This window comes from Paraburkholderia sp. LEh10 (genome assembly GCF_017814945.1).
GTDB lineage: Bacteria > Pseudomonadota > Gammaproteobacteria > Burkholderiales > Burkholderiaceae > Paraburkholderia.
Genome location: NZ_JAGIPX010000005.1, coordinates 166006 through 222909 on the forward strand (window position 1 = coordinate 166006; position 56904 = coordinate 222909).

Below are 56904 nucleotides of genomic sequence, written 5' to 3' on the forward strand. Positions count from 1 at the left end.
CGCCGTGCCGCTGCGCCTGCGCACGGACCTCGGCGTGCTGTCGTTCTTCAGCACGACGACCGTGTTCGGCACACCCGTCGACGTGACGCTGTCCGAGCTGGCGATCGAGGCGTTCTTTCCCGCCGATCCGCAAACGGCCGATGCGCTGCGCAAGCTCGCGGACGCGCGCACGCCGTCCGCGGCGAATGCCTGAGGCTCGCGCATGACGCGCGGCATCTCGATCCGACCGTTGGGCCCCGCCGACCGCGACGCGTTTTTCGCGCTGCGTCTGCGCGGGTTGAAAGCGCATCCCGCCGCGTTCGGGCAAAGCTATGAAGAAGCCATTGAGCGCGGCCCGGCGCAGCACGACGCGATGCTCGACGGCGCGCGGGCCGTGCACGGCGACGTTCTGCTGGGCGCGTTTTCGCCGCCGGACGGCGCGCTCGTCGGCACGGTCGGGCTGAAGCGCGAGACGCGCCACAACGAACGGCACAAGGGCTACGTGATCGGCATGTACGTCGCGGACGAGGCAGCGGGACGCGGAATCGGCCGCGCGCTGATGGCGGAGCTGCTCGCGCGCGCCGGACAGATCGACGGATTGCGGCAGGTCGCGTTGCTCGTCACGAGCTCGAACGGTTCGGCCCGCGCGCTGTACGAATCGCTCGGCTTTCGCGTGTACGGACAGGAGCCGGACGCGCTTTGCATCGACGGCGCGTATCACGATGCCGAGCTGATGGTCCGCTTCGTTCACGCGCAGCCCGCGCCTCGCGGCGAATGACAGAGCAAGACCCGGACTGTGCGCACGCGTCCCGGTGCGTACACTGGGCGGCATCGACATCGCTGATGCCATCACGCCACAGGGAGCCGCTCATGCAGGACGCAGCCTTCGATACGCAAGCCACGCTCTTCGGCCACGAGCCGCCCGCGCGCCAGCACGGCCGCAAGCCCGCGCTGGCGATTACCCCGGCACATTCGATCGGGCAGCGCATCGATGCAATCGACTGGACGCGCGCCGCGAGCGATCTCGACGCGCACGGCTGCGCGATGCTGCAGGGCCTGCTGAGCGGCCACGAATGCAGCGCGTTAAGTGCGCTGTATCCGCGCGACGATCTGTATCGCAGCCGCGTCGTCATGGCGCGGCACGGCTTCGGGCGCGGCGAATACAAGTACTTCGACTATCCGCTGCCCGGCATCGTCGGCGCGTTGCGCGCGTCCGTCTATCCGCATCTCGCGCCGCTCGCGAACGCCTGGAATGCGTCGATGCACATCGACGTCCGCTATCCGCCGACGCACGCCGCTTTCCTGCGCCGCTGCCATGACGCGGGGCAATCGCGCCCGACTCCGCTGATCCTTCAATACGCGGCAGGCGACTACAACTGTCTGCACCAGGACCTGTACGGCGAGCATGTCTTTCCGATCCAGCTTGCGATCTTGCTGTCCGAGCCCGGCAAGGACTTCGAAGGCGGCGAGTTCGTGCTGACGGAGCAGCGACCGAGGATGCAGTCACGCACGGAAGTCGTGCCGCTGCGCCAGGGCGACGCCGTGCTGTTCGCCGTACATCACCGGCCCGTGCAAGGGACGCGCGGCGCATATCGCGTGAACATGCGGCATGGCGTGAGCCGGCTGCGCTCGGGTCATCGGCATACGCTCGGCATCATCTTTCACGACGCCAGCTAAGCGGCTGTCGTGGCCGTGCCAATGTCGCCGGAACCCGCTACCTATCACGATGTCTGCGGCCGCTTTGGCGGGCCGCTACGCGCCTCGCCGACGAATGCCGGCTGGGAGACCTCGTCGGGGCCATCGCGGCGGGCTGATGGCCGGGCTAAAGGCCCCGGCTGGCTCCGGTTGTCAAATAGCCGTCTGTCCAATCGCATCGTGTCAGGCAGCATCAACGATCGACATGGCCCCGCCGGAGCCGTTGCCACACAACATGACAGGCGTGCGCCCATGCCCCTGCTTGGGTTGAAAGCGGACGCTCCAGTTCGGCCCGGCGACACACCGGTACAAATTTCGCCGGAAGCCTGTAACAACTCCGGCCGAAGCCGTTACAAACCCGTCGCCATTTGTAACTGCCAATTCGTCCTTTCCGTTACATTCGGGTTATCCCTGGGACCTCGGCCCGCCGTCGCATTTTTTACCTTCCGCTTTTGCCTTTTCTTTCTCCCGCCTTTCTAAATTCATTTCGCTTTTGCATAAGCCGAGGTTGTGCGTCCTATTCGGAAAGTATTGTGTCAAGCCTTATGTGATAAGGGTTTCCGAGGAGCCCGCCGCAAACGTTTTCCGCCTGCATTGCGATTATGACGGCGACATGAAAGACTTACCGAATTCCTGTTGTTTTGTCGTATCTTTTTTTTGAGAAAGGAGTTGATTTCTGGAAATCCTGTTCATACAATTCCGCCCAAGCTGTTACGAAATGTAACGGCTTGTATCAAAGATTGGCTGGATGTGTCGACGCACCAACTTGACGCCGGAGATCTTCAGTGTCCGGCGGGGCATAAGACCATAACGGCAGAAAATGCCGACAGAGAAATTCGGGGCTTCGGAAACACAAAAAATGGACCGTAGCAGCGAGACGCTGGATTCTATCCGCGAAATCAACTTGTCTTACATCATGCTCGCACAACGCATGTTGCGCGAGGACAAGGCAGTCGGAATGTTCCGCCTGGGCTTGTCATCGGAGCTGGCCGATATTCTTGCCGGGCTGTCGCTCGCGCAGATCGTCAAGCTGGCCAGTTCCGATCAGCTTTTATGCTTTTTCCGCTTCAACGACCATACGATGCTGTCGGCGTTGACCCATACCTCCCGGCACGCAGAAGTGGCATCGACACATGCCGCCATCCTGCTGGCTGGACAACCCGCAGAGCAGTTCGCTTAAACCACAGAGGGACTGCCATGCTGAAAAAGAGCCTCACCGAAGACGCACAGGAAGTGTTCCGCGCAATCGCGCTGATTGAACTGGGCGCGCGCATGCAGGTGCTCGAAAGCGAGTTGACGCTGTCGCGCGACCGGATGATCCGGCTGTACCGCGAGGTGAAGGGCGTATCGCCGCCGAAGGGCATGCTGCCGTTCTCGGCGGACTGGTACATGACGTGGCTCGCGAACATCCACGCTTCGCTGTTCTACAACACGTATCTGTTCCTGAAGAACGAGGCGCGCTGCTCGCACCTGGACGCGCTGACCAAGGGTTATCGTCTGTACCTCGAACATTGCCGTCATAGCGACACGGAGCCCGTGCTCGATCTGACGCGCGCATGGACGCTCGTGCGTTTCTTCGACGCCGAAATCCTGCAACTGACGCCCTGCTGCCGTTGCAGCGGCAAGTTCGTCGCGCACAAGCACGACCTGCAGCACAACGTCGTGTGCGGCGCTTGCCAGCCGCCGTCGCGCGCGGGCAAGACCAAGAAGGCCGCTGCTGCTAAGCGCGAAGCGCAGCCGCAAGTCACGCTCGCGCCGCAGGTTGCCGACGATGTCGAAGTACTCGAAGAACAGGTCATGGAGGAAGCTGCGCTCGCGGCCTAGCTCCGCGCATCGCACAGTCCATCCGAAGCAACGCATTACGCTTTGAAGCCGGTCTCACGAGACCGGCTTTTTTTCGCCCGCTTTTTTTGCCCGCTTTTTTCGCGTTGTTTTTTGCCGCTGCTTTTCGATCAGACCCGGGTTCGCGGCTCGCGGCCCCCGGTCGGGCAGTCAGCCGGCAAAGCCCAGCGTCTGCACCACCAGCCAGATATTCGCCGCGCTGATCACGGCAAACAGCGCCCACGCGATGATGCGTGTCGGCAGCCGGTTCGCGAATTCGCCCATGAGCGCACGGTCGCCCGTCATGCGGATCAGCGGATAAAGCGCGAACGGCAGTTGCAGGCTCAGCACCACCTGGCTTGCGACGAGCAATTGCCCGACCGCGCCGTTGCCGAGCATCTGCACGCCGACGAGGGCGGGAATCAGCGCCAGTGCGCGCGTGATGAACCTGCGCTGATAGCACGGAATCTTCAGCTGCAAAAAGCCTTCCATGATGACCTGCCCGGCGACGGTGCCCGTGAACGTCGAGCTTTGTCCCGACGCGAGCAGCGTGATCGCGAACAGCACGGCCGCGAATCCCGTGCCGACGATAGGCGCGAGCAGCCGGTACGCGTCCTCGATTTCGGTGACTTCGGTGTGGCCCGTCGAATGAAACGCCGCGCCTGCCAGAATCAGGATCGCCGCGTTGATCAGCAGCGCGAGACAGAGCGCGACGATCGTGTCGATGCGAGATAGCGAAATCGCGCCGGCGAGGCCCTCGCGATCGCGCTTGACGGCGCGCGTCTGCACGACGGACGAATGCAGATACAGGTTATGCGGCATCACCGTCGCGCCGAGAATGCCGATCGCGAGATACAGCGGCTCGCGCTCGCTGACGGCCTGCCATGAAGGCACGAGCCCTGCCGCGACGGACGGCCAATGCGGCTTCACGAGCGCGAGCTCGATGATGTAGCCGACGCCGATGGTCGCGATCAGCCCGAGCATGATCGCTTCGAGATCGCGGAAGTTCTTGCCCTTGAGCCCGAGCACGATCAGCGTGTCGAATGCAGTGAGGATCACGCCCGCCGTCAGCGAGCATTTGAACAGCAGGTGAAACGCGAGCGCGCCGCCCAGCACTTCGGCGAGATCGCAGGCGATGATCGACAGCTCGGCAAGCAGCCACTGAAAGCGCGCGACGCCCGGCGAGTAACGCGTGCGCGACAGTTCCGCGAGATTGCGGCCCGTCGCGATGCCAAGCCGCATGCTCAGGCACTGCAGCACCATCGCCGCGACGCTCGACAGCACGACGACGAACAGCAGGCTATAGCCGTAGCGCGAACCGGCTTCGATGTCGGTGGCCCAGTTGCCCGGGTCCATGTAACCGATCGACACCAGCAAGCCAGGGCCCGCGAATTGAAAGATCTTCTTCCAGAAAGGCGCCGACTGGGAGACGGCGACGGTGCCCTGCACCTCGGACGGGCAGAACGGCGCGGTTGCTGTAGTAGGTAGTTTGAACTGCAATGCCGGTCACCTCGAGGTCGATCAACCGCGGCTGAACCGCCAAGGCGGCGCCGCGAAACGCCCTCAAGTGTACAAAGAAACCTCCGGCAATGTCCCAAGAAGGGCGTAGCGCCCGACGTCGCGCACGCGATAGTCGACGGGGTCATGCAGCGTGTGCACGCGCGCGTTGCGCCAGAAGCGGTCGAGCGCGAGCGGCGCGAGCGTCGCGCGCGCGCCGCATGCATCGAAGAGCGACTCGCTCACGTCGAGCGCCGCGCGGTGCGCGTGAATCTTCGCCTCGGATACTGCGAGCGCGACGTGCGCGCGCGTTTCGGCTGTCAGCGCTTCGCCCTCGTTCCATGCATCGTCGAGCGCGAGCGCGGCGCGTGTGGCGAGCGCATGTGCGCCAACCACTTTCAGACGCATCTCGCCGAAGCGCTGAATCAGATAAGGATCGTCGAGTGCATTCTCGACGCCCGAGCTGATCCAGGGCCGCCCGTGCTTCGACACATAGCGGCGCGCTTCTTCCAGCGCGCCCTGCGCGATGCCGACGAACAGATTCGTCAGCACGAGTTGCGAGACGAGCGTGCGCAGCGTCGCGCGCGGTGTCGGCGGCTTCTCCGAACGATGCAGCACTTCATCGGCTTCGACCTTCACGCGTGTGAACGACACGCTGCCGCTATCCGTCTGGCGCTGGCCGATCGGGTCCCAGTCTTCGTTGACGGTGATGCCGGCGCGCGCGGTCGGCACGACGGCGAACATCGGCTTGCCCGTTTCAGGATCGTGAGCGGATACCGTCATCATCTGCGAGCCGCGCGTGCCCGAGCAAAAACCTTTGACGCCGTCGAGCAGAAAGCCGCCGTCGTCCGTTGCGCGTGCAAGCAGACGCGCGTCGAGGGGATTCACCGCGTTGCCCCACCACCAGCGCGCATCGACGGTGCCGCGCAGATAGCGCGCGCGCTGCGCGCCGTTGCCCCACACATCGACGCTCACGATCTGCAGGTACTGAAAGCCCAGCAGATGCGCGAGCGCACTGTCGACGCGCGCAATCGCGCGAATCGTCTCGTACACGTCAGGCCAGCGCGCGCCCGCGCCGCCGAATTCGCGCGGCACGGCCAGCGTGAGCAGGCCTGCATCGGCGATCCACTGCTTTTCCTGCGCCGCGTGGCCGCCCGCACGGTCGCGCGCGGCGGCGCTCTCCCGCAGCGCCTCGATCAGCGCGTGCAGATCGCGCGCGGGCTGTGCAACGCTGAGCCCCGGTGCCGCGGGAATGCGTGGATCGTTCATGCCGTCTCCGTTTCGGCGGGTATCGACAACGGCGCGAGCGAACTCAGTGTCGACGGATCACGGCCGGTCAGGCGGCCTAGAATTTCGCGCCGCCAGTCGTCATAGATTGCAGGGTATGCCGCGATGTCCGCGCCGAAGACCAGCGCTGTGTGCGCGTATTCATCGTGCAGATAGCCGTCGAGGCGGCGCTGCGCTTCGTCGTCGGCAGCGACGATGGCTTCGATCAGCGCGTCGCGCCGCGCGGACGGCGTCGCAGCGAGCCTCGCCTGCCACCATTGAACGATCTGCACGCGATGCCATTCCTCATCGGGACGTATGCGGTTTTCGCCATGCTCGCGCATCGCGGGATCGGCGATCGTGCCCGTCTTGCGCTGAATCCAGAGCTTCGCGAGGATGTGCAGTTCGTAATGCCATTCGAACGCGAGAAAGCCGGCCAGGTCGCGCACCGCGAGATCGCCGATCCGCTTCCAGTGCTGCGCGACGAGCGCCTGCACTTCGGGTAACGGATCAACGCCCGTCAATGCAATGATCCGCTCGCGCGCGATCGATGCATGCGCGCCATCGTCGCCGAGCTGTCTCGCAAGGATCAACTGGAAATGAGGATCGTCGGCAAAGAGCGTGTCGATAGCACGGGCAACCACCTGTACGATGAAAAGATCGTGCGACGCCATGCGCGTGTAGTAGTCGCGCACGGCATTCAGTTCGCGATCGTTCTGCGGCGCGCGCGGCGGCGCGGCCAGCTTGTCCGGAAAGTCGGGCACGTGGCGCCGCGCGACCTCGATAAACAATCGCTCTTCGAAATCCGAGCTCCACTGTTGCGGAATGAATTCGTGTGTCATGGCAGTGCTATGTGTTGTTGTCGGACTTCATGCGCGTTGCGCGAGACGGCGCACCAGGCGGTCGCCGGCGAACTGAACGGCTGTGACGATCGCGATCAGCAACACGATCACCGTCACCATCACGGCCGTGTCGAAGCGCTGATAGCCATAGCGGATCGCGAGATCGCCGAGCCCGCCCGCACCGACGGCGCCCGCCATCGCCGACGAGCCGATCATCGCTACGACCGTGATCGTGAATCCGCCCAGAATGCCGGGCAATGCTTCGGGCAGCAGCACATGCCAGACGATGTGACGGCGCTGCGCGCCCATCGCCTGCGCCGCCTCGATCAGACCGCGGTCCACTTCGCGCAGACTCACCTCGGCGACGCGCGCGAAGAACGGGATCGCGGCGATGGAAAGCGGCACGATGGCGGCCCGTACGCCGATCGTCGTGCCGATCAGCAGACGCGTGAGCGGCAACAGCGCGACGAGCAGAATGATGAACGGCGTCGAACGAAACGCATTGACGATCGCGCCGAGCGTCGTGTTCACGGTGCGCCGTTCGAATATGCCGCCGCGCGTCGTCGTCACCAGCACGAGCGCAAGCGGAATGCCGATGACGAGCGCAACGACGGCCGAAATGCCCACCATCAGCAAGGTGTCGCGAATCGCGCCCGCGAGTTCGGATAACCAGAGCTCAGACATAGCCCAGCACCTCCACATGATTCGCGTGATGCCGCGCGCTTTCTACGAGCGACGCAACGCGCCTGTCGAAACTCCCGGCATCTCTTTCAGTGACGGACAGGCGCGCCGCGACCACGAGACGTCCTTGCGCATGCCCTTGAATGCGGTCGATACCGCCGTGCACGAAGCTCACCCCTTCACCCGGCGCGCCCCCCAACGCCGCGCTGAGCGCCGCGAGATCCGGCTCGTTCTGGTTCGCGCCCGTATAGCGGATATCGAAGAGAACCTGGGTCGTCTCGCCGGGCACGGCATCGCGCAGAGGCTTCACACGCGCCGCGAGATCGGCGGGCAGATCGTGAACCAGTGTGCGCAGCAGCGCACGCGTCGCATCGTGCCGGGGCGCGCCGAACACGCGCCAAACGGGACCCGCTTCGACCACCTCGCCCTTTTCGATCACCGCGACGGTGTCGCACACTTCGCGTATCACTTCCATCTCGTGCGTGATCAGAACGATCGTCAGACCGAGACGCTGGTTGATATCGCGCAGCAATGCGAGTATCGATTGCGTCGTTTCGGGATCGAGTGCCGAGGTTGCCTCGTCGCACAACAGAATGCCGGGGTCGTGCACCAGTGCGCGCGCAATCCCGACACGCTGCTTCTGCCCGCCCGAAAGACTCGCGGGATAAGCGTCCCGCTTCGCGGACAGTCCGACGAGTTCGAGCAGCGCATCGACCTTCGTATCGATGGCCGGCTTCGGCACGCCCGCGATTTTCAGCGGCAGCGCGATGTTCTCGTGCACCGTCTTCGCCGACAGCAGATTGAAGTGCTGGAAAACCATGCCGATCCGGCGGCGCAACGCGACGAGACCGCGCTCGTCCAGTGCGCCGACGCTCACGCCGTTGACGCGCACCGCACCCGAGGTCGGCTTTTCAAGTCCGTTGACGAGACGCAGCAACGTCGATTTGCCCGCGCCGCTGCGGCCGATGATGCCGAATATTTCGCCGCGCCGCACGCTCAACTGCACCTTCGACAACGCGACTGAACGCTCGCCGCGCCGCCCGCCGAATACTTTGCCCACGTCATCGAACACGACTGCGTGCGACGCGTCGTCATGCGGCGTTCGCTTCGCAGCCAGCGCGGGCCCGTCTTCGATAAAGCGTGCTGCATTGAACAGATTGTTCATGGCATCGAGTCCTTTCCGGATGACCGCGTTCATGCTTCGACCCCCGCGCGAAAGCGATGCTGCGCGCCAGCGTGCGCGTCGGGCAAACGCGCGCGTCCCGCGCCGAAGAGCTTTTCGCGCAACGTCGGCGCAGCGTCGTAGTCTTCCTTGTAAATGCCGCGGTTCTGCAATTCGGGAACGACGAGATCGACAAAGTCTTCGAACGATTCCGGCGTCACAGTGCGCGTCAGATTGAAACCGTCGACGCCCGCTTCATCGATCCACGCCTGCAGTTCGTCGGCGACCTGCTGCGGCGAGCCGACGAATGGCTTCGTGCGGCCGCCCAGTTGCATCTGCTCCAGCACCTTGCGCTTGGTCCACACGCCCGTCGTGCTGCGGTTGGAAATCGCCTCGAGTGCCGATTGCATCGAATTCGTCTTTACGTAGTCGATCGGTTCGTCGAGCGCGTATTCGGCAAAGTCGATTCCCGTCGAACTTGAAAAGTGCGCAAGCCCGCCTTCCGCACTTGCATGGCGCCGGTATTCGGCGAACTTTTCTTGTGCCGCCTGTTCAGTGCGGTCGACCACCACGGTGATGCCGACGAAGATCTTGACATCGCCGGGCGCACGGCCAAAGCTCACCGCTCGCGCGCGAATGTCGTCGACGATCGACTTCGTCAACGCCTTGCTCTGTCCGCCGACGAACACGCACTCGGCGTGCCGCGCGGCAAAATCGACGCCGCGCGCCGACGACCCCGCCTGGTACAGCACAGGCGTGCGTTGCAGCGACGGCTCGCTCAGATGAATGGCGTCGATCGAGTAGTACGGCCCCTTGTGCGTGATCCGGTGCACCTTCCCCGGCTGCGAGAAGATGCGCGCGCCGCGGTCGCGCACCACGGCATCGTCTTCCCAGCTGCCTTCCCAAAGCTTGTAGACGACATCCATGTAGTCGTCCGCGCGATCGTAGCGGTCGTCGTGGCCGACCTGCTGTGCGAGCCCCATGCCGCGCGCGGCGCTGTCCAGATACCCCGTCACGATGTTCCAGCCGACGCGTCCCTTCGTCAGATGATCGAGCGTGGACATGCGGCGCGCGAACAGATAAGGCGGCTCATACGTCAGATTCGCGGTGACGCCGAAGCCGATATGCTTCGTCACATGGGCCATCGCGGGAACGATCAAGGCCGGATCGTTGATGGGAATCTGCACCGACTCGCGCAGCGGCGTACCCGGCCCGCCCTGGTACACGTCATATACGCCCACGATATCCGCGAGAAAAATGCCGTCGAATTTGCCGCGCTCCAGCGTCCGCGCAAGACTGGTCCAGTAGTCGAGGTCCGTGTAGTGAGCGGAACGGTCGCGCGGATGCGTCCACAAGCCGTGATTGATATGGCCGACGGCATTCATATTGAACGCGTTGAGCAAGATCTTTTTCTTCGCCATCGCCGTCACCATGCCACTGCGTACAGCGTGCCGAATGCCTGGTCGAGCGCCGCGCGCACAGCCGGCGAATGCTGGTAGATCGAAATGAACTTGCGAATGCGCGGGTCATCCACGCTCTCGGGGCGCACCACCCATTGAATCGCGAAGATCTTGTTTTCGAGTCCGTCGAACAGCAACGCGCTGTTCGGATCGGTCGTTCCCGCGAGCTTGATGAAACTCGGGTACCCTTGCGCAAGATCGACGTCGTCCAGCGAGCGCGCAAGCTGCGATGCTTCCAGCGCGACGATCTTCAGATGCTTCGGATTATCGACAATGTCGAGCGTGGTCGCGCGATAGTCGACACCCGGCTTCAGCTTGATGAGACCCGCGCGCTGCAGCAGCAACAATCCTCGCCCGCCGTTGACCGGGTCGTTTGCGATGGCGACCGTCGCACCGTCTTTCAAATCCTCGAAGCGCTTGACCTTCTTCGAATAGAGACCGATCTTCATGATCGTGCCCGGCGCAATCGCGACGAAGTTATAGCCGCCCTGCTTCTTCGCGTTTTCGAGGAAGGGAATGTGCTGGAAGTAATTGACGTCGATGTCCTTGTTCGCGAGCGCGGCGTTCGGCGTATTCCAGTCCGTGAACTCGATGATCTTGACATCGAGACCTTGCGCTTTTGCTTCGCGCGCCGCGACTTTGAGTGCTTCGATCTGCGGGCTGGTTGCGGTGCCGATTTTCAATGTCGGCGTGTCCGCGGCGAATGCCGAAGTGGCATTCAAGGCAATTGCAACGATCATTGCGTGAATGAGCGATCGGTTCGGCGCAATCAACAGGCGCCGCAATGCGGACAGAAAGAGACTCATGTTCAACTCGATGGAAGTGATGTGCTTTTCGTGTGGCGAGCCCGGTCTCGAGCGCGCCGTCGCACGCCCGGACAAGGTCGGCATTCTTGAAGGGAACCGCATACGCGGACCAACGGGCGCGGCGGTCAGTCAGACGCCGCGCCAGGTCAGCGCGGACAACGGGATGCAGGACAGGTCATCGCCTCTCTCCAGATGAGGTGAAAACGATGATAGAGGCGCGCAGAAAAGCGGTCTACGAAGCGATTTTCGAATCGAAATCGCGAAATGCGATATGAAGCAGCGTCAACTTCGCGCCGAATTAAAACGATGACGCCGGAATTGACGCGTTAGCGGAGGCAAAAAAAATGCGGACCTTTTCGAGGTCCGCATTTTGCACTTCGACAGCGAATATCGAATCAACGCTTCGCCACTTGCTGCCCTTGCGCGTCCGCACCGCCGACATCCGTCTTCACATCGCCCCAACCGCCGCCCAGCGCGCGAATCAGGTTGACGGTCGAGACCGCTTGCGTGCCCGCCAGATGGCTCAATTGCAACTGCGATTGCAGCACCTGCCGTTGCGCGTCGATCACGTCGAGATAGCTGACCTGCCCTTCCTGATACTGCGTTTGCGACAGATGCTGCGCGCGCTTCGATGCATTGACGGCATCGTTCTGCTCGCGTGTCTGATCGCTGAGCAAACGCAGATCCGACAGATTGTCCTCGACTTCGCGGAACGCCACGAGCACCTGCTGGCGATACTGCGCGACGTCCTCGTCATACTTCGCGCGCGCATTCGCCAGATTCGCCTTGCGCCGGCCGCCGTCGAAAATCGGCATCGTCAGCGCCGTGCCCGCGAACGGCCCGAGCAGGAACGCGCGGCTCGACCACTGGAACAGATCGCCGAGCGTCGCCGATTCGAAGCCGAACGCGCCCGTGATATCGAGCTTCGGGAAGAACGCCGATTTCGCGAGGCCGACACGCGCGTTCGCCGCCGCCATCGCGCGCTCCGCCGCCGAGATGTCGGGGCGGCGCTCCAGCAGCGCCGAGGGCAACCCGGCGGGCACGCGCGCCGTCACGGGCGCGAGCGGCGTCTCGGGGAACGAGAAGTCCGCCGGCGGCTTGCCGAGCAGAATCGCGAGGCTGTGCTCCGATGCCGCGCGCTGACGCGCCACACCGACGGCATCGGCGCGCGCCGTCGCCAGTTCATTGCGGGCGCGCGACACGTCCAGCTCGTTGATGTCGCCTTCGTTGAAGCGCCGCTCGACCAGCTTCAGCGCGTCCTCACGCAACGTCACCGTCTGACGATACAGGCTCAACTGCGTATCGAACTCGCGCAACTGAAAGTAGTTCTGCGCGACATCCGCCTGCAACGCGAGCTGCACCGAGCGGAACAGCGCCTCGCTCTGCGCCTGATCGGCGCGCGCCGCATTCACGTTCGAGCTCACGCGGCCGAACAGATCGACTTCATACGATACCGTCGTCTGCGCGCGCCACAGCGTTTGCGTCGGCACGTTCGCGTCGTTTGGCAGAAACTGCGAAGCCGGCGACGCACGTTCGCGCGTCGGCCCGAAACCCGCATCGATCGACGGGAAAAACGCGGAGCGCGCCTCCCGCGTCAGCGCCCGCGATTGCTCCACACGCGCGGCGGCGGCCTTCAGGTCCTGGTTCGCATCGGCGGCCTGCTTCTCCAGTCCGTTCAGCGTCGAGTCGTTGAAGATCGTCCACCATTCGCCGCGATGCGCTTCTTCAGCGGGCTCCGCCGTCTTCCATGTGCCCGCTTCGCTCGCCGGCAGCGCCGCGGCGGGCGCGGCATCCGTCGTCGCAGCCGACACGGGCGCTTCCTTGAACGCCGCCGGCGTCGGCGCATCGGGCCGGTGGTAGGTCGGCTCGACCGAGCAGGCCGCCAGCAGCAACATCAGCAACCCGCTCGCCGCCACGCGTGAGAGGCCGCGCATCTGTTCAAATCCTGTCATTGTCATTTTCTCCATCAGGCGTCCGTCGTGTGTGCGACGAGATGCGGCGAGTCCTTCTGTGCGACGTGAATCTTGCCGCCCGCCAATGTACGCAGCACCACGTAGAACACGGGCGTCAGCAGCAGGCCGAACAGCGTCACGCCGAGCATCCCGAAGAACACGGCCACACCCATCGCGTGCCGCATTTCGGAACCCGCGCCGCTCGACACCACCAGCGGCACGACGCCCATGATGAACGCGATCGACGTCATCAGAATCGGCCGCAGACGCATGCGGCTCGCTTCGATTGCGGCCGCCATCGGCGTGCGTCCGTCGTGTTCGAGCTCACGCGCGAACTCGACGATCAGAATCGCGTTCTTCGACGCGAGGCCCACGAGCACCATCAAGCCGATCTGCGTGAAGATGTTGTTGTCGCCCTGCGTGAGCCACACGCCCGCGAGCGCGGACAGCACGCTCATCGGCACGATCAGGATCACCGCGAGCGGCAGCGTGAGGCTTTCGTACAGCGCGGCGAGCACGAGGAACACGAGCAGCACGCTGATCGGGAACACCCACAGCCCCGCGTTGCCCGCGAGAATCTGCTGATACGTGAGGTCGGTCCACTCGAATTTCACGCCCTTGGGCAACACCTCGGCCGCGATGCGCTCGGCCGCGGCCTGCGCTTCACCCGACGAAAAGCCCGGCGCGGGACCACCGTTGATGTCGGCTGCCGTAAAGCCGTTGTAGCGCACGACCATTTCCGGGCCATAAGTCGGCGTCACCGTCACGAGCGACGACAACGGCACCATCTCGCCATTCGCGTTGCGCGTCTTCAGTTGCAGGATGTCGTCCGCGCGTTGACGGTACGGCGCATCCGCCTGCACGCGCACCTGGTACACGCGGCCGAAGCGGTTGAAGTCGTTCACATACAGCGAGCCGAGGTACACCTGCATCGTGTTGAAGACGTCCGTCACGGGCACGCCCAATTGCTTCGCCTTCACGCGATCGAGATCGACGTTCAGCTGCGGCACGTTGATCTGATAGCTCGAGAATGTCGGGCCGAGTTCGGGTGTCGCCGCCGCCTTCTTGACGAACGCTTCCGTCGCCTTGTTCAGCGCTTCATAGCCGAGCGCGCCGTGGTCCTCCAGCTGCATCTTGAAGCCGCCCAACGTCCCGAGGCCCAGCACGGGTGGCGGCGGGAACACGGCGACGAACGAGTCCTTGATCGCGCCGTATTGCTGGTTCAGCGCGCCCGCGATCGCACCCGCCGACAACGCCTTGCCCTTGCGATCATGGAACGGCTTGAGCGTCACGAACACGATGCCCGCGCTCGAGCTGTTCGTGAAGCCGTTCACCGACAGCCCCGGGAACGCCACCGCGCTTTCCACGCCCGGCTGCTTCAGCGCGATCGCGCCCATGTCGCGGATCACCTTCTCGGTGCGGTCGAGCGATGCGCCGTTCGGCAGTTGCGCGAACGCGATCAGATACTCCTTGTCCTGCGCCGGCACGAAGCCGCCTGGCACCACGCGCGACACGAGCACGGTCAGGCCGAGCAACACCGCATACACGACGAGCATCGCGCCCTTGCGCTTCAACACGCCGTTCACGCCGCGGCCATAGCTATCCGAGCCGCGATGGAACACCTTGTTGAACGCCTTGAAGAAGCGTCCCAGCACGCGGTTCATCACACGCGTGACGATGTCTTCCTTCGCGCCGTGACCGCGCAGCAGCATCGCCGACAACGCAGGCGACAGCGTCAGCGAGTTGAACGCCGAGATCACCGTCGAGATCGCGATGGTCATCGCAAACTGCTTGTAGAACTGCCCCGTCAGGCCGCTCATGAACGCGAGCGGCACGAACACGGCGACCAGCGTGAGCGCAATCGCGATGATCGGCCCGCTGACCTCCTGCATCGCCTTGTACGTCGCATCTCGCGCACTGAGCCCGCTTGCGATGTTCCGCTCGACGTTCTCCACGACCACGATCGCATCGTCGACCACGATGCCGATCGCGAGCACCATCCCGAACAGCGACAGCGCGTTGATCGAGAAGCCGAACAACAGCAGCAGCGAGAACGTGCCGATGATCGACACGGGCACCGCGATCAACGGAATGATCGACGCGCGCCACGTCTGCAGGAACACGATCACGACGATCACGACGAGCGCAATCGCTTCGAGCAGCGTGTGCACGACGGCCTCGATGCTCGAACGCACGAACTGCGTCGGGTCATAGACGATCTTGTACTCGACGCCCGCCGGGAAGTCGGCGCTCAGCTCCTTCATCGCCGCGCGCACTTCATCGGAGATCTGCAGCGAGTTCGCTCCCGGCGACTGGTTGATCGCCATCGCGACGGCAGGCTTGTTGTCGAGCAACGAACGCAGGCCATATTCGGACGCGGCGAGCTCGATCCGCGCGATATCGCGCAGATACGTGACGGCCCCATCGGGCGCCGTCTTCACGACGATGTCGCCGAACTCGCTCTCCGTCTTCAGGCGTCCGCGCGCATTGACGGACAACTGCAGCGACGTGCCCGGCACCGACGGCGACGCGCCGATCACGCCCGCCGCCACCTGAATGTTCTGCTCGCGAATCGCGTTGACGACTTCCGTCGCGGTCAGATTGCGTTGCGCGACTTTCTGCGGATCGAGCCACACGCGCATTGCGTAGTCGCCCGCACCCCACAATTGCACCTGCCCGACGCCCTTGATCCGTTCGAGCCGGTCCTTCACGTTGAGCAGCGCGTAGTTGCGCAGATACGTCATGTCGTAGCGATCGTTCGGCGAGATCAGGTGCACGACCATCGTCAGCGTCGGCGAGCTCTTGATCGTCGTCACGCCGAGACGCTGCACGTCCTCGGGCAGACGCGGCAACGCCTGGTTCACGCGGTTCTGCACGAGCTGGGTCGCGAGATCGGGGTTCGTGCCGAGCTTGAAGGTGACGGTGAGCGTCAGGTTGCCGTCGCTATTTGCCTGCGACTGCATGTACAGCATGTTTTCGACGCCGTTGATCTGCTCTTCGAGCGGCGACGCGACGGCCTCCGCGATCACCTTCGGGTTCGCGCCCGGATACTGCGCGTGCACCACGACGGAAGGCGGCACCACTTCCGGATACTCGGAGATCGGCAACTGGAATAGCGCGATCAGACCGGCGAGCAGAATCACGACCGATAGCACACCAGCAAAGATGGGCCGGTCGATGAAGAATTTGGATATGTTCATGTGAAGCTCTTGATGTTGGAGCGCTTACATCTTCTGCGCGCGCATCGGAGGCAATCGATGACGGCAGCGCCGATCACGAATCCTTGTGCGCCTTCGCATGAGGCTGTGCTTGTGCGTGCGGCTGGGATTGCGCCTGCGGTTCGGTGTGCTTCTGTTTCGATCCGTCGAGCTGCGCCTGCTTTTCGGCCTGGGCGTCGTCCGCGACGGGCGCGCTGTTCGCATCGCCGTTGCCCATCGGAACCACGTGCGCGCGGATCTGTGCGCCCGGACGCACGCGCTGCGTGCCGTTGACGACGATCCGGTCGCCCGGCTGCAAGCCCGCCTTGATGACGCGCAGATTGCCCTGCAGACTGCCGATCTGCACCTCGCGGTACGCGACCTGACTGTCCTTGTCGACCACGAACACGAACTTCTTGTCCTGGTCGGTGCCGATCGCGGCATCGTCGATCAGCAGCGCGGCATGCGGCTCGCTGCCGCCCACTTTCACGCGGGCGTAGAGGCCCGGGACGAGCGACCCGTCGGCATTGTCGAAACGCGCGCGCACGCGGATCGTGCCCGACGACGTGTCGAGCCGGTTGTCGACCGACTGGATCGTGCCCTTGCGTGAATAGCCCGTTTCGTTCGCGAGGCCCAGTTCGACGGGCACCTTGCTGTCGCTCTTCACCTGGCTGATGTACTGAAGATACGTCTGCTCGTCGGCGTCGAACTCGGCGTAGATCGGCGAAACGGAAACGAGCGTCGTCAGCGGCGCGGCGCTCGCGCCCGCATTGACCACGTTGCCGAGCGTGATCTCGGCGCGCGATACGCGGCCCGACACGGGCGCGACGATCTTCGTGTAGCCGAGATTGATCTGCGCCGCTTCGAGAGCCGCTTGCGCGGCCTTTACGTTCGCGCTCGCCTCGCGCGCGGCGTTCTGCTTCTCGTCGTAGTCGCGCTTCGCAATCGCGCTATCGCCGATCAGACGCTGCGCGCGCTCCCAGTCGCTTTGCGCGTAACCGGCGCGCGATTGCGCCGCCGCCAGTTGCGCGGCGGCACGATCGACTTCGGCCTGATACGGGCGCGGATCGATGACGAACAGCACGTCGCCCTTCTTCACGAGCGCGCCGTCCTGGAAGTTCACCGACACGATCGTGCCCGACACCAGCGGCCTCACTTCGACCTTCTCGACGGCGGCAAGACGCCCCGAGTACGTCTGCCAGTCGGTGATGGTCTTCTGCACGACCGTGGCGACATCGACTTCCGGCACGATGGTCGGCGTGGACTGCGCGGGGGCGCGCGCATCGACGCGAATCGCGCCGAACGTGCCGAGCCCCGCAATGACAATGACAGCTAGCGCGGCTACCGCCAGCTTCGAACGCGAGAGAGGAAAAACAGACATGACAGGCTCCGGATTTAGTTAGTAGATGAGTTGTCTATCGGAGTGCGCGCTCGTCGAAGCGCCACTGGAAAAATCGAACCGCTTCGAGCAAAGCCGCCGGATGATTGGCGAGCGCCGCATGCGACACGCTCGGGTAGCGGATCACCTGCGTCTGCACGCCGGCATCGATCAGGTTGCTTGCGTACTTCTCCGCTTCGACGTGCAGCACGTCGTTTTGCGCCGTCACAATCAGCGTCGCCGGCAAGCCCCCGAGGCGCAGCGATTCGAGCGGCGCCGCATACGGATGCACGCGCTGTGACGCCTGCGGCAGATACGCGCGATAACACGCCGCGCATTCGCTCGCCGTGATGTCCGAGCTCAGCCGCTTCTCGTCGCCAAGACGCGTCAGGCTCGGATCGAGCATCGGACCGAACAGCGCTTGCGCGTCGATGCGCACGTCACCGCGGTCGCGGCCGATGAACGCGAGGCAGTTCGCCAGCGAGCCGCCCGCATCGTGGCCCGCAACACCGATCTTTTTCGTGTTGCCGCCGAACGCCCGTGCGCGCGTCTGCACCCACAGCGCCGCGCGGTGTGCGTCTTCGGGCGCGGCGGGGAACGGAAACTGCGGCGCGAGCGAGTAGCCGACCGACACGACGAGCGCGGGCGTGTGCTGGGCGAAATAGCGCGCCGCGTAGTCGGCTTCCTCAATCGAGCCGCGCACGAAACCGCCGCCGTGAAAATAGAGCAGGATCGGCAAGCCGCTTTTGGCGGCGGCCCTGCGGTAAAGGCGCAGTGTGATGTCCTGCGCGTAACCTTCGATCTGCACGTCGGTGACGTCGAGTAACGAGGCGCTATCCACGAGGCTCGCGGCGGACGGAACGAAAGTGTGGCGCGGGTTGAATGCATCCATGTCGAACAGCGCAATGCGCGAAGCTATCGAATGGTGCGAATTGTCGTACCAGCAGACTTCCAAATAAATGCCTATAATCCGGCAACACAATTCGGTGCACCTGAACAATCGAATGACTTTATTCGGCGCCACCAGCCGACTAAAGCGGATGCTTCACCAGTGCTCCGGCTCTTTCGGAGGTTTGCAATGGACCGGCTCCAGGCCATGCAAGTGTTCACCCGGGTCGTCGATACGAACAGCTTCACCCGGGCCGCGGAAACGCTCGATCTGCCACGCGCTTCCGTCACGACGATCATCCAGAATCTCGAAGCCTTTCTCGGCACGCGCCTGCTGCACCGTACGACGCGCCGTCTGTCGCTGACGCCCGACGGCGCCGCGTACTACGAGCGTTGCGTGCGCATTCTCGCGGATGTCGAAGAAACGGAAGCGAGCTTCCAGAGCGGCAACAAGAAGCCGAATGGCAAGCTGCGCGTCGATATGCCGGGTTCGATCGGGCGCCTGCTCGTCATACCGCAGCTGTGCGAATTCCACACCCGTTACCCGGATATCGATCTGCAGCTCGGCTTGTCGGATCGTCCCGTCGATCTGCTGCAGGAAGGCGTCGATTGTGTGGTCCGGGTCGGCGCGCTGCAGGATTCGTCTCTGGTCGCACGGCGAATAGGGTTATTCGAAGGTGTATCGTGCGCGGCGCCCGCATATCTGCAACGCGCGGGCATTCCTCAGACGCTCGAAGACCTCGAACAGCACAAGGCGGTCAATTATTTTTCGAGCCGCACGGGACGGATCATGGACTGGTCGTTTCTCGTCGGCGGCAAGGAAGTCGAGGTGAAAATGAAGGGCTCGGTGTCCGTCAACGACGCGGACGCCTATGTCACCTGCGGCATCGAAGGCTTCGGGCTGATCCAGCCGCCGCTTTTCATGGTGCTGCCGCATCTGCGCTCGGGCCAGCTCGTCGAAGTCCTGCCGGAAATGAAACCGCTGCCGATGCCGATTTCCGCGGTGTATCCGCATAGCCGGCATCTGTCGTCGAAGGTGCGCGTGTTCGTCGACTGGATTGCGGAGCTGTTCGACGCCTGCCCGCTCTTGAGCGGCCGCGCAAGCCTCGACAAGACCTGCACGCAGCGTACGTTCGAGCAAAAGGAATCGGCGCCGGACTTCAATACGCCCGTCGTCACCGAATGGGTCGCATAGGCCGCGCGGCCTGTGTTCACACGGACGATCGCGGCTTCGTGCCGCGATTGTTCTGAAATTGCGACAATTCATTTCATGAAAGTCGGGTTTATCGCCCGCACGTCAAAGCCTACATTTCACCCTGTCGCAGCGCCGAGGGACGGCGCAGCAAATGAACAGGAGTGGAATCATGAAGCGCAATCTGCTGGCAGGTCTTGCTCTCTCGCTGTTGGTCAGCGCACCGGCATTTGCTGGCGGCGGTGGCGGCATTGGCCGCGCAGGCTCGTACAACGATCAATGGTGGCAGCATTCGACGAGCGCATCAGCGCCGAAAACGCGTGCTGAAGTGCGCGCGGAAGAAGCGCTCGCATATCGTGACGGCACATTGCCCTCGCTGAACAAGACCTCGTATCCCGAACAGGGCCTGATTGGACGCACACAAGCCGATCGTCTCGAAGCGCAATCGGACGGCAGCGTGCGCGTGGCTCGCGGCCAGTAACGTCAATTGCAACTTATCCGCAGGAGGTCATCATGAGCCCATCGGAACTCGACGACTGGGGCACCGACGTTCCCGTCTGGACGCCTTATCGCGCACGCTGAGCGTGCCGCGAAGCAGTGTGAAGCGACAACGCGCTCAATCGCACGAATGCGATTGAGCGCGTTGCTTTGCGCGCGCGATGCTCGCGTTGTGCGTCTAGCGCTGCGGCACGCCATTACGCCATTCACCCCAATGCGAAACGATGTCCTGAACCAGCGGATTGCCCGCGAGGTACAGGTTTTCGAGTGCGATGGTGAAGCCGCCTTGCGAAGCATAGTTGAGCAGATTGTCGGCGCTCGTCTGGCCGTCATACGGACGATCGAAGTCCGAGCCCGCGCGCAGCACGGCAACACGGTTCAGATCGACGCGATGGATGGCCGCCGCGCGCTTCAATGCTTCGTACGTTGAGTTGTCTTCCTGTTGCGTCGTGCAGTAGATGCCCTTGCCGTCCGTGAGAATCTTCGTCCAGGCGCGCGCGCGTTCGCCCAGTTTCGTGCCGGACCACCACGTATCGCCTGCAAGCGTGTCACACTGAATCACAGCAGGCGGACGGTTCGCGGGCGCATAACTGTACTTGGCGCGCGCGGCCTGCGCCTGCGTGTTGTCAGAGAGGACGACATGACGCGACAACGCGAAAGCGGTGTCCGCAAGACGGGTATTCAACTGGAAGACTTCAGTGCGGTAATCGAGTGGCGGTTTTTGTGTCGGGTCTTTCGTGTTGATGCCGAGATAGCCGGTATTCCAGCCTGGCGGAATTTCGCGCCCGTCGATTTCCCATTGAATACCGAAATCGACAAGGTACTTTGCCCAGGCCGCAGAGCCCACGGTGCCGCGAGCCGGATCGATGCCCGCGATACCCGCCACCATGAAGTACGTGTGCCGCAGATCGAAACGCGGTGAGAACGCGAGCGCCATCGTCGATGCAGCCGCATTCGTGTGGCCCATGCCTGTCGTCATCACGCAGATGTCCTGCCGGTTGCAATGAACGGCCGGATAGTCGGGCGAGAGACCCGCGACAGGAATGTCTTCCCAAGGTCCCAGCTTGTCGAGCCATACCTGCCCTTCCGGCCCGAACATCGAAATGATCATGACTTTTACCGGCCGGCCTTTTGATTCGCCATTGTCTTGCATAAAGCCGTTGTCGTTCTGCGCATTGGCAAGCGGCGAAATGGCCGAGCATGCGGCCAGTGTCAATGCCGTCAAAGCGCCTATCGTGCGAGTTACCATGACAAGTCCTTTCTTTGAGCTTGTTCGAGGATAGGGAATGGAATGCACGCCCTCGCGTAAAGGGGCGCAGCCAAGTATAGGTTGCATTGAATTGTTTTCCATTATCCAGATTCGATTTATCGATTTGATTAGCTATTTCGCATTAAACAAATCATCGCGTGATGCAATCGGACTAAAAGCAAAAGGCCAGCAAAAAAGCCCGCAAACGACGCATTCAAACGCATCGTTTGCGGGCTCATGAATCACGCGTAAAAATTTAATCGAGCGACGCTTCCGTGCGCACGCGCGGCACGTCCGGCTCGAAGAACACCCAGCGCACCTGCGGAAACTTCTGCTGCAAATCCGCCTCGACCACGTTGATCGCATCGACCATCGCGCGGCCGCTTTCGTAATCGATCATTTCGGCCTGCACCGCGACCACGACATGACGGCCCCATTGCAGCGTGATCAGATTGATGATGCTGCGGATCTCGCTGCGCGTGCGCAGATGCGCCTCGATCGCGCGCCGCACTTCCGGGCTTGCCGATTCGCCGATGATCATCGACTTCACTTCACGCGCGACGAGATACGCAATCACCATCAGCAACAGACCGACGCCGATCGAGCCCCACGCGTCATACGCGGCATTGCCCGTGATCATCGTCATGAGCACGGCGGCAAACGCGATCGCGAGACCCAGCAACGCAGCCACATCTTCGCCCGTGACGACGAGCAGCTCCGACTCGCGCGTCTCGCGAAACCATCGCCACATCGACTTGTCGGGATTGGTCTTGCGAATCTCCCTGAGCGCGCCCATCAGCGAAAAAGTTTCCAGCACCACCGACACGCCGAGCACGGCGAGCGCGATATACGCATGCGACAGCGGCTCGTGCGCGAACAGGCGATGCACGCCCTCATAGACGGAAAACGCGCCGCCGACAAAGAACAGCAGCAACGCGACAAGCAGCGAATAGAAGTAGATCTCGCGTCCCGCGCCGAGCGGATGCAACGGGCTCGCGGGCCGGCGCGCTTGCTTGAGGCCGAACAGCAATAGCACCTGATTGCCGCAGTCGGCCGTCGAGTGAATGGCTTCGGCGAACATCGAGCCCGAACCCGTGAATGCGGCAGCGGCGAACTTGCAGACCGCGATGCCGATATTCGCCGCCAGTGCGTAAAAAATGGCCTTCGATGATTCTTCTTTCATTGGCTCTTCGTTTGTCGTGACGCGAGTGGTTTGCAGGATCGCACGCCGGGAGAATCAAACGACCTCGACACGCGGCGCGCCCTCGTGCAGTTCGCCGATCACGGCGGCCCGAAGGAAGCCGTCCGCGCGGAAGATCGCGAGCACGTCGTCGACGGCGGCGGGCGAACACGACACGAGCAAACCGCCCGACGTCTGCGGATCGGTGAGCAACGTGCGTGCCGTGGCGGGCAAGCCGTCGGCAACGCGCACATCTTCGCCGTACGAAGCCCAGTTACGGCCCGATGCGCCTGTGAATACGCCCGCGGCGGCGAACGCATCGACGCCCTCGATCCACGGCAGATCCGCGTAGCGCACGCGTGCCGTCAATCGCGCGCCGCGCGCCAGTTCGAGCGTATGGCCGAGCAGGCCGAAGCCCGTCACGTCCGTCATCGCGTGGACGCCGTCGAGCGCGGCCAGTTCGGCGCCGGGGCGATTGAGCTTCGTCGTCGCGTCGATCATCGCGGCGTAGCCCGCGGCGTCGAGCTGGTTCTTCTTCAGCGCCGCCGACAGCACGCCGACGCCCAGCGGCTTGCCCAGCACGAGCACATCGCCCGCCTGCGCCGACGCATTGCGCTTCACGCGCCGCGGATGCACGACGCCGATGGCGGCAAGGCCGTAGATCGGCTCGACGGAGTCGATCGAATGGCCGCCCGCGACGGGAATGCCCGCCTGCGCGCAGACATCCTCGCCGCCGCGCAGCACGGCCGCGATCACGTCATGCGGCAAGACGTTGATGGGCATGCCGACCAGCGCGAGCGCGAGGATCGGCTTGCCGCCCATCGCGTAGACATCGGACAGCGCGTTGGTCGCGGCGATGCGGCCGAAGTCATACGGATCGTCGACGATCGGCATGAAGAAGTCGGTGGTCGCGATGATCGCCTGCTCGTCGTTCAGCCGGTATACGGCAGCGTCATCGGATGTTTCCGTGCCCACCAGCAGGTCCGGGAACGACGGCATCGGCATGGTGCGTCTGAGCAGATCGGACAGCACGCCGGGCGCGATCTTGCAGCCGCAGCCGCCTCCATGCGAGAGGCTCGTGAGGCGCGGGACGTCGGGATTCACAGCGGATTCGGTCATGATGATGAACTGGCGGATTGTCGATAGAGGCTATTATCGGACAATCCGCTGCGGCGCTGGCAGCCCGCGCAAAAAGGGTCGCGAAAAGGGTCGCAAAAGGGTCGCGCAAAGATTCGCGCAGGCGGGCCGCGCAAACCGCGCAGGCGCAACGCGCCGGCGTCTCCCGCGACGGCGGCGCGTCAATCACAACAGCAGCGTCGAAGCTCAGCGGCGCTCGAGCGTCGCCATCTCTCGCACGACCACCAGCAGCATCGACAGGCTCGCGCCGCCCGCCGCGCGCAGGTCCGTCAGCAGTTGCGCATAGCGCGCGAGGGCCGCTTCGCGCCGCGCGCGCCATGCTTCGACGACGGCTTCCGCCGTCGTCGCCTCCGGCGCTTCCGCGAGCGCGCTCGTCGTCAGCACGCGCTTGAGCCGCGCAAGCTCTGCGAGCGCCGCGGCCCGCGCCATCACGTCCCAATGCGTCGATGTCGGCAGCGCGGCGGCCCGCTCGCCGATCCAGCCGTAGTTCAACTGCGTGCCCAACTCGAAGTACACGCCCGCGACGAGTTCGAGCCCGCGCTCCGTCGTCGCCGCCACCTCGGCGATATCGAGCAGCGCAGCGGGTATGTCGCCGCTCGCGACGCGCACCGCCAGCTCGCTGTCGACGCCCGCGTCGACCAGCACGCGCTGCCGCTCGGACAGCGCCTCGAGATCCGCGGCGGGCAGCAGCATGGGAAGCTGCGGCGCGAGGCGCTGCGCCGCGTCGCGGCAGCGCGCGATCAGCGCCGTCACACCGCCATCCGTCACCTCGCCCGCTTGCAGATGCCGCAGGAACCACAACGCGGCGCGCTCCAGCAGCTTCGTGATCTCGACGAACATGCGCGCCTGCACATCATCGGCGACGCGATTGTCGAGCGCGTCGATGTTGCGCCACACGTCGTTCAAATCGAACACATCGCGCGCGATCATGCAGGCGCGCACGATATCGCCCGGCGTCGCATCCGTCTCCTCCATCATCCGGTGCACGAACGCACAGCCGACGCGGTTCACGAGCGCATTCGTCAGATGCGTCGCGAGGATTTCGCGGCGCAGCGGATGATGTTGCATCGGCTCGCCGAAGCGCTGACGCAAAGGCTTCGGAAAGTAATCGGTCAGCATGCCCGTCGCGAGCGGATCTTCGGGGACGTCCGAGTCGAGCAGCGCGTCGTACAGCCACATCTTGCTGTACGCGAGCAGCACCGCGCGCTCAGGCGAGGTCAAGCCCTGCTTCGCGGCGACCCGTTCGTTGATCTCGTCGTCGGTGGGCAGGAATTCGATCACGCGGTTCAGGCGCCCCGCGCGTTCGAGGTATCGCATCGTCCGCGTTTCCGCGTCGAGCATGTCGGCGGCGTAACGGCCCGCGATCGACAGCGCCTGCGTCTGATAGTAGTTGTCCTGCAGCACGAGCAGGCCGACCTCTTCCGTCATCTCCGCGAGCAGCGCGTTGCGCTGCTTCTCCGTCATTTCGCCGTCCGCGACCACGAGGCCCAGCAGGATCTTGATGTTCACCTCATGGTCCGAGCAGTCGACGCCCGCGGAATTGTCGATGGCGTCCGTATTCACGCGGCCGCCGTGTTGCGCGAACTCGATGCGCCCCAGTTGCGTGAGGCCGAGGTTGCCGCCCTCCGCGATCACCTTGCAGCGCAGATCGCAGCCGTTCACGCGCACGGCGTCATTGGTCTTGTCGCCGACCTGCGCATGCGTTTCGCGGCTCGCCTTCACGTAGGTGCCGATGCCGCCGTTGTAAAGCAGATCGACGGGCGCGAGGAGAATCGAGCGCACCAGTTCGGCGGGCGGCAGCGCGGCGGCCGTGATGCCGAGCATCGACTGCACGGCGGGCGACAGCGGAATGGTCTTCGCGGTGCGCGCGAACACGCCGCCACCCGCCGAGATCAGCGCCGGGTCGTAGTCCGCCCAGCTCGAACGGTCGAGCGAGAAGAGCCGCTGACGCTCGGCGAAGCTCGTCGCGGGATCGGGGTTCGGATCGAGGAACACATGGCGATGATCGAATGCGGCGATGAGGCGGATATGCTGCGACAACAGCATGCCGTTGCCGAACACATCGCCCGACATGTCGCCGACGCCGACCACGGTGAAATCCGTCGTCTGCGTATCGACGCCCATTTCGCGGAAGTGGCGCTTCACCGATTCCCACGCGCCGCGCGCGGTGATGCCCATCTTCTTGTGGTCATAACCGACCGAGCCGCCCGATGCGAATGCATCGTCGAGCCAGAAGCCGTATTCCTGAGAGATCGCATTCGCGTAATCGGAGAACGTGGCCGTGCCCTTGTCTGCCGCGACGACGAGATACGGATCGTCGGGATCGTGGCGCACGATCTCGGGCGGCGGCACGATCTGCCCACCCACCCGGTTGTCGGTGAGATCGAGCAGCCCGCGCAGGAACGTCTGATAGCACGCGACGCCTTCGCGCATCCACGCTTCGCGGTCGGTCGGCGGCGGCGGATTCTTCACGACGAAGCCGCCCTTCGAGCCGACTGGCACGATCACGACGTTCTTCACCATCTGCGCTTTCATCAGGCCGAGCACTTCCGTGCGGAAGTCCTCACGCCGGTCGGACCAGCGCAGGCCGCCGCGCGCGACGCGTCCTCCGCGCAGATGCACGCCCTCGACGCGCGGCGCGTACACCCAGATTTCGAACATCGGCTTCGGCTCGGGCAGGCCCGGCACTTTCGCCGGATCGAACTTGAACGACAGATAGGGCCGCGGCTTGCCGTCGTCGCCGCGCCGGTAGTAGTTCGTGCGCTGCGTCGCGTTCACCACGCCGAGGAACTGGCGCAGGATGCGGTCTTCGTCGAGGTTGGGGACTTCGTCGAGCGCGCCTTCGATGGCCTTGAGCAGCAGCTCGACGCGCGCCTCGCGCTGCGCCTGCACCGACGGGTCGAAGCGCGCGACGAACAGTTCGACGAGCATGCGCGCGATCGCCGGATTGCCCGTCAACGCGCGTTCGATATACGCATCGCTGAACGTGGAGCCGACCTGCCGCAAGTACTTCGCATAGGCGCGCAGTATCGTCACTTCGCGCGCGCTGAGTTGCGCGCGCAGCACGAGACGATTGAAGTTGTCGTCTTCGATATCGGCCGTCCACACGCGCTCGAAGGCGTCTTCGAACAGGCCCTTCACGCGCTCGATATCGAACTCGGTGTCGTCGGCGAGTTCTAGGCCGAAGTCGTGGATCCACGCGGGCGTGGCGCCCGGTGCTTCGATCAGGTAAGGCCGCTCTTCATCGACGCGCACGCCCAGATGCTCGAGCATCGGCAGGCTGCGCGACAGCGCGATCGGCTCGCCGGCGCGATACACCTTGAAGCGGAACGCGCGCGGGCCGGCTTCGATCGGCCGATACAAATTCATCGCGATCAGCTCGGTGCCCTGCACGCGCTCGATCAGTTCGACATCGCGCACCGCCGTGCGCGCGGGGTAGTCGTCGCGATAGCCGGCGGGAAACGAATCCCCGTATTTCTGCAGCAGGCGGTTGCCCTGCTCTTCGCCGAACGCGTCGAGCAACGCATCGGCGAGATCGTCCTGCCAGCGGCGCGCCACCTGGATGAGCCGCACTTCGAGTTCGCGCGTATCGACATCGGGCATCGCGCCCGGCTCCGCATGCACGACGAAATGAATGCGCGCGAGCGTCGACTCCGAAAGCTGCGGCGTGAACTCGACGTTCGTGCCGTTGAACGCATTCATCAGCAGCCTCGCGATGCGCCGCCGCAGGCCCGTGTTGTACTTCTCGCGCGGCACGAACACGAGACACGAGACGAAGCGGTCAAAGCGGTCGCGCCGCACGAACATGCGCGTGCGCTGATGCTCCTGCAGACGCAGCACGCCCATGGCCGTCTCGTAGAGCTCGTTTTCGTCGGCCTGGTATAGCTCGTCGCGTGGATACGTCTCCAGCACCGTCACGAGCGACTTGCCGAGATGGCCTTTCGGCAGAAAGCCCGCGCGCCGCACGATGTTCGCGCACTTGCGGCGCACGATCGGAATCTCCGACGCCGACGCCGTATACGCCGTCGACGTATACAGCCCGATGAAGCGCCGCTCGCCGTTGATCTTGCCATCCGGTCCGACGAGTTTCACGCCGACATAGTCGAGATAGCCGGGACGATGAACCGTCGCGCGCGAATTCGCCTTGGTCAGAAAGATGGGCGCGGCGCCCGAGATGATGGCGGCAGCGGCGGCCGGCAACGGCGTCACGTCGGACGCGCCCTGGGGGCGCATCGATTCGCGCAACAGGCCGAGGCCCGAGCCCGCGATGCCGCGCAGCCCATACTGGCCGTCCTGCGTAACGAGTTCGTAGTCGCGCTGGCCAAGAAACGTGAAGTGATCCGCGACCATCCATTCGAGGAAGGCGCGCGCTTCCACGCCTTCGGGGCTGGTCTCGCGCGCCGCCATGTCCTTGATCGTCGCGCGCGCGATCTCGATCATCTTCGGCCAGTCTTCGACAGCAGCGCGCACGTCGGCGAGTACCCGCGCGATTTCGTTGCGCAACGTGTCGAGCTTCTCGGCGTCGCCGCAGCGGTCCACTTCGAAATGAATGAACGACGCGAGCTGCGATTGGCCACCGTCAGTCGATGCGCCACCGGGCGCGACGCGTTCGATGCCGCCGTCCTTGCCGCGCCAGATGCGGAACACGGGATGCAGCACGGAATGCAGCGAGAGGCCGAGACGGTTGACGGCAATCGACACCGAGTCCACGAGGAACGGCATGTCGTCGTTGACGATCTCGATGACGGTGTGATCCGAGTGCCAGCCGTGCTGCTCGAGTATCGGGTTGTAGACGCGCAGGCGCTCGCTGCCCGGCACGAAGCGCTGCGCCGTTTGCCAGTGCGCCATTGCGGCGCCGTACAGGTCGGCGATGCTGCGGCTTTGCAGATCGTCGGAATCGGCAAAGTCGTAGTAATGACTCAGGAAAGGTTCGACGACTGCGAATGCGGGCTCGGGCAATCGTCCGCGTGCGAACTCGACGACATCGTTGAGCAGGTGTGCAACGGCCTCTTCGTTCTTCGCTTGCATGACGTCCTCCGCGATGGGCGACAATCGACTGCATCGACTGAAGCGCATTATGCACCCGTTATGTCGAAACGGATTGTGCGCACGCACATCAAGCATGCTTGCTCGCGCCGACGACAGAAGCGTGTCGAATGGAAGTATCGAAAGCGCAAAGGCAGCGTTATAAAGCCGCTAAAAGCAAGCGATAAAACCCGTTCGTTCTGTTGCCTGACGAACATAGGCCAGGGTTCTTCTGATTGGCGCATGCAGCGCCGATGAGTCAAGCTTATAGGTTACTGATCGAGCGCGAGTCGATCACGTTCAACGCGCTTTCGAGGCTGCGCGGGACGCTGTCGTTCGCGCGCCTCGGAACATGCTTGCGGCGTTGCCCGTCGTTCATGTCGACGCGTCAAAGCCCGCTGTCGCATCCGTTTGCGCGAGCCAGGCGCGCACGCGCTCGACCGTCCACGAAGGGTCGTCGTGAGGCAGATCATGGCCCGCCCACGGATGCCGCCAGTGCTCGGCGCGCCACGCCGCCGCCAGCGACGCCGAACACGCGGGATCGACGAGGCCGTCCTCGCGCGACGACAGCACGAGCGTCGCGCATTCCGGCCGCTGCCGTCCCGCGCTGAAACGCGCGGCGGCGAGCAGTTGGCGCAGCGCATTGGCTCGACTGACGGGTGCGCTCGCGCGTATCGCGGCCCAGCTCTTCAGGTCGGCATCGCGCGTCGCGCGGTTGTTGCAGGTCAGCCGGTGAATCACGGCTTCCGCGACGCGCGCGTCGCTCCAGTGCGCCGCCGCGCGCGCGAGCGCGAGCCAGGCCGTGGGGCGCAGACGTTCGTCGAAGCGGCTGAACGGCCGCATGCTGGTGTTGATCAGCACGAGCCGCGCGATATCGGCGGGATGCCGTTGCGCCCAGCACGTCGCGACCATGCCGCCCAGCGACATCGCCAGCACGCTATAAGGTCCCGGCGCGCCACGCTCGCTCGCGGCGGCCCGCACGAACGCGACCATCTCCGGCACGCGCAGCGGCGCACGCACGCGCGCATATTCGCCGTTGCCGGGCAAGTCGATGGTCAGCACCCGCATGCCCTGCCCGCCCGCGTGGCCGTTCGCGGCGTCATCCCGCATGCCGCCGAGCGCGTCGCGCAATGCGTCCGGCAGCGCGCCCCAGTGCCGGGCTTCGCGGGTGAGGCCGCGCAACAGGATCCATGTGCTCATTGGCGCTCGGCCTTGTACCAGAGTTCGACTGCGCTTTCGAGCAACTGCTCGCGGCGGCTGCCCTGCGGCAGCCAGCGTTGCGACGCGTACGCCGCGCGCGTCAGGAAGTCGAGCAGGTTCGCGTGGCGCCGCAACACGCGCGCCGTGCGATGCGCTTTCACGGGATTGAACATGCCTTGCCGCGAGAAAATCTGGCGGGGATTTTTCTTGATCCATACCCACGAGCCGAGTTCGAGCGTCATCGGCAGGAAGATGTTGGGCGGCGGCGTGCGGTCGTAGGCCCAGTCCCACAGGTCGCCGTGCAGCAGGTACTGATGGCTCTGCGGCTCGAACATATAGCCGTGGTGCGGATGGGCGCGCTCGAACATCGTTTTCAGCGCATACATCTCCGGCAGATGCGGCATCGCGCGGCGCGTCTTCGCGTACGGAAACCAGATGCTGTCGCTCCACCCGTAGCCTGAGTGGCAATCGAGCGCGAGCGACAGCGGCCGCGTCGACAGATCCTGCTCGACGACGCGCAGCAGCGCCGCCGCCTCCGCCTCCATCGGCGCGCCAAAGCGCCCGCGATACCAGGGCAGCCACGAACCGACGCGCTGTCCGCCCGCCAGCAACGGCACGCGCTCTTCGGCATCCTGCGGCGCGTTGCGCATCAGGTCGACGCCGTTCGGATTCGCGCGCGTCGCGGCCCACATCCCGCCCGGATTGACGATCGGCATGAAGATCAGCCGGATCGACTGAAGCTGGCGCACCAGCAGCTCGTCCCATTCGAGCCGCCCGAGCAGCGCGCGCATGTAGTCGAGCACGAGTTGCGTGCCGATCCGCTCGAGCCCGTGGATGCCGCCGAAAAAGCCGATGGCGGGCGCCCGCGGATCGCGCGAGCCGATGCTCGCGGTGTGCACGGCGAACATCCGGCCGCGCACCTGCACCTCGCATACGGTACGGATCTCGAAGCTGCCGCTGCCGACCTCGAGAATCGCTTTCAGGTCTTCGTACTCCGCAAAAGTATCGGGCAAAAAGCTGAGAGCCTGCATGGGCGGCGCCGGTTGTGGTGTGAGGTTATCGGAGACGGCTCACGCTTGACGCCTCCAACTATAGCGGTTCGCGCCTGCCAATGGATGACACGACGGATGAGACCCGCGATCCGCCGTTGCGTATGTCATCTCGATGACACATGGCGGCAGGTTTTCGAAGCACCTTCCGCAACGCCGCGCCGGCTCACGCAAAGATATAGTCGTCTAGATGTTGCGACGCCTTCACTCAACCGTCACAGACGCTTTCTAGAATGTCCCACAACTTCGGGCACGCACCGGCGTCATCGACAGGACACACATGGAAGCAATCCGCATCGAACGTCTGAGCAAGACATTCGGCAACGGCCGCAAGGCGCTCGACGAAATCGACCTGCGGGTCGAGCAGGGCGAAATGGTGGCGCTGATCGGCGCGTCGGGCTCGGGCAAATCGACACTGTTGCGTCATATCGCGGGCTTCACGGTTTCGGACGCGCAGCCCTCGCAGGTGTCGATACTCGGCCGCCCCATCCAGCAGAACGGCCGCATCGTGCGCGAAGTGCGCAGCATCCGCCGCGACATCGGCTTCGTGTTCCAGCAGTTCAATCTCGTGAACCGGCTGACGGTGGAAGCGAATGTGCTGATCGGCGCGCTTGCGCGCCTGCCGCTGTGGCGACGGCTCACCGGCTGCTTTCCGCGCGGCGAGCGCGAGCTTTCGATGTCGGCGTTGAACGAGGTCGGCATCGGCGAGCATGCGCGCGAACGCGCATCGAACCTGTCGGGCGGCCAGCAGCAGCGCGCGGCGCTCGCGCGCGCGCTCGTCCAGCAGGCGCGCATCATCCTCGCCGACGAGCCGATCGCCTCGCTCGACCCCGAGTCGTCGCGCCGCGTGATGGACATGCTGCGCACGCTGAACGTCGAGCACAAGTTGACGGTGCTGGTTTCGCTGCATCAGGTCGATATCGCGATGCAGTATTGCCAGCGCACGATCGCCATGCGGCGCGGCAAGATCGTCTATGACGGCCCGTCGTCTGCATTGACACCCGCGCTGCTGCAAAAACTCTACGGCGACGATGCGCGCGATCTGCTCGAAGACAGCCCGCACGCGGGCAGCGCGACGGGCGCCACGCCCCGCGCGCGCCCGTTCTCGTTCGATGCGGCGCGCTCGGCGTAAGCCCCCTCTTTCGAAACGCAACGAAACGCTGTACCGACTCACTCACCTGGATCTCACCTGGATCAGAACTCATGAAATTTCTGCGCTCTCTGCTCGCCGGCGTCGCGGCCGTGTCGGCTTTCGCCAGCTTCGCGGCTCATGCCGAAGACCTGAACCTCGGCATCATCTCGACCGACTCGTCGGCGGTGCTCAAGCAACGCTGGCAGCCGCTCATCGACGACATGAACAAGCAGACGGGACTGAACGTGAAAGCGTTCTTCGCGACCGACTACGCGGGCATCATCGAAGGGATGCGCTTCAACAAGGTGCAGGTCGCGTATCTCGGCAACGCGTCGGCGATCGAAGCCGTCGACCGTTCGAACGGCGAAGTGTTCGCGAAGACGACGTATGCGAATGGCGACGGCGGCTACTACTCGGTGCTGGTCACGAACGTCAACAGCCGCTTCAAGACGCTCGACGACGTGTTCAGGAACACGAAGGACGTGACGCTCGGCTTCGGCGATCCGAACTCGACGTCGGGCACGCTGATTCCCGGCTACTACCTGTTCGCCCAGCACAACGCGCCTGTGCGCACGTCGTTCAAGACGGTGCTGCCGTCAAGCCACGAAGCGAACCTGCTCGCCGTCGTGAACAACAAAGTCGATATCGCGACGAACAACACCGAGATGCTCGAGACGCTGAAGAAGCAGCACCCGGACCGCTTCGCGCAGGTGCGCGTGCTGTGGCAGTCGCCGCTGATTCCGTCGGACCCGCTCGTGTGGCGCAAGGACCTGCCGGACGCGACGAAGGAGAAGGTGCGCAAGTTCTTCCTCAACTACGCGAAGACCGACGCGCACGAGAAGGCCGTGATCGCGAACATCTTCAGCTATAACGGTTTTGCTGCGTCGACGGATGCGCAATTGCTGCCGATCCGTCAGGTCGCGCTGTTCCAGCAGAAGCAGAAGATCGAGAGCGACGCATCGCTGTCGGATGCGGATCGCAAGACGCAGACGGCCGCCATCGACGCGAAGCTGTCCGCACTCAACACGCAGAAACAATGAACGCAGCCGACCTGGGCGCCGGCCGCTCGACGGAGCAGACGCAGCCGTCGTCGCACGAGGCGATGGCTGCGACGGCGGGCAAGCGCAGCTGGGCATCGATGCTCGGCTGGATCGCGGTGATCGCGGTGCTCGGCCTGTCGTGGCGCGCCGCCGACATGCGTCCGCTCGATCTGTTGTCCGACTCGGGCAACATGGGCCAGTTCGCGAAAGACTTCTTTCCGCCGGACTTTAGCGAGTGGCGCACGTATATGCACGAAATGGCCGTGACGCTGGCCGTCGCGGTGTGGGGCACTGCCTTGTCGCTGGTGTGCGCGGTGCCGTTCGGCCTGCTGTCCGCGCACAACATGGCGCCCGCATGGGTCGTGCAGCCGGTGCGCCGCGTGATGGACGCGTGCCGCGCGATCAACGAGATGGTGTTCGCAATGCTATTCATCGTTGCCGTCGGGCTCGGGCCGTTTGCGGGCGTGCTCGCGTTGTGGGTGCATACGACGGGCGTGCTCGCGAAACTCTTCGCCGAAGCTGTTGAAGCGATCGATCCGCGTCCCGCAGAAGGAGTGCGTGCGACTGGCGCGACGAGTCTCGACGAGATTATTTATGGCGTGCTGCCGCAGGTGCTGCCGTTGTGGATTTCGTATGCGCTTTACCGGTTCGAGTCGAATGTGCGCTCTGCGATGGTCGTTGGGATGGTGGGCGCCGGCGGCATCGGCGTCGTGCTGTATGAGTCGATACGGTCGTTCAATTATGCGCAGACCGCGGCTGTCATGTTGATGGTGATTGTGGTGGTTACTGTGATTGACCTGCTGTCGGCGAAATTGCGGGAGCGCGTGATTTAGGTTTTTTTGTCTGCCGACGGTTGGGGTGGGGTTTTGCTTTTTTGCTTTTTTGCTTTTTTGCTTTTTTGCTTTTTTGCTTTTTTGCTGGCATCCGCTTTTTGCCTTTGCGCCGGCATCCGCGATGCACCTTATGTTTTGCCACTATCGCTGGCATCCGCGATAGCGCCTCGCGGCGCGGGCGTTGCCCCTGTGCGGGGCGGCACCTCCTTTCTTTGCCGCGGCAAAGAAAGGAGGCAAAGAAAGCCGCTCACACCGCCAACCCTTGACCGTTAGCCACGGGCTCTCAACATCCCCATGTTTATCGCGGCAGTGTGCTGGCCCATGTCCGTCGCCAGCGCGTTGACCGGCGCCTCACCCGCTTCATGCACCCGCGTTGCACACTACGCCCTCGATTATCCGGCGCCCCCATGCGGCAAACCTATGTGGGCCTTCGCGCCATCAGAACACCTTCGCTGCGCGATGTCTCTGCACTGTTGGAGCGCTGCCCTGTGAGGCGCGACAACCAACATAGGTTTGCCGCAAAAAGGGCAGTGAAACATCAGGACGGTTAGCTGTTGTATGAGCGCGTGAAGAGGGTGAGGCATTCAATCAGCGCGCGGGCAACGGACAAGGTCAGCACGCTGCCATGCGAAGTGCGGGGGCGTTGAGAGCCCGTGGAAAAGCGTCAAGCACTGGCGGGGTGAGCGGCTTTCTTTGCTTACTTTCTTTGCCGCGGCAAAGAAAGTAAGTGCCGCCCCGCACAGGGGCAACGCTCGCGCCGCGAGGCGCAATCGCGGATGCCAGCGACAGTGGCAAAACACAACCCGCATCGCGGATGCCAGCGATAGCGGCAAGAGCAACCCGCATTCGCGGATGCCAGCGATAGTGGCAAAACAAGCCGCATCGCGGATGCCGGCGCAAAGGCAAAACAGCGGATGCCAGCGATACCGGCAGAACACCTGCAGCAAATCAGACCGCTCGCACGGGCAAACCAGACCGCATGGGCAAACCGAACCCCTTGCCCTCTCCCCCCGTTGCGCCGCACAATCTCTGTTCACTCCCTCCTTCTGGTGCCGCCCATGGCTTACGCTTCTCTCGCCACCGGCGTGCTGCTCGCAGCCGGTTATGGATCGCGCTTCGACCCGGAAGGCATCCACAACAAACTGCTCGCTCGCCTCCCCGACGGCACGCCCGTCGCACGCGAATCCGCGCACCGGCTCCTGATGGTGGTCCCGCATGTGATCGCGATCGTGCGCCCCGGCTCCGAACTGCTCGCCCGCGCACTCAACGATGCTGGCTGTCACGTGATCTTCTCCGCAAACGCCGAGCGCGGCATGGGCGCAAGCCTCGCCGCCGGCATCGAAGCAAGCGAGGACGCCGACGGCTGGATCGTCGCGCTCGCCGACATGCCCCGCATCGCCCCGCCGTCCATCGAGGCCATCGCGCGCGTCGTCGACGATGGCGCGTCGATCGTCGCGCCGTATTATCAGGGGCAACGCGGCCACCCCGTCGGCTTCGGCATCGAGCATCGCGACGCGCTGCTCGCACTCGACGGCGATACGGGCGCCCGCTCGCTCTTCACGACGCATCCCGTCACGCGCATCGATGTCGACGATCCCGGCGTGCTCAGCGATATCGATACGCCCGACGATCTGCGCAACGTCTAGCCCGCCGAATCCAGCGAACCTGCGCCCGGCCGCACGGGCTCACGCCGCTTGCGCACGGTAAGAGGATCAGGGACCGCCGTCGCCGTCGAGGTGAGCGGATACGGGCAACTTCCGGGCTTTATGCACACGCCCAGCAACCGTGCGGGCACGCCGCTTGCGCGCTGTTGCACTGCGAAACGGGCCAGCAGGCTTCGCATCATTGGTCTAAGCTGTCCACGATGAAGCGGGCGTCACACCCGTGCGCCGCGCCCGCCGGACGATCCATTCCGAATCCAGCCCAGGACCTCATGAGCGAAACCAGTCCGCGTCTTTTCATCGTGTCGCCGCATTTCGACGATGCCGTCTTCGGCTGCGGCGCGCTGCTCGCGGCGCATCCCGATGCCGCGGTCTGCACCGTGTTCGCCGCGCCGCCCGAGCAGGACATGCGCACCGACTGGGATGAAAAGGCGGGATTCACGAGTGCGCTCGAATCGGTTCACGCGCGCACGATCGAGGACGACAACGCGCTCGCCGTGCTCGACGCAATTCCCGTGCGGCTGCCGTTTCGCGACGGGCAATATCACGACTCGCCGTCGATCACAAGGCTCGCGGCCGCGCTGGAGGAAGCGATCTACGGCTCGACGGCGAATACGCTGCTGATGCCGCTCGGGCTCTTTCACGACGACCACGGCCGCGTGTTCGACGCGTGCTGCGAGATCCTGCCGCGCCTGTCGCACCTCGAATGGTTCGCATACGAGGAAGCGATCTACCGCCCGATACCGGGCCTCGTGCAGCAAAGGCTCGTCGATCTGGCAAAACGCGGGATCGTCGCAACGCCCGCGAGCCCCGCAGCCGATCGCTCGCTCGATCGCGAACGCCAGGTACTGCTCAAGCGCGAAGCCGTGTCCGCGTACGTGAGCCAGTTGCACGCATATGGTCCGCACGGCTATGACGACGTCTTCGCCGCCGAGCGCTACTGGCATCTGAGCGTCGACCGGCAGCGCCCGCGCAAGCCGAAGCAATGACGCGCGGCGCGAACCGATCGCGCCAGCAGTGTCGCGCTTCATCGCCTACGCTAGTGAATGCAGGTGCTTCGTAATTTGCCGCCAGAGCAGCGCGGACACCTCCACCGCCCCGCCGCCCGATCGGTCATATGAACCCACATGGGGCACATCGCCACGAGGTCAAACCATGCACACCACTCCGATTCCCGACCCGCACGCCGATCCGACGCGCGATCCCGAAGGTGATCCCCTCACGCCGCCGTCGCCGGGACACCACAACGATGAGCCGCAGCGTCCCGAGGGACCGCCCGACAAGGACCCCATCACGCTATGACAGCCATGTGAAGGAAGCGCCGCGAGCGCGCTCAGTCCAGCTCGATCGGCCGGCCGTGCGGCGTGCGCCGCGCCGCCGCGTCCCACGCGGCCCGCCGCTCGACAAGGCCATCGCGCGTGACGCAGCCCTTCGCGGCGGCGATGCGTTCAAGCGCCGTCAGCCAGTGTCCGTAGTACGTATCGCCGCGATCGGGGTCGCCTTGCGCCTGAGCTTCGCGGATCGTGTCGGCGAGCGCCGTCGCCCACTCCGGCCACGTGAACACGCCGCGTTCATGGAGCGCGAGTGTCATCGCGAACGCGGCCGCCTGCCACGGCGCGGCGAACACGGGGCCGGCGTCGTCGCGCGGCAAACCTGGCACCGCATCGAGCAACGCGCGCGGCGCGGTGGGCGAACCCGGCCGGGTCATGGCTGATGGGTTCGCACTCATGCCGCACCGCCTGTCTCCAGATACGGCTCCCAGCAATCGGCGCACACCGACGCAGCCGTCGTGTCCTTGCCCCACAGCTCGACGGCATCGAAGCGCACCGTGTACAGCCATTGCGGATCTTCGCCGCGGCCGAGCGCATTCGAATCGGGAAACACATGCGCGCCATGCACGGCGACGATCCGCCCGCGCTTGCCACGGCAGTAGCGCGGCAGCCGCGTGTGCGTCTGCGGATTGAGCGTCAGCGTGCGCACCGGGTCGCCGACGCCAAAGCGCGCCGGTTGCGGCGCGGGCCGCGACACGGGACTGCCGCGAAACAGCATCGGGTTGACCTGATCGGCGGCGAGCACGCGCGGCAGCGGCGCGGCGGCATGGTGCGAGATGCCGCTGTCGATCTCGTCAGGTGTCGCGAGCCCGGCGTTGATCAGCAGCTTGCGCAAGCCCGCGAACCAGATCTGATAGTAGCTGCTCGTCAGATACTGCGCGGGCGGCAGGCTCTCGCGGGCGGCACGCGACATATCGATGTTCCATTTGCCCGTCGCGCCCATCGCGATCGTCAGCGCGAGCACGCGGCGCTCCCAGTCGGCGTGGAAATACGGCTCGTCGGATTCGGGCACGACGGGCCCGAACGATTGCATCCCGCCCAGATCCTGTGCGCCGTTCATCGCTGGCCTCCCCGGTCGGGCCTTACTTCGTGGGCGCGAGCGGCAGGCCGGTGCCGATCATCGAGTCGCGCGTGACGAGCGCGGCAAGTTCGTCCTCGCTCAGCGCGCCGGTGCCGGGCGGGCACATCGGCAGCACGAGATAGCGAACTTCCGCCGTCGAATCCCACACGCGGATTTCGGTGTCGTCGGGCAGCGCGACGCCGAATTCCTCCAGCACGCCGCGCGGATCGATCACGGCGCGCGAGCGGTACGGCGCCGACTTGTACCAGATGGGCGGCAAGCCGAGCACGGGCCACGGATAGCACGAGCAAAGCGTGCAGACCACCATGTTGTGAACGCCCGGTGTATTCTCCAGCGCGACCATGTGCTCGCCCTGCCGGCCCGTGAAACCGAGCGACGCGATCGCCGCCGTCGCGTCGTCGAGCAGCCATTGGCGAAAGCCGGCGTCGCGCCATGCCTTCGCCACCACGCGCGCGCCGTTGCGCGGACCGACCTTGGTTTCGTAGGTTTCGATCAGCGCGTCGAGCGCTTTCGGATCGACATAGCCCTTTTCGATCAGCAGCGATTCCAGCGCGCGCACGCGCAGGTCCATCTCGGGCAGCGCGCTGCCTTCGTGCGCGTGATCGTGCGTAGCGTCGTGACTCATCTGCGTCTGCCTGAAGATTCGACACTCACGCAGTATGGTCGGGCAAATGGCCGATTGCAAACGGGCAACGCGCGGATCATACGCGGGTCACACTTGAATCCTGCAACGCGTTTCAGATCTCCACGCGCGCGCCCACCTCGATGACGCGATTGGCGGGCAGCTTGAAGTACGCTGCCACATTGCCGACGTTGTGCAGCATCACCGCGAACAGACGCTCGCGCCACATCGCCATGCCCGCGCCCGGCGTCGGCACGACGGTCGCGCGGCTCAGGAAGTACGACGCATCGTCGGGCTCGATGTCGAGGCCCAGCGACTTCGCCCCTTCGAGCGCTTTCGGCAGATCGACTTCATCCTTGAACCCGTAGCGGATCGTGAGCTGATAGCAGCCTTCGCAGACCTTCTGGAGTCTCAGGCGCTCGTTCTCGGCGACCCATGGAATTTCGTCGTTGTTCACGGTCAGGAACACGACGCGCCTGTGCAGCACGCGGTTGTGGATCAGGTTGTTGACGAGCGCATGCGGCACGCTGTCCGGATTGGGCGTGAGGAAGATCGCCGCGCCGTCCACGCGCACGGGCTCGCGCGCGACCAGCTTCTGCAAATACGTCCTGAGCGGCATCGTGCCCGCGCGCACGCGCGCTTCGGCGAGCATCATTTCCCAGCCGCGTCCCCACGTCGCCATGATCGTGAACATCACGAAGCCAATCAGCAGCGGGAACCAGCCGCCTTCGACGATCTTCAGCAGGTTCGCCGAGAAGAACGTCGCGTCGATGATGAAAAAGAACGCGGTCGCGAACACGCACAGAAACCAGTTGTAGTGCCATGCATAGCGCACGACGAAAAAGGTCAGCAGCGTCGTGATCAGCATCGTGCCCGTCACGGCGATGCCGTATGCCGAACCGAGCGCCGTCGACGATCCGAAGCCAAGCACGGCCGCGACCACGGCGGCGAGCAGCGTCCAGTTGATACCGGGCACATAGATCTGGCCGATCTCCCTCTCCGAGGTGTAGATGACGTTCATGCGCGGCAGAAAGCTCAACTGCATCGCCTGCTTGGTCATCGAGTAGGTGCCCGAGATCACCGCTTGCGACGCGATCACGGTCGCGACCGTCGCGAGCACGATCATCGGATAGAGCGCCCATTGCGGAAAGAGCCGGTAAAACGGGTTCTGCAGCGCGGTGGGGTCGGAGATCAGCAGCGCGCCCTGCCCCAGATAGTTCAACGCGAGCGCCGGAAAGACGAGGCCGAACCAGGTGACGCGGATCGGCCGCGCGCCGAAGTGGCCCATGTCCGCATAGAGCGCCTCGGCGCCCGTCAGCGACAGCACGACGGCGCCTAGCGCGATGAACGCGAGCCATTCGTGACGCAGGCAGAATGCAAGGCCCGCGAGTGGATCGAGCGCGGCGAGTATCGCGGGCGCGGCGACTACGTTGACGATGCCGACCACGGCCAGCACGAGGAACCACACCACCATCACGGGGCCGAACACGGCGCCGATCCCCGACGTGCCGTGCTTCTGCATCACGAACAGCGTGACGAGCGCGACCAGCGTGACGGGTATCACGCAGGTCTTCAGAAAAGGCGCGGCGACTTCCAGCCCTTCGACGGCGCTCAGCACGGAAATGGCGGGCGTGATGATGCTGTCGCCGTAGAAGAGCGACGCGCCCATCACGCCGACGATCAGCAGCACATGACGCAGCCGCGGCCGCTCCGCGACCGACGACGCCGCCAGCGCCAGCAGCGCCATGATGCCGCCCTCGCCGTGATTGTTCGCGCGCAGAATCAGCGCCACATACTTGAGCGACACCACAATGGTCAGCGACCAGAAGATCAGCGACACGATGCCGATCACATTCAAAGGCGTGAGCGGCAGACCGCTGGACGGCTCGAAGACGGTTTGCAGCGTGTAAAGCGGACTCGTGCCGATATCGCCGTAGACGACACCCAACGCGGCGAGGGCCAGTGAGCGGAGCGCCGGCTTGTGCGGCGCAGGCGCGCCGATAGGGTCAGCGCCGGGATGAATGGCGGAAAGGCTCATGTCTCCCTCCAGTGGATCGCCGCCCGTGGGCGTTTGCGTTAGCGCTTATCAGGCGATCTGAAAGCCGGTTGAATGTTCCGACGTATGACCCGGCTCGCGGTTGATCCAAGTATAGGAAGCGCAATGAGAAAAGCGCAGCGAAGCTATGCAGGCGCCGCATCACGTCGAATGTGCGTTGCACCGCTTATTTCCGTTCTGCTTAAGAAAGTTCATTGACTCGGCTTCGTGCGCGGGCATAAAATTCGCGTATTGAAATTTGAGGGGCGTTGCCTTGGACAGTTGCAGTAGTACGTTTTCGAACAGTTTCGCCGCCTGACCGGCAAGACGTCCGCGCCTTCTTCATCTAGCCGCCGTCTTGCCAGCAGGCAGACGGTGCGCGTCGCAGTTTCATCCCTCGTGCATCCTGTTTAGCGCCATTGGAGCGCAGCGCTGTCGCGTGATCGTGGCCGTCATTGCGGCCTCGTCAGGTTCGCGTGCCTGCGCTTGCGTTGCGCTTGCGTTGCGTTTTCGTGTCCGTGCCGCGTGCGTGCCCAACGCACATGCGAGCAAGGCCGGACGCGCTCACGCATGACTTGCGCATGCGGTCAAACAGGACAGCACACGCCCGCGCCCATCGCGACGAAACGTTCGACGCCGTGCGTCCTTGGCCACGCGTTTCGCGCCGTGCATTTCGCAACTTGCGGATGCGTTTTTCAACGAACCGGGAGCCGCCATGCCCGACAGTGACAGTCAGCCCGCGAATCCAGACATGCCTTTACCAACCTGAGGCAGACAAGCCAGCCGCTGTTCGATCCGATCGATTCTCCGCCGCTTGCCGCCTCGCACGCACGAGCCTTCGTGCCGGAGAACCGCTATGCACTTCCTGCTTCTTTCGACATTGCCGCATACCCGCGAAGCGCGCGCGCATTACGACGCGTTTCTTTCGCTGAACAAGGACCGGCGCCGCGTCTTCGCGACGCTCGCCCGCACGCTGGACCAAATCGTTGCCCGCCTGAGCCGGCGGTCAGCGGTTTAAACGGAAATCATTCGACCTATATCCGTTGAAGGGAGAATAACAATGGCAACGCCACCGCAAGCCCTGCCGACCCGCACCGCCGTTCTCGACGACGCGCATGTCGGCGACATTCACGGCGCGTTCGGCACGATCGCGCATCACGACACCGCGCCGCGCAACAGTTGGGGCGCGCGACTGCGCACGCTGCTCGCGATCGTCGGACCCGGCCTCATCGTGATGGTCGGCGACAACGACGCGGGCGCCTTCGGCACCTATACGCAAGCCGGGCAGAACTATGGCACCACGCTCTTGTGGACGCTGCTGCTGCTCGTGCCCGTGCTGTACGTGAACCAGGAGATGGTGCTGCGTCTTGGCGCCGTGACGGGCGTCGGACACGCGCGTCTGATCTTCGAACGCTTCGGCAAGTTCTGGGGTGCATTCAGCGTCATCGACCTGTTCATACTGAACGCGTTGACCATCGTCACTGAGTTCATCGGCATCACGTTCGTGCTCGACTTCTTCGGCGTATCGAAGGTTGCGGGCGTGTGCATCGCGGCCGCATTGACGATGGCAGCCGTCAGCACGGGCGACTTCAAACGCTTCGAGCGTTTCGCGATCGTGCTCTGCCTGTTGAGCCTGTTGCTCGTGCCCGTGCTCGTGACGATCCATCCGCCCGTCTCGCAGATGGCGCATCACCTCTTCGTGCCCGCATGGCCCGCGCATGCGAAGCTTTCCGATGTGATGCTGCTCGTGATCGGCATCGTCGGCACGACGATCGCGCCATGGCAGTTGTTCTTTCAACAGAGCTATGTGATCGACAAGCGCATCACGCCGCGCTTCATGAAGTACGAGAAGGCCGATCTGTGGATCGGCATCGTCTTCGTGCTGATCGGCGCGATCGCGATGATCTCGTTCAGCGCGGCGCTGTACGGCAACCGGCCGGAATTCGGCCAGTTCACCGACGCGGGCGGCATCATCGCCGGCCTCGAAAAGTATGCGGGCCGCACGCCAGCCGTGCTCTTCGCGATTGCGCTGATCGACGCCTGCATCATCGGCGCGGCGGCCGTGTCGCTGTCGACGGCGTATGCGATCGGCGACGTGTTCAAGATCCGTCATTCGCTGCATCGCGGCGTCGCCGATGCGAAGGGCTTCTATCTGGTGTACTTCGGCATCGTCGCGGCCGCGGCGGGACTCGTGCTGATTCCGGGCAGCCCGCTCGGCCTTCTGACGGAAGCCGTGCAGACGCTGGCAGGCGTGTTGCTGCCGAGCGCGACCGTGTTCCTGCTTCTGTTGTGCAACGACCGCGCCGTGCTCGGGCCGTGGGTCAACTCGAAGCGGCTGAACCTGTTCACGGGCGCTGTCGTGTGGGCGCTGGTGCTGCTGTCCGTGGTGCTGACGGCGTCCGTCGTCTATCCCGACCTCAGCGGCCGCGCGATCATCGAGATCCTGACGGGCGGCACGCTGCTCGCGCTCATCGTGTTCGCAGCCGCGACGGCGCTGCGCCGCATGCGCGGCACGCAAGCTGGAGAAAGCGCGGGACAAAACGCGCCAGCCGTCGGCAAGGCCGAGCGCGCGAGCTGGCGCACGCCGCCGCTCGAGGCTCTGCCCAAGCCTGCGATGACGCTCTCGCGCCGCATCTGGATGGGCGCGCTGCGCGGCTATCTGGTCGTGGCCGTTGCGCTCGTCATCGTGAAGGTCGTGCAGGTCGCGTTGACGTGAATCGGATGATCGCACGTCACTTTCGAAAAAAACCTGATATCGCGCTCGTGATCGTTGTGACACAGTAGCGCCCGCCGGTCCAGGGTGCAGTTATCTGCCGACGCAATGCGCAGCAGCAGCGCATGCCGTGCGCGTCGCATTGCGGTTGATGGGACGTGGACCGGCGCTCCCGCATGCATTCTCTGATATGACGTTTCGCGCGAAGCACGCCGCCCGCACGCGCGGCGGCGCGGTGACCTGCGGCGCGCATCCCGCTTCAGTCACCCCGGCATCCAGCGACGAGGCGAGCCGCGCTGCCAACTCGCCTCATTGCGGCGTTCGAAGACACGCACGTCATTGCAGGCGCGGGTCCAGCGCGCCTTCGTACGGCATGGGGACGGGCTTGCCGACGTGGATGGGCGGAATGCTCAAAGGCGGCAAGTCGATCGACGGGATGCCGGGCAGCGTCGGCAACGGTGCGGGCTCGATCGGTTTGGTGATCTTGAGGATGCCGCCGCGCACGGTCATCGCCGTTTGGCGGTCGATTTCTTCGATCCTCGGCAGATCTTTTATGAGCAAGGTCTTCATGATGTTTCTCCAGCAACGATAAGACAGTAAGGGATGGCGAGCGGCGGCTGCGCCGCGCTCAGCAGGCGTGCTGCACGCACCATGCCAAACGCAGCGAAGCCCGCTGCGGCGGGCCTTTGGCCGATATCGGAGAAAGCAGGTGGTTGAGCCGGGCCAACTGTCACGGGTCCAGGTGTTGGCGCGCGCATGGCGATCGGCGTGCCGTCCGCGCGGCGCCTGGATGTCGATGCGGACGAAGGACTCGCTACCGGAACCGATCCGGGGCGGCCCGTATCAGCGCGATTCGGGCCCGCGTCAGTGCGGCAGCCACGCGACGGGATCGACGGGCTTGCCGTCCTTGCGCACTTCGAACTGGATCGACGGCACGCCGGTGTTGTCCGCGCCCACTTCGCCGATGGCCTGCCCCTGCGCGACGGCTTCGCCCTCTTGCACGAGCAGCCTGCTGTTCTGGCCATAGGCCGTGATCAACGTGTCGTCATGCTTGATGATGACGAGCGGGCCATAAGCCTCGATGCCCGTACCCGCATAGACGACGCGCCCCGCCGCCGCCGCTTTCACGGGCTCGCCGGGACGGCCGCCGATCACGATCCCCTTCGACTTGCCCGGCACGAACGGCTTGAGGATCGGGCCGCGCAACGGCCACGCGAGCACGCCTTGCACGGGCGCCGCGGGCCCGGGCGGGACGGGCGTCGTGGACGGCGCTGGCGCCGGCACGGGGGTGGTTTGCGCGTAGGTCGGCGGCGCGACGCGCAGCACCTGTCCGGGCGCGACGGGCGACGACAGCGTCAGCCCGTTCCATGCGGCCACGTCCTGCGCGCGCTGGCCGTACGCACCCGCGATGCTTTGCAGCGTATCGCCCGGATTCACGCGATAAAACCCGGCGGGCACGCCACTGGCGGCGGCCCCGCCTGCCGTCCGGTAAGTGGGCGCCGTAGCGGATGTCGTTTCCCAAGGGTACGTGGCGCACGCGCCGAGCATGCTCGCGACAGCGAGCGACATCAAAACCTGCGTGACGATGTATTGCCGTTTTACTGTCATTTTTGCGGCCCTCGACGCGGTATGAAACGGCGGCCCTCGTCGGCCGGCCGTCGTGTGAACGTGCAGCGGGATCGAAAATGCAAACAGCGACGCAAATATTATGCCTTGTCCGCCCATCAAGCAGATGACGGTTGAAGAACCTCAACCGCGGCGTCAACGGCGCGGCATCGACAGGACGAGCTTCAAGACTTGACCGCTTCGTCGAATCGCTTTGCAATCCAAATCAATTTTGCCGGCTCGCGTGAAGCGTCAAACGCTGCCTTCCGACTCGATGACCAGAATGCGCGCCTCGCCGATGGGATGCGCAACATGCTCGGTCCCCGCCGACGCATGAAACACATCGCCCGCATCCAGCACTGTCGAATGCTCGACGCCCGCTTCGCGATAGCGCATCTCCACACGCCCGTCGAGCACGGCGAACACTTCTTCGCCATCGTTGACATGCCACTTGTACGGCTGGTCGGTCCAGTGCAGGCGAGTCGTAATGCCGTTCATGCAGGCGATATCGAGAGCGCCCCACGCACGCTCGGCGGTAAACGTTCTACTGCGGACGATTTTCATGGCATTGCGCAATGATCGTTGTCGGACTGGTCATTATAGTGGGCTCCGGGTGGACTCATGCCGGGGCTCATGCCGTTCGCTTATCGGCCGCAGACGACCATTTGATGCGGCTCGCGAGCCATTGCATAGAAAAAGTGCTCGTCTATACTGAAACTTGGCGCCTGTCAGGCAACCCTGCACGCCCCGCACGCCGATGTGCGGCAAGACGGTCGGTCCACCGTCAGCGGTTCAAAGCCAACGAGGAGGCCCGATGAACAAAGCCCTGTTTCTTTCCGTCCAGCTCGACGTCGACGAGATGACTTCGTCACCCGCGCTGGTCGAGTTGCTCAATGGGCATCTCGTGTTCGCCGTCGATGTCGCCGAAGCCGCCGACGCGCTCGTGCAACTGGCCAGCGTACGTCAGCTATCGAGCGGCGTGGAGGCGAGCGTCGAGATTCCCGCCGTCGCGCTCGAGCAATTGCGGCAGGCGCTCGAAACCCTCAGCGAATACGACCAGTCATGGCTCTTCGCGCTGGAACCAGCCCATGCGCTATTCGACGATATCGCGCGTTTGCAACGCACGTTGCATTGATGCGCCCGCAACCCTGAAAAGGTCAGGCCTCGCGCCCGCCTATCGAGGACTCATCGTGAAAAGCCTTCTGAACATGCGACGTACGGCCGTCGGCAATGGAGCCGCGGCCCACCTTCACTTCCCGCAGCAAACCGTCCGCAGTGCCGAGCCGGCCCGTCTCGACGATCTCCCCTCCGATGACAGCGATGTGCCCGTGGCGCCCGACGAGCAACGGACGAATGCGCCCGCGCGCCCCATCACGCCACTGCATGCGGTGCAGGTCACGCCTTCGCCGCCGAGCGGGCGCTCGGTGCAATTGGCGGACGCGGCCGAAGTCGAACGCATGGTGAACGAGGCCGAGTTCACTGCGTTCCACGTATTTCGCACTTTTGATTATTCTGTCAGCCTGCTGTTTTACCCAAAGGAACTGAAATACTACGTCGCACTGTTTCAGGAAGGGACCGTGTGGCGCGCGCTGCTCACGAGCGATATGAACACCGCGAAGCAGTTGTTTCATCACATGCAGGAGCAGGCGATACGCCTCGCCGATACCGAGACGCGGCGTCTGCAGCTCGAAGCCCAGAACGAGCAGTTGAAGCGCATGATCGCCGAGTCCGAAGCGCACGCCGAACGGCTGCGCCGGGGCTTGCAGCGCACGGCCGCGCAGGATCAGTCGATGACCGCGAAGCAGCATCAGTTGCGCAAGGAGGTCGCGCAACTGGAAGCGCAGCGCACGGCCGCGCAGGCGCAACTGAACAAGATGCATCGGCAGTTGCATCAGCTGAACGTCGCGAGCAACGAGGCGATACCGCACATGCCGCGTTGATGGATCGGCGGCGGCCGCCGGCCTCGCCCGAAACGGGACGAGCGACGCGCACGCGTTTGCAGCGCGCGAACGAAACGACGCCGGCCAGGATCATCTGGCCGGCGTCGTTTTTTTGATGCTGGGCTGCCGCTGCGACTACGGCTTGCAGCGGCGCACGTCAGGCTATGCTATCGCCTCGGCTCAGTTGCCGAAAAACACCGAACGCGGACCCTTTTCATCGGCCAGCGTGCGGCCTGCCTGCGACGTGCCGTTGGCCTGCGCGCCATAGCCGCTCGTGTCGGCTTGCGCGACGGTGTCTTGCGCGTGGACACGCGCTTCGGCGGCCTGGATGTTGTTCGGGTAGTTCTGGCGATCCGACAGCGGGTCGTAGCCGGCCTTTTCCAGACGTGCCAGATCGGCGCGAACTTCGGCGCGCGTCAGCGGCTGCTGGTTCGACTGGGCAAACGATGCAACGGGAGCGGCGACTGCGGCAGCAAGAACGACTGCGGAAATCAGGGCTTTCATGGACTACCTCCGAGAGCTTGTTTTTTGGTTTGCCGAGGACATCGGGCCCGTCAGCGTTGATGGAAGTCTACGGAAGGCTGCGACCTAGGGAAATCCCGGATTCGTTGAAACTCTATTGCGAAAATTGAGATAATTCGCGCGACCCGCGCGCGCCTTGCATCTTTAAGATCAAAATTCGACAACACTGTGTTCCAAAAAATGTGCAGACCGGCAGCATGCGGACGATTGCGCGCGCAAAAAAACGCCCCGGCGGCGTGTAAGCCATCGGGGCGTCGCGAACGAAGCGGGCCTTTTGTACGAAGATCCGCCAGCTGTTCGGATCAGGACCAGTTCGCGTGGAAGCTGCCCGGCTTGTCGAGGCGCTCGAACGTATGCGCGCCGAAGAAGTCGCGCTGCGCCTGCACGAGGTTCGCGGGCAGACGCGCCGAGCGGTAGCCGTCGAAGTATGCGATCGCCGACGAGAACGCCGGCACGGGCACGCCTGCCGCCGTCGCGGCGATCACCACTTCGCGCAGCGCCGCCTGGTAGTTCGCGGCGATGTCGCGGAAATACGGGTCGAGCAGCAGGTTGGCGATCTGCTTGTCCTTCGTGTAGGCGTCCGTGATCTTCTGCAGGAAGCGGGCGCGGATGATACAGCCAGCGCGGAAAATCTTCGCAATCGTGCCGTAGTCGAGATCCCACTTGTACTCGTCCGACGCCGCGCGCAATTGCGCGAAGCCCTGTGCGTACGAGATCACCTTGCTGAAATACAGCGCGCGGCGCACGGATTCGATGAACGCGGCGCGGTCGCCGGAAAACGCGTTGGCGGCCGGGCCTTCCAGCACCTTGCTCGCCGCGACGCGCTGATCCTTCAGCGACGACAGCACGCGCGCGAACACGGCTTCCGTGATGAGCGGCAGCGGCGCGCCGAGGTCGAGCGCGTTCTGGCTCGTCCACTTGCCCGTGCCCTTTTGCGCGGCGCGGTCCATGATCACATCGACGAGATCCTTGCCCGTCTCGTCGTCCTTCTTGCCGAAGATCTTCGACGTGATCTCGATCAGGTAGCTGTCCAGCTCGCCCTTGTTCCATTCGGTATAGACCGTGCCCAGTTCTTCATTCGACAGGCCGACCACCTGCTTGAGCACCGCGTAGCTTTCGGCGATCAGCTGCATGTCGCCGTATTCGATGCCGTTGTGCACCATCTTCACGAAATGGCCCGCGCCGTCCGGGCCCATGTACGCGACGCACGGCTCGCCGTCCGGCGCCTTCGCCGCGATCTCCGTGAGAATCGGTGCAACGAGGTCGTACGCTTCGCGCTGGCCGCCCGGCATGATCGACGGGCCCTTGAGCGCGCCTTCCTCGCCGCCCGACACGCCCGTGCCGATGAAGTGCAGGCCGGATTTCGCGAGCTCCTGGTTGCGGCGGATCGTGTCGGTGAAATGCGTGTTGCCGCCGTCGATCAGGATGTCGCCCTTGTCGAGCAGCGGACGCAGCGCGGCAATCGTCGCATCCGTGCCTTCGCCCGCCTTCACCATCATCAGGATGCGGCGCGGCTTTTCCAGCGAATCGACGAATTCTTCCAGCGTATAGGTCGGAACCAGCTTATGGTCGGGAAACTCCGCGATCAGTTCGTCGGTTTTCTCGCGGGTGCGGTTGAACACGGAGACCGCGTGACCACGGCTTTCGATGTTCAGCGCCAGATTCCGGCCCATCACCGCCAGCCCCACTACGCCGATTGCCTGTTTGCCCATGTGAATTCTCCAGATTCCAGTAAGTCGTGAAGCCGCGCCAACCCGTAAGGCGCAGCATCGAGGATGAAAGAATAAAAGAAATGACGGGATGACGCTCGCGTGCTCCTGGTCCGTCATGTCCGCGTGGCGCCTCCACCAGCGGCCCTCGCGGCCGGCACGGACGATGCATGCTGCTTTCGCTGCGCTTTCGAGCTGTCCGCTTTCGTGAAAGCTGCTTCCGATGCTTCGTTGCCGCGGCTTTCGCCGCGCCCCTTCATGCATGCCGCCGTCGACAACCCCTGCGCTGCGCCGTCTCTAAAGCTTAGTCCGCGAAACGCATCGCGGCGGACAACGGGCGGACAACGGGCCGACAACGGGCGCATAACGGGCGAACATCTGCGCGCAAGCGTCAGACTGGCCGCCGCTAGCGTTTCCGGAACACGAGGCTGAAGTTGTTGGCGGGCATCGCGACGGGCTCGTCGCCGTCGAAACCCGCCGCGTCCGCCAGCGCCACGACATCCTCCATGTCGCGCACGCCCCATGCGGGATTGCGGCTTTTCAACTGAGTGTCGAACGCCGCATTGCTGTCCGACGTATGCGCGCCGCCGCGCCGGTACGGCCCGTACAGATACAGCACGCCGCCCGCGCCAAGCAGCCGCCCGGCGCCGCCGATCAAAGCCTGCGCCGACGTCCACGGCGAAATGTGGATCATGTTGATGCAGACGATCGCGTCGGCGGCATCGATGCCCCACTGCGCGTCGCGCACGTCGAGCGCGAGCGGCGCGCGCACATTGGGCAGGCCGGCTGCCGCCGTCCACGCGGCAACCGACGCGCGCGCCTCCTCGTCGGGATCGCTTGGCTGCCAGACGAGTTGCGGCAGCGCCGCAGCGAAGTGAATGGCGTGCTGGCCCGTGCCGCTGGCGATTTCGAGCACGAGGCCCGTCGCGGGCAGCACCCGTTCGAGCACGGCGAGGATCGGCTCGCGGTTGCGCTCGGCGGAAGGCGCGTGCTGGCGCAAGGTGAGGTTTGGCGTAGTCATCGCGATCAATAGAGACTGGTGCGCATACGTTCGGCGAGGTCGCGATCATACGCGAGCGCGTCGAAACGCTCACCGAAAATCCGCTTGTGCATGTCGCCCGCGCTTGGCAGCCGCGCACGCTCGACGTGGCGCGCCGGGTCCCACAGCTTCGAGCGCGCGAGCGCTTTCGAGCAGTGAAAGTACACGGCATCGATATCGACGATCAGCACCGAGCGCGGCTTCCTGCCGTCGACGGCGAAGCGCTCGAGCAGCGATTCGTCAATGGAAATGCGTCCGCGCCCGTTGACGCGCAGCGTCTCGCCGACGCCGGGCACGATGAACAGCAAGCCGACATGCGGATTGACGATCACATTGCGCAAGCTGTCGATACGGTTGTTGCCGATGCGGTCCGGAATCGCGAGCGTACGCTCGTCGATCAGCCGCACGAAACCCGGCGCATCGCCGCGCGGCGAGCAATCGAGCCCTTCGGGGCCCGCTGTCGCCAGCATGACGAACGGCGAATGCTCGATGAACGCGCGATAGCACTCGTTGACGTACGGGATTTCCTTACGCACCGAGCGCTCGTGCGGCTGTCCATAGAGCGCTTCGAGTTCTTCGATCGACGTCAGCATCGGCGTTTCCTTCGTGAGTTGCGCGATCGCATCGCGCGTGTTCGGTCAGCGGGCGGCAAGACTCGCGGCGAGCGCGGCAAGCGCGTCGCCGCACGGCGCTTCCACTTTCAGCGACAGCAAAGCATCGGCGCGCGTGCGCCCGAGGTTGATCGCGGCGATCGGCTTGCCCAGCTTCTGCGCCCACACGCAAAAGCGGTAACCCGAATACACCATCAGCGACGAGCCGACGACGAGCATCCCATCGGCGGCATCGAGCGCGTGCATCGCCGCTTCGACACGCGCCTTCGGCACGTTCTCGCCGAAGAACACCACCGCTGGCTTGAGCAGTCCGCCGCAATTCGGGCACGCGGGAATGCGGAACGCGCCGAGGTCGTGCCATTCGAGATGCGCGTCGCCATCGGCGGCAGGCTCGGCGATCACATCGAGCAACGCGGGATTCCCGTCGATCAGCACCTGCTGGATCGACGCGCGCGCGTGCTGCGTGCCGCAATCGAGACACGTCACTTCCCCGATGCTGCCATGCAGTTCGATCACGTCGCTGCTGCCCGCTCGCTGGTGCAGGCCGTCGACGTTCTGCGTGACGAGCGCGCGCACGTGCTCGGCCGCTTCGAGCCGCGCGAGCGCCCGATGCGCGGCGTTCGGCTGCGCGTTCGCGACGACGGGCCAGCCGACCGTGCTGCGCGCCCAGTAGCGTTGGCGCGACGCGATGGAGCCGAGAAATTCCTGCAACGTGATGGGCGGCGATCGCTTCCAGGCGCCGCTTTCGTCGCGATAGCCGGGGATGCCGGAGTCGGTGCTGATGCCCGCGCCCGTCAGCACGAAAAGCCGCGGATGGCGTTCGACGAAGTCTTGCAGCGCGGCGAGCGCGGGTGGATCGATCAACGGGAACATGAGGCGGAAGATGCGTCGGTCATGAAGGCGCACGGGACAGTGCGTGCGGACTCGGCTTCGGCGGCTGCGCTCACCGCTGCGTGCGCGGCTTCGCTGCGCGTCGTGCGGGCTTCGGGTGCCGCGCCTCCCAGGCGGCCAGCGCCGCGCGATACCGCGTGACCTCCTCTTCGTACAGGTCGAAAACGCACGGGTCGCAGCCGCTATGACAGCAATCGTCAGGGTCGGGGCGCGTGGGCGGCGTGGGGCGCGGATCGTCGTCGGCCGGCGCGCTTCGGCGCGAAGCCTCGTCTGCAGTCACAGCCACTTCCAGAGTTTGGCGAAGCGTCCAGTATAAATCGGCGAGGCGCGCCGCGCTGCCGATCCACTGCTTGATGCACTGTTGATGCATTGCTTGACGCGGCGCCGCCCGCGCGTGTCCACATGGCCGTCAGGCGCCTGCCCGGTGGCACGCTTGCGCTGCGCTCACGGACGCCGCGCCGAGCCGCAACTCAGCCACGCCCCACGAACGGCATCTTGCTCGCCATGATCGTCATGAATTGCACGTTCGCCGCCAGCGGCAAATTCGCCATGTGCAGCACGGCGTCCGCGACGTACTCGACGTCCATCAGCGGTTCGACGGCGATCGTGCCGTTGGCCTGCGCCACGCCGCGCGCCATCCGCTCGGCCATTTCCGTCGCCGCATTGCCGATGTCGATCTGGCCGCAGACGATGTCATAAGGCCGACCGTCGAGCGACACCGATTTGGTGAGGCCCGTGATCGCGTGCTTCGTCGCCGTGTACGCGCTGCTGAACGGCCGCGGCGCATGCGCGGAAATCGAACCGTTGTTGATGATGCGCCCGCCGCGCGGCGTCTGCGCCTTCATCATCGCGAACGCTGCGCGCGTGCAGAGAAACACGCCCGTCAGATTCGTATCGACGACGCAACGCCAGTCGTCGAGTTCGATCTGGTCGATTTCGACGGGCGGCGCATTGCGGCCCGCGTTGTTGAACAGCACGTCGAGCCGGCCATAGCGCAGCCGGATCACATCGAAGAGCGAGGCGACGCTCGCCGCGTCCGTCACGTCGCACGCGACGGCGAGCGCGTCGTTGCCCTGCTCTTGCGCTTCGTTGGCGAGCGCGTCGAGCGGGGCCTGCCTGCGCCCCGCCAGCACGACGCTGTAGCCGTTCGCGAGCAGTTTGCGCGCCGTCGCGCGGCCGATGCCGCTGCCCGCGCCCGTCACGAGCGCGACCTTTTTCTGCGTCTGGGCTGCTTCTGCCGATGCTTGCGTCACAACATGTCTCCGGGTCGGGCCGTCCGCGACAGCTCGCGACGCACGTTCAATCGAGCGCGCGGTCGTTCGGCTTCGCGAACAGCAATTTCATTTCCGCCGACAGCGGATAGTTCAGGTTGATGCCCTTCGGCGGAATCGGCTGTGTGAACCACTTCTGATAAAGGTTCGCCGCTTCGCCCGAAGTTTGCAAGCGCGCAATCACGCCGTCCGCGAGTTTCTTGAAGCCCGGGTCGTCCTTGCGAAACATGCAGCCGTAGACTTCCGACATCGGCGACGTGCCTGTGATCAGATAGTCGTCGGCATTCGATTCCTTCGCCTTCGCGCCATACAGCAGCGGATCATCCATCACGAACGCGACGGCGCGTCCCGTCTTCACGTTGAGGAACGACTCGGCGTGATCCTTCGCGCTGATGAGGCGCATGTTCATCGACTTCTCCGCGTTCATCTGGCGCAGCAGCCGCTCTTCCGACGTGCCCGCTGTCGTCACGACCGTCCTGTTGGCGAGATCGCCGAAGTCCTTCACGCCGGAGTCCTTCTTCACGATCATGCGCACGCCGTACTGGAAGAAGCTGTTGGAGAACGCGACCTGGTTATCGCGCTCTTTCGTGTGCGTGGTCGAGCCGCACTCGATGTCGATGGTGCCGTTCTGCACGAGTGGGATGCGGTTCTGCGACGTGATGGGAATCTCGCGCACCTTGAGGTCGGGCATGTTGAGTTCTTTCTTGACCTCATCGACGATCTTCAGCGCGATTGCCTGCGAATAGCCGATCACGTGCTGCTGCTCATCGTAGTACGAGAACGGCACCGACGACTCGCGCACGCCCAGCGAAATCGCGCCCGTCTCGCGGATCTTTTTCAGCGTCGCGCTCTCCTGCGCCTGTGCGTGGCCTGCGGCGCCTGTTGCGATCAGCACGGCAAGCATGGCTTTCGTCGTCGTTCTCATGTCGTCTCCTGTTTGTGGGTAGCGGTTGTTATCGGTGTGGGTGCAACGAGTTCAGCGGTTGTATCTGTACGCCGCGATATCGACGGACGGCGGGCGGCCCGCGATCACATCCGCGATCAGGCGCGCGCTGCCGCATGCTAGCGTGAAGCCGAGCGCGCCGTGGCCCGTATTGAGCCACAGGTTGCCGTATGGCGTCGCGCCGACCAGCGGCTTGGAGTCGGGCGTCGCGGGACGGTGGCCGCACCATGTCTCTGCGCACGCGTAGTCGCCGGCAGCGGGAAAGATTTCCTGCGCCTGGCGCTTGAGCAGCGCGACGCGCCCCGCCTGCTGCGCATCGCCCAGGCCCGCGATCTCGACCATGCCCGCGATCCGCAAGCGCTTGCCGAGCGGCGCGTACACGATCTTGCGATGCAGGTCGGTCACGCTGACACGCGGCGTGTGACGCCGCTGGGCGGCATGAATCGTGAGGCTGTAGCCCGTCAGCGGATAGATGGGCAGATGCACGCCGAGCGCACCGAGCAGCGGCACGCTGCCGAGTCCGAGCGCGACGACGAACGCGTCGGCTTCAATATCGCCGCTTGCGCAGCGCGCGGCGACGACACGCGCGCCTTCGCTGACGAGCGATTGAACGGGCGTTCCGTAGCGAATCGTGACGCCGTGACGCCGCTGCAATGCATCCGCCAGCGCGACGCAAAAGCGCTGGCAATCGCCCGCTTCCTCGGAAGGCGTATGAATGCCGCCCGCGAGCAGCGGCTGCGCATGCGTGAGCGCCGGTTCGAGCACCGCGCATTCGCTCGCGTCGAGCGCCCTTTGCTCCGAGCCCGCCGCGACCAGCACGTCCATCTTGCGCTGCGCGCGGTCGAAGTCGTGCCGATCGCGATAGACGACGAGCTTGCCGTTGCGCACATGATCGAACGCAATCGACTCGCGCTCGACGATCTCATGCAGCGCCGCCTTGCTCAGCGCGCCGAGGCCCAGCAATTCAAGCGCTGTCTGCCGCGCTCGCGGGCCGCGGCATGCGAGCAGGAACGCGATGCACCAGCGCCACTGATGCAGATCGAAACGCGGGATGAAGCGCAGCGCGGAATCGCGTTGCAGCAGCCACGCGGGCAGCTTGGGCAGCACGGCGGGATCGGCGAGGGGCGCCACGTAGCTGTAGCTCAGCTGCCCGCCGTTGGCGAAGCTCGCTTCGAGCGCCGCGCCGCCGCGCGCTTCGACGATCGTGACGTCGTGGCCGTCGCGGACCAGACTCCAGGCCGTCGTCAGACCGACGACGCCCGCACCGAGTACACACACACGCATGAATGCCGATGACCTTGCGATTACATTGCCGGCGAGTGTCGCGCGCCGAAAACGCCGCATCAAATGACGAGTTGGGAGGCTGCATAACCTCAGGTTAAGAGCGTGTCAGGTGCGCGCGGCCGGCAAGCGCAGCGGACAGCCGATGCGAACCGCGCTACGGCGCAAGCCGCGCGCGCAGCACGTCGACGAACGCGTTACCCGCCTGCGAGGTCATCCCGCCGTCGCGCCACAACGCGAACACGCCAATCGACAGAGGCGGCGCGATCGGCCGCACGCTCACGGCTTCCGCACCGCTTTTCGCAGTCAGCTCGTCGAGCAATGCATGGCCGATGCCGCGCGCGGCCAGCGCACGGGCCACGTGCCAGGTTTGCGCCTCCACGGTCGGCATTGGAGCGTCGAGACCCAGCGCTTCAAGCGCATTGCCGATCATTTCGCCGAGCGGATCGACATTGCCGATGCTGATCCATTCGCCTTCGACGAACTCCTGCAGCGTGAGCGGGCGCCCGGCTGCGTGGTCGTCGCGCGGGCCGACGCACACGACGGGCGTGCGCCCCAGTTCGGCGGACGCGATGCCCGGCCGCGCCGGCGGATTCAGCGCGACACCGAGATCGAGCTCGCGCGTGAGCAGCGCATTGAGCAGTTCCTCCGTGTGGCGCGTCTGGATTCTCAGCGACACCCGCGGATACGCCGCGCGAAACGCCTGCACGGCGGGCGGGATCAGGCTCAAGCCGAGACTCGGCAGACAGCCTACGCGTAAATGCCCTTCCGGCCGCAACGCGAGATTGCGCGCGAGATCACGGATGCTGTCGAGGTTCGCTTGCAGCTTCTGCGTTTCGCAGAACAGCAACTCGGCTTCGCGCGTCGGCTGCAGGCGGCCGTGCACGCGGTTGAAGAGCGTCAGGCCGACGCTGCGCTCCGCGTGCGCGAGCACCTTGCTCACAGCAGGCTGCGAGACGCATAGCAGCTCGGCCGCCTTGGACAGCGAGCCGGTGCGCATGATGGCGTGGAAGACTTCGATGTGGCGCAGGCGCATGGCGCGGTGGGCGATCTCGGCGGGTCAGTGGAAAGGGCTCAAGCATACTGGCTTTCGGCGTGCGCCTCGACGTTTGCGCCCGCGCGGGCTCCAGCGCGCGCCGGCGAACGGCTTCGGCAACATTCGCGTCGTGCCTTAGGTTCGTCGCAAATTCGAGACAGGATGCGCGCGGATGGTATCGTTCGCGTTTCACGTGCATCGAACGAGTCCTGCCCGCCTGGCCGAAACCCGCGCGGGCAGGCCAACAGCATCATGAATCAACTGAATCCGCCGCCGCGCGCCGCCGATACGGCAGCGCCCGCCCGCCGCTGGCCGCTCACGGGGAATCCGCCGATGCTCACGGCCGTCATCGCGTGGCATGTCGCGATGTTCGCCGGCTGGACGCTCGTGTCGTCCGCGTGGCCGTGGTGGCTCGCTGGCATCTTCGTGAGCCATGCGATCGTCGTGCCGATCG

Annotated in this window: 53 protein-coding genes (2 of these 53 cut by a window edge); 19 read left to right on the forward strand and 34 right to left on the reverse strand. The window is 64.5% G+C overall.

The genetic code is table 11. The features are described from left to right. The 5 genes from J8I87_RS06340 to flhC form a co-directional block, all read left to right on the forward strand. A protein-coding gene (locus tag J8I87_RS06340; protein WP_209930654.1) for a helix-turn-helix transcriptional regulator crosses the window boundary here: on the forward strand, positions 1 to 193 show its end. It extends 710 nt beyond the left edge of the window; only the last 193 of its 903 coding nucleotides appear in the window; the start codon falls outside the window, past its left edge; the stop codon is at positions 191 to 193. A gap of 9 nt (positions 194 to 202) precedes the next feature. Then, entirely contained in the window at positions 203 to 757 is a 555-nt protein-coding gene (locus J8I87_RS06345; protein WP_209930581.1) for a GNAT family N-acetyltransferase, read from the forward strand. 92 nt (positions 758 to 849) lie between these two features. Next, positions 850 to 1656 (forward strand): 2OG-Fe(II) oxygenase, encoded by an 807-nt coding sequence (locus J8I87_RS06350; RefSeq protein WP_209930582.1) that lies wholly within the window; start codon positions 850 to 852, stop codon positions 1654 to 1656. 877 nt (positions 1657 to 2533) lie between these two features. Beyond that, positions 2534 to 2854 (forward strand): flagellar transcriptional regulator FlhD, encoded by a 321-nt coding sequence (gene flhD / locus J8I87_RS06355; RefSeq protein ID WP_007585797.1) that lies wholly within the window; start codon positions 2534 to 2536, stop codon positions 2852 to 2854. A 17-nt stretch (positions 2855 to 2871) separates the two neighbouring features. Next, complete coding sequence (gene flhC, locus J8I87_RS06360; RefSeq protein ID WP_209930583.1) at positions 2872 to 3498, forward strand: flagellar transcriptional regulator FlhC; 627 nt, start codon at positions 2872 to 2874, stop codon at positions 3496 to 3498. 168 nt (positions 3499 to 3666) lie between these two features. Here flhC and J8I87_RS06365 read toward each other — a convergent pair whose 3' ends face one another. From J8I87_RS06365 to J8I87_RS06395, 7 genes are all read right to left on the reverse strand, one after another. Beyond that, on the reverse strand, positions 3667 to 4995 hold the full coding sequence (locus tag J8I87_RS06365; RefSeq protein ID WP_209930584.1) for an Nramp family divalent metal transporter: 1329 nt from the start codon (positions 4993 to 4995) through the stop codon (positions 3667 to 3669). Between the two features lie 63 nt (positions 4996 to 5058). Further along, positions 5059 to 6261: an acyl-CoA dehydrogenase family protein gene (locus J8I87_RS06370; RefSeq protein WP_209930585.1), complete on the reverse strand. Its 1203-nt coding sequence runs from the start codon at positions 6259 to 6261 to the stop codon at positions 5059 to 5061. Beyond that, complete coding sequence (locus J8I87_RS06375) at positions 6258 to 7100, reverse strand: hypothetical protein (protein WP_209930586.1); 843 nt, start codon at positions 7098 to 7100, stop codon at positions 6258 to 6260. Before J8I87_RS06375 ends, J8I87_RS06370 begins: the two co-directional genes overlap by 4 nt. A 27-nt stretch (positions 7101 to 7127) precedes the next feature. Beyond that, positions 7128 to 7784: a methionine ABC transporter permease gene (locus J8I87_RS06380; RefSeq protein ID WP_209930587.1), complete on the reverse strand. Its 657-nt coding sequence runs from the start codon at positions 7782 to 7784 to the stop codon at positions 7128 to 7130. Then, the gene (locus J8I87_RS06385; protein WP_209930588.1) at positions 7777 to 8946 is read right to left on the reverse strand and encodes a methionine ABC transporter ATP-binding protein; all 1170 of its coding nucleotides are present in this window, start codon (positions 8944 to 8946) and stop codon (positions 7777 to 7779) included. The genes J8I87_RS06380 and J8I87_RS06385 overlap by 8 nt, the downstream gene beginning before the upstream one ends. Before the next feature lie 29 nt (positions 8947 to 8975). Then, the gene (locus J8I87_RS06390) at positions 8976 to 10364 is read right to left on the reverse strand and encodes an LLM class flavin-dependent oxidoreductase (RefSeq protein WP_209930589.1); all 1389 of its coding nucleotides are present in this window, start codon (positions 10362 to 10364) and stop codon (positions 8976 to 8978) included. 5 nt (positions 10365 to 10369) lie between these two features. Beyond that, positions 10370 to 11209 carry a MetQ/NlpA family ABC transporter substrate-binding protein gene (locus J8I87_RS06395; protein WP_209930590.1) on the reverse strand — a complete coding sequence of 280 codons (840 nt, stop codon included), beginning with the start codon at positions 11207 to 11209 and terminating at the stop codon, positions 10370 to 10372. Between J8I87_RS06395 and J8I87_RS06400 the strand changes: the two genes are divergently transcribed. Next, positions 11208 to 11405 carry a hypothetical protein gene (locus J8I87_RS06400; protein WP_209930591.1) on the forward strand — a complete coding sequence of 66 codons (198 nt, stop codon included), beginning with the start codon at positions 11208 to 11210 and terminating at the stop codon, positions 11403 to 11405. The genes J8I87_RS06395 and J8I87_RS06400 overlap by 2 nt on opposite strands. A gap of 199 nt (positions 11406 to 11604) precedes the next feature. On the opposite strand, the gene J8I87_RS06405 is transcribed toward J8I87_RS06400, so the two are convergent. The 4 genes from J8I87_RS06405 to J8I87_RS06420 form a co-directional block, all read right to left on the reverse strand. Then, complete coding sequence (locus J8I87_RS06405) at positions 11605 to 13161, reverse strand: efflux transporter outer membrane subunit (RefSeq protein WP_209930592.1); 1557 nt, start codon at positions 13159 to 13161, stop codon at positions 11605 to 11607. 14 nt (positions 13162 to 13175) lie between these two features. Then, positions 13176 to 16361, reverse strand: a complete 3186-nt coding sequence (locus tag J8I87_RS06410; RefSeq protein WP_209930593.1) for an efflux RND transporter permease subunit — start codon at positions 16359 to 16361, stop codon at positions 13176 to 13178. A gap of 73 nt (positions 16362 to 16434) precedes the next feature. Next, positions 16435 to 17739, reverse strand: a complete 1305-nt coding sequence (locus J8I87_RS06415) for an efflux RND transporter periplasmic adaptor subunit (protein ID WP_209930594.1) — start codon at positions 17737 to 17739, stop codon at positions 16435 to 16437. A 34-nt stretch (positions 17740 to 17773) separates the two neighbouring features. Next, on the reverse strand, positions 17774 to 18628 hold the full coding sequence (locus J8I87_RS06420) for an alpha/beta hydrolase (protein WP_209930595.1): 855 nt from the start codon (positions 18626 to 18628) through the stop codon (positions 17774 to 17776). Between the two features lie 186 nt (positions 18629 to 18814). On the opposite strand from J8I87_RS06420, the gene J8I87_RS06425 reads away from it, so the two are divergent. Both J8I87_RS06425 and J8I87_RS06430 read left to right on the forward strand, forming a co-directional pair. After that, positions 18815 to 19819: a LysR family transcriptional regulator gene (locus tag J8I87_RS06425; RefSeq protein ID WP_209930596.1), complete on the forward strand. Its 1005-nt coding sequence runs from the start codon at positions 18815 to 18817 to the stop codon at positions 19817 to 19819. Positions 19820 to 19988: 169 nt separating this feature from the next. After that, positions 19989 to 20297, forward strand: a complete 309-nt coding sequence (locus J8I87_RS06430; protein WP_209930597.1) for a DUF4148 domain-containing protein — start codon at positions 19989 to 19991, stop codon at positions 20295 to 20297. Between the two features lie 195 nt (positions 20298 to 20492). On the opposite strand, the gene J8I87_RS06435 is transcribed toward J8I87_RS06430, so the two are convergent. The 6 genes from J8I87_RS06435 to J8I87_RS06460 form a co-directional block, all read right to left on the reverse strand. Further along, on the reverse strand, positions 20493 to 21563 hold the full coding sequence (locus J8I87_RS06435; RefSeq protein WP_209930598.1) for a purine nucleoside permease: 1071 nt from the start codon (positions 21561 to 21563) through the stop codon (positions 20493 to 20495). Positions 21564 to 21819: 256 nt separating this feature from the next. Beyond that, positions 21820 to 22746, reverse strand: a complete 927-nt coding sequence (locus J8I87_RS06440; protein ID WP_209930599.1) for a cation diffusion facilitator family transporter — start codon at positions 22744 to 22746, stop codon at positions 21820 to 21822. 54 nt (positions 22747 to 22800) lie between these two features. Then, a complete protein-coding gene (selD, locus tag J8I87_RS06445; RefSeq protein WP_209930600.1) occupies positions 22801 to 23862 on the reverse strand; it encodes a selenide, water dikinase SelD in 1062 nt (353 codons plus the stop codon). A gap of 204 nt (positions 23863 to 24066) precedes the next feature. Beyond that, positions 24067 to 28908 carry an NAD-glutamate dehydrogenase gene (locus tag J8I87_RS06450; RefSeq protein WP_209930601.1) on the reverse strand — a complete coding sequence of 1614 codons (4842 nt, stop codon included), beginning with the start codon at positions 28906 to 28908 and terminating at the stop codon, positions 24067 to 24069. A 372-nt stretch (positions 28909 to 29280) separates the two neighbouring features. Then, positions 29281 to 30105 (reverse strand): alpha/beta fold hydrolase, encoded by an 825-nt coding sequence (locus J8I87_RS06455; RefSeq protein WP_209930602.1) that lies wholly within the window; start codon positions 30103 to 30105, stop codon positions 29281 to 29283. Continuing rightward, on the reverse strand, positions 30102 to 31136 hold the full coding sequence (locus tag J8I87_RS06460; RefSeq protein ID WP_209930603.1) for a M14 family zinc carboxypeptidase: 1035 nt from the start codon (positions 31134 to 31136) through the stop codon (positions 30102 to 30104). Before J8I87_RS06460 ends, J8I87_RS06455 begins: the two co-directional genes overlap by 4 nt. A gap of 298 nt (positions 31137 to 31434) precedes the next feature. Here J8I87_RS06460 and phnC point away from each other — a divergent pair, with 298 nt between their 5' ends. The 6 genes from phnC (at position 31435) to J8I87_RS06490 (ending at position 37122) form a co-directional block, all read left to right on the forward strand. Continuing rightward, positions 31435 to 32286 (forward strand): phosphonate ABC transporter ATP-binding protein, encoded by an 852-nt coding sequence (gene phnC / locus J8I87_RS06465; RefSeq protein WP_209930604.1) that lies wholly within the window; start codon positions 31435 to 31437, stop codon positions 32284 to 32286. 71 nt (positions 32287 to 32357) lie between these two features. Next, the gene (gene phnD, locus J8I87_RS06470) at positions 32358 to 33326 is read left to right on the forward strand and encodes a phosphonate ABC transporter substrate-binding protein (protein ID WP_209930605.1); all 969 of its coding nucleotides are present in this window, start codon (positions 32358 to 32360) and stop codon (positions 33324 to 33326) included. Further along, positions 33323 to 34159 (forward strand): phosphonate ABC transporter, permease protein PhnE, encoded by an 837-nt coding sequence (gene phnE, locus J8I87_RS06475; protein ID WP_209930606.1) that lies wholly within the window; start codon positions 33323 to 33325, stop codon positions 34157 to 34159. Before phnD ends, phnE begins: the two co-directional genes overlap by 4 nt. Before the next feature lie 1058 nt (positions 34160 to 35217). After that, positions 35218 to 35805: an NTP transferase domain-containing protein gene (locus J8I87_RS06480; protein ID WP_209930607.1), complete on the forward strand. Its 588-nt coding sequence runs from the start codon at positions 35218 to 35220 to the stop codon at positions 35803 to 35805. Between the two features lie 287 nt (positions 35806 to 36092). Further along, positions 36093 to 36809 carry a PIG-L deacetylase family protein gene (locus tag J8I87_RS06485; RefSeq protein ID WP_209930608.1) on the forward strand — a complete coding sequence of 239 codons (717 nt, stop codon included), beginning with the start codon at positions 36093 to 36095 and terminating at the stop codon, positions 36807 to 36809. Between the two features lie 166 nt (positions 36810 to 36975). Further along, entirely contained in the window at positions 36976 to 37122 is a 147-nt protein-coding gene (locus J8I87_RS06490; protein ID WP_209930609.1) for a hypothetical protein, read from the forward strand. A 31-nt stretch (positions 37123 to 37153) separates the two neighbouring features. Here J8I87_RS06490 and J8I87_RS06495 read toward each other — a convergent pair whose 3' ends face one another. From J8I87_RS06495 to J8I87_RS06510, 4 genes are all read right to left on the reverse strand, one after another. Next, positions 37154 to 37528 carry a nitrile hydratase accessory protein gene (locus tag J8I87_RS06495; protein ID WP_209930655.1) on the reverse strand — a complete coding sequence of 125 codons (375 nt, stop codon included), beginning with the start codon at positions 37526 to 37528 and terminating at the stop codon, positions 37154 to 37156. 17 nt (positions 37529 to 37545) lie between these two features. Beyond that, positions 37546 to 38211: a nitrile hydratase subunit beta gene (gene nthB / locus J8I87_RS06500; protein WP_209930610.1), complete on the reverse strand. Its 666-nt coding sequence runs from the start codon at positions 38209 to 38211 to the stop codon at positions 37546 to 37548. Between the two features lie 22 nt (positions 38212 to 38233). Beyond that, entirely contained in the window at positions 38234 to 38857 is a 624-nt protein-coding gene (gene nthA, locus J8I87_RS06505; RefSeq protein WP_209930611.1) for a nitrile hydratase subunit alpha, read from the reverse strand. A 112-nt stretch (positions 38858 to 38969) separates the two neighbouring features. Continuing rightward, positions 38970 to 40892, reverse strand: coding sequence for a potassium transporter Kup (locus tag J8I87_RS06510; RefSeq protein WP_209930612.1), 1923 nt, complete (start codon positions 40890 to 40892; stop codon positions 38970 to 38972). Between the two features lie 853 nt (positions 40893 to 41745). Between J8I87_RS06510 and J8I87_RS06515 the strand changes: the two genes are divergently transcribed. Together J8I87_RS06515 and J8I87_RS06520 are read left to right on the forward strand one after the other, a co-directional pair. Continuing rightward, the gene (locus J8I87_RS06515) at positions 41746 to 41907 is read left to right on the forward strand and encodes a hypothetical protein (protein WP_209930613.1); all 162 of its coding nucleotides are present in this window, start codon (positions 41746 to 41748) and stop codon (positions 41905 to 41907) included. 42 nt (positions 41908 to 41949) lie between these two features. Continuing rightward, entirely contained in the window at positions 41950 to 43605 is a 1656-nt protein-coding gene (locus J8I87_RS06520; protein ID WP_209930614.1) for an NRAMP family divalent metal transporter, read from the forward strand. A gap of 333 nt (positions 43606 to 43938) precedes the next feature. Here the strand turns inward: J8I87_RS06520 and J8I87_RS06525 are convergent, their stop codons facing one another. The 3 genes from J8I87_RS06525 to J8I87_RS06535 form a co-directional block, all read right to left on the reverse strand. Next, positions 43939 to 44172 (reverse strand): hypothetical protein, encoded by a 234-nt coding sequence (locus J8I87_RS06525; protein ID WP_209930615.1) that lies wholly within the window; start codon positions 44170 to 44172, stop codon positions 43939 to 43941. 294 nt (positions 44173 to 44466) lie between these two features. Next, positions 44467 to 45210: a peptidoglycan DD-metalloendopeptidase family protein gene (locus J8I87_RS06530; RefSeq protein ID WP_209930616.1), complete on the reverse strand. Its 744-nt coding sequence runs from the start codon at positions 45208 to 45210 to the stop codon at positions 44467 to 44469. Between the two features lie 249 nt (positions 45211 to 45459). After that, positions 45460 to 45771 (reverse strand): cupin domain-containing protein, encoded by a 312-nt coding sequence (locus J8I87_RS06535; RefSeq protein WP_209930617.1) that lies wholly within the window; start codon positions 45769 to 45771, stop codon positions 45460 to 45462. Between the two features lie 250 nt (positions 45772 to 46021). Between J8I87_RS06535 and J8I87_RS06540 the strand changes: the two genes are divergently transcribed. Further along, entirely contained in the window at positions 46022 to 46342 is a 321-nt protein-coding gene (locus J8I87_RS06540; RefSeq protein ID WP_209930618.1) for a hypothetical protein, read from the forward strand. 55 nt (positions 46343 to 46397) lie between these two features. Beyond that, the gene (locus J8I87_RS06545; RefSeq protein WP_409518726.1) at positions 46398 to 47147 is read left to right on the forward strand and encodes a DUF2968 domain-containing protein; all 750 of its coding nucleotides are present in this window, start codon (positions 46398 to 46400) and stop codon (positions 47145 to 47147) included. Positions 47148 to 47327: 180 nt separating this feature from the next. Here the strand turns inward: J8I87_RS06545 and J8I87_RS06550 are convergent, their stop codons facing one another. The 10 genes from J8I87_RS06550 to J8I87_RS06595 form a co-directional block, all read right to left on the reverse strand. After that, positions 47328 to 47651, reverse strand: coding sequence for a DUF4148 domain-containing protein (locus tag J8I87_RS06550; RefSeq protein WP_209930620.1), 324 nt, complete (start codon positions 47649 to 47651; stop codon positions 47328 to 47330). Between the two features lie 320 nt (positions 47652 to 47971). Further along, positions 47972 to 49381, reverse strand: a complete 1410-nt coding sequence (gene gndA / locus J8I87_RS06555; RefSeq protein WP_209930621.1) for an NADP-dependent phosphogluconate dehydrogenase — start codon at positions 49379 to 49381, stop codon at positions 47972 to 47974. Between the two features lie 403 nt (positions 49382 to 49784). Then, positions 49785 to 50399 (reverse strand): DUF938 domain-containing protein, encoded by a 615-nt coding sequence (locus J8I87_RS06560; protein ID WP_209930622.1) that lies wholly within the window; start codon positions 50397 to 50399, stop codon positions 49785 to 49787. A gap of 5 nt (positions 50400 to 50404) precedes the next feature. Further along, positions 50405 to 51010: a pyridoxamine 5'-phosphate oxidase family protein gene (locus tag J8I87_RS06565; protein WP_209930623.1), complete on the reverse strand. Its 606-nt coding sequence runs from the start codon at positions 51008 to 51010 to the stop codon at positions 50405 to 50407. A 45-nt stretch (positions 51011 to 51055) separates the two neighbouring features. After that, positions 51056 to 51901 (reverse strand): NAD-dependent protein deacetylase, encoded by an 846-nt coding sequence (locus J8I87_RS06570; protein WP_209930624.1) that lies wholly within the window; start codon positions 51899 to 51901, stop codon positions 51056 to 51058. 70 nt (positions 51902 to 51971) lie between these two features. Further along, positions 51972 to 52199: an oxidoreductase-like domain-containing protein gene (locus J8I87_RS06575; RefSeq protein ID WP_313064044.1), complete on the reverse strand. Its 228-nt coding sequence runs from the start codon at positions 52197 to 52199 to the stop codon at positions 51972 to 51974. A 190-nt stretch (positions 52200 to 52389) separates the two neighbouring features. Further along, a complete protein-coding gene (locus tag J8I87_RS06580) occupies positions 52390 to 53172 on the reverse strand; it encodes an SDR family oxidoreductase (RefSeq protein ID WP_209930626.1) in 783 nt (260 codons plus the stop codon). 46 nt (positions 53173 to 53218) lie between these two features. Beyond that, positions 53219 to 54115, reverse strand: coding sequence for a glutamate/aspartate ABC transporter substrate-binding protein (locus J8I87_RS06585; RefSeq protein WP_209930627.1), 897 nt, complete (start codon positions 54113 to 54115; stop codon positions 53219 to 53221). Positions 54116 to 54166: 51 nt separating this feature from the next. Continuing rightward, a complete protein-coding gene (locus tag J8I87_RS06590) occupies positions 54167 to 55417 on the reverse strand; it encodes a D-amino acid dehydrogenase (protein ID WP_209930628.1) in 1251 nt (416 codons plus the stop codon). A gap of 154 nt (positions 55418 to 55571) precedes the next feature. Next, entirely contained in the window at positions 55572 to 56450 is an 879-nt protein-coding gene (locus J8I87_RS06595) for a LysR family transcriptional regulator (RefSeq protein ID WP_209930629.1), read from the reverse strand. Between the two features lie 252 nt (positions 56451 to 56702). On the opposite strand from J8I87_RS06595, the gene J8I87_RS06600 reads away from it, so the two are divergent. Next, positions 56703 to 56904, forward strand: partial view of a polysaccharide deacetylase family protein gene (locus tag J8I87_RS06600; RefSeq protein WP_209930630.1) — the start only. It continues 656 nt past the right edge of the window; 202 of the gene's 858 nt are visible here — the first part of the coding sequence; its start codon is at positions 56703 to 56705; the stop codon falls past the right edge of the window.

Excerpts from the sequence above, each read along its gene's own strand:
- J8I87_RS06460 (WP_209930603.1), bottom strand. The coding sequence starts at position 31,136 with ATGCAGGCTCTCAGCTTTTTGCCCGATACTTTTGCGGAGTACGAAGAC.
- selD (WP_209930600.1), bottom strand. The coding sequence starts at position 23,862 with ATGACCGAATCCGCTGTGAATCCCGACGTCCCGCGCCTCACGAGCCTC.
- J8I87_RS06515 (WP_209930613.1), top strand. The coding sequence starts at position 41,746 with ATGCACTTCCTGCTTCTTTCGACATTGCCGCATACCCGCGAAGCGCGC.
- J8I87_RS06415 (WP_209930594.1), bottom strand. The coding sequence starts at position 17,739 with ATGTCTGTTTTTCCTCTCTCGCGTTCGAAGCTGGCGGTAGCCGCGCTA.
- J8I87_RS06590 (WP_209930628.1), bottom strand. The coding sequence starts at position 55,417 with ATGCGTGTGTGTGTACTCGGTGCGGGCGTCGTCGGTCTGACGACGGCC.
- nthA (WP_209930611.1), bottom strand. The coding sequence starts at position 38,857 with ATGAGTCACGACGCTACGCACGATCACGCGCACGAAGGCAGCGCGCTG.
- J8I87_RS06455 (WP_209930602.1), bottom strand. The coding sequence starts at position 30,105 with ATGAGCACATGGATCCTGTTGCGCGGCCTCACCCGCGAAGCCCGGCAC.
- J8I87_RS06395 (WP_209930590.1), bottom strand. The coding sequence starts at position 11,209 with ATGAGTCTCTTTCTGTCCGCATTGCGGCGCCTGTTGATTGCGCCGAAC.
- J8I87_RS06370 (WP_209930585.1), bottom strand. The coding sequence starts at position 6,261 with ATGAACGATCCACGCATTCCCGCGGCACCGGGGCTCAGCGTTGCACAG.
- J8I87_RS06495 (WP_209930655.1), bottom strand. The coding sequence starts at position 37,528 with ATGACCCGGCCGGGTTCGCCCACCGCGCCGCGCGCGTTGCTCGATGCG.
- J8I87_RS06530 (WP_209930616.1), bottom strand. The coding sequence starts at position 45,210 with ATGACAGTAAAACGGCAATACATCGTCACGCAGGTTTTGATGTCGCTC.
- phnD (WP_209930605.1), top strand. The coding sequence starts at position 32,358 with ATGAAATTTCTGCGCTCTCTGCTCGCCGGCGTCGCGGCCGTGTCGGCT.
- J8I87_RS06485 (WP_209930608.1), top strand. The coding sequence starts at position 36,093 with ATGAGCGAAACCAGTCCGCGTCTTTTCATCGTGTCGCCGCATTTCGAC.
- J8I87_RS06525 (WP_209930615.1), bottom strand. The coding sequence starts at position 44,172 with ATGAAGACCTTGCTCATAAAAGATCTGCCGAGGATCGAAGAAATCGAC.
- J8I87_RS06405 (WP_209930592.1), bottom strand. The coding sequence starts at position 13,161 with ATGACAGGATTTGAACAGATGCGCGGCCTCTCACGCGTGGCGGCGAGC.
- J8I87_RS06375 (WP_209930586.1), bottom strand. The coding sequence starts at position 7,100 with ATGACACACGAATTCATTCCGCAACAGTGGAGCTCGGATTTCGAAGAG.
- J8I87_RS06570 (WP_209930624.1), bottom strand. The coding sequence starts at position 51,901 with ATGTTCCCGTTGATCGATCCACCCGCGCTCGCCGCGCTGCAAGACTTC.
- nthB (WP_209930610.1), bottom strand. The coding sequence starts at position 38,211 with ATGAACGGCGCACAGGATCTGGGCGGGATGCAATCGTTCGGGCCCGTC.
- J8I87_RS06425 (WP_209930596.1), top strand. The coding sequence starts at position 18,815 with ATGGACCGGCTCCAGGCCATGCAAGTGTTCACCCGGGTCGTCGATACG.
- J8I87_RS06350 (WP_209930582.1), top strand. The coding sequence starts at position 850 with ATGCAGGACGCAGCCTTCGATACGCAAGCCACGCTCTTCGGCCACGAG.
- J8I87_RS06560 (WP_209930622.1), bottom strand. The coding sequence starts at position 50,399 with ATGACTACGCCAAACCTCACCTTGCGCCAGCACGCGCCTTCCGCCGAG.
- J8I87_RS06550 (WP_209930620.1), bottom strand. The coding sequence starts at position 47,651 with ATGAAAGCCCTGATTTCCGCAGTCGTTCTTGCTGCCGCAGTCGCCGCT.
- flhC (WP_209930583.1), top strand. The coding sequence starts at position 2,872 with ATGCTGAAAAAGAGCCTCACCGAAGACGCACAGGAAGTGTTCCGCGCA.
- J8I87_RS06420 (WP_209930595.1), bottom strand. The coding sequence starts at position 18,628 with ATGGATGCATTCAACCCGCGCCACACTTTCGTTCCGTCCGCCGCGAGC.
- J8I87_RS06410 (WP_209930593.1), bottom strand. The coding sequence starts at position 16,361 with ATGAACATATCCAAATTCTTCATCGACCGGCCCATCTTTGCTGGTGTG.
- phnC (WP_209930604.1), top strand. The coding sequence starts at position 31,435 with ATGGAAGCAATCCGCATCGAACGTCTGAGCAAGACATTCGGCAACGGC.
- J8I87_RS06450 (WP_209930601.1), bottom strand. The coding sequence starts at position 28,908 with ATGCAAGCGAAGAACGAAGAGGCCGTTGCACACCTGCTCAACGATGTC.
- J8I87_RS06585 (WP_209930627.1), bottom strand. The coding sequence starts at position 54,115 with ATGAGAACGACGACGAAAGCCATGCTTGCCGTGCTGATCGCAACAGGC.
- phnE (WP_209930606.1), top strand. The coding sequence starts at position 33,323 with ATGAACGCAGCCGACCTGGGCGCCGGCCGCTCGACGGAGCAGACGCAG.
- J8I87_RS06380 (WP_209930587.1), bottom strand. The coding sequence starts at position 7,784 with ATGTCTGAGCTCTGGTTATCCGAACTCGCGGGCGCGATTCGCGACACC.
- J8I87_RS06535 (WP_209930617.1), bottom strand. The coding sequence starts at position 45,771 with ATGAAAATCGTCCGCAGTAGAACGTTTACCGCCGAGCGTGCGTGGGGC.
- J8I87_RS06345 (WP_209930581.1), top strand. The coding sequence starts at position 203 with ATGACGCGCGGCATCTCGATCCGACCGTTGGGCCCCGCCGACCGCGAC.
- J8I87_RS06540 (WP_209930618.1), top strand. The coding sequence starts at position 46,022 with ATGAACAAAGCCCTGTTTCTTTCCGTCCAGCTCGACGTCGACGAGATG.
- flhD (WP_007585797.1), top strand. The coding sequence starts at position 2,534 with ATGGACCGTAGCAGCGAGACGCTGGATTCTATCCGCGAAATCAACTTG.
- J8I87_RS06435 (WP_209930598.1), bottom strand. The coding sequence starts at position 21,563 with ATGGTAACTCGCACGATAGGCGCTTTGACGGCATTGACACTGGCCGCA.
- J8I87_RS06400 (WP_209930591.1), top strand. The coding sequence starts at position 11,208 with ATGTTCAACTCGATGGAAGTGATGTGCTTTTCGTGTGGCGAGCCCGGT.
- J8I87_RS06480 (WP_209930607.1), top strand. The coding sequence starts at position 35,218 with ATGGCTTACGCTTCTCTCGCCACCGGCGTGCTGCTCGCAGCCGGTTAT.
- J8I87_RS06385 (WP_209930588.1), bottom strand. The coding sequence starts at position 8,946 with ATGAACAATCTGTTCAATGCAGCACGCTTTATCGAAGACGGGCCCGCG.
- J8I87_RS06390 (WP_209930589.1), bottom strand. The coding sequence starts at position 10,364 with ATGGCGAAGAAAAAGATCTTGCTCAACGCGTTCAATATGAATGCCGTC.
- J8I87_RS06565 (WP_209930623.1), bottom strand. The coding sequence starts at position 51,010 with ATGCTGACGTCGATCGAAGAACTCGAAGCGCTCTATGGACAGCCGCAC.
- J8I87_RS06430 (WP_209930597.1), top strand. The coding sequence starts at position 19,989 with ATGAAGCGCAATCTGCTGGCAGGTCTTGCTCTCTCGCTGTTGGTCAGC.
- J8I87_RS06595 (WP_209930629.1), bottom strand. The coding sequence starts at position 56,450 with ATGCGCCTGCGCCACATCGAAGTCTTCCACGCCATCATGCGCACCGGC.
- J8I87_RS06440 (WP_209930599.1), bottom strand. The coding sequence starts at position 22,746 with ATGAAAGAAGAATCATCGAAGGCCATTTTTTACGCACTGGCGGCGAAT.
- J8I87_RS06490 (WP_209930609.1), top strand. The coding sequence starts at position 36,976 with ATGCACACCACTCCGATTCCCGACCCGCACGCCGATCCGACGCGCGAT.
- J8I87_RS06510 (WP_209930612.1), bottom strand. The coding sequence starts at position 40,892 with ATGAGCCTTTCCGCCATTCATCCCGGCGCTGACCCTATCGGCGCGCCT.
- gndA (WP_209930621.1), bottom strand. The coding sequence starts at position 49,381 with ATGGGCAAACAGGCAATCGGCGTAGTGGGGCTGGCGGTGATGGGCCGG.
- J8I87_RS06520 (WP_209930614.1), top strand. The coding sequence starts at position 41,950 with ATGGCAACGCCACCGCAAGCCCTGCCGACCCGCACCGCCGTTCTCGAC.